Here is a 57671-nt window from a genome sequence, read left to right as displayed (position 1 = left end):
ACTCTCGGGTCGACGATATCGGCGCTGATGATCCCCGTGCCAAGCGTCTCGGCGACATGCAGGCCGAAGAACAGGAACGCGATGAAATTGAAGAACGCCGCCCAGGCGACCGCGTAATGCGGTCTCAGCACTCTCGTCGACACGATCGTGGCGATCGAGTTTGCCGCATCGTGGAGGCCGTTCAGAAGATCGAACAGCAACGCCACGCCGATCAGCCCGACCAGCAGGGGAAAAGCCAGAGCAGCTTCCATGCTCAGACGTTCTCTATCATGATGCCGCTGATCTCGTTCGCGACATCCTCGAAACGGTCGACGACCCGCTCAAGCTCGGAATAGATCTCGCTGCCGATGATGTAGGCCATCGGGTTCGAGGTCCCGTGCGCCTTGAACAACGCTTTCAGCCCCCTGTCGTGGAGGTCGTCGGCGCGCCCCTCCACCCTCATGACTTCTTCCGCGAGGGTGCTCAGCCGCGCGGCGTTGACGCCGACATTCTGCAAGAGCGGAATGGCTTGCGACGTCAGCTTCGCTGCCTCGACGACGAGGGCGCCCATCTCCTGCATCTCGGGCTCGAAGTGGCGCTGCTCGAACAGGGTCACGGTTTTCACCGTTTTCTGCATCATGTCGATCGCGTCATCCATCGATTGGATGAGATCCTTGATGTCGCCGCGGTCAAAGGGCGTGATGAAGCTGCGGCGGACCGAAAGAAGCACCGTTTGCGTGATCTCGTCCGCCTTGTTTTCGAGATCGATGATCTCGCTGCAATACCGCTCGATGCCCTCGCCTCCCTGGAGAAGCCGCTGAAGCGCCTCCGCGCCCTTGACGAGGATCGCCGAGTGCTCGTTGAAGAGGTCGAAAAACTTGTCCTCACGCGGCAGCAGGTAGCGGAACCAATTCATCATCCGGGGCCTCGATGGCTGTCACATAAACGTCATAAAACTGTCATGACCGCCCTGACGTCATAAGCTTTGGGGCGGGAAAAGATACCCCTGTCGATTTCGAACGGGCCGTCCCCCGGCCCGTCGATCGGGCAAGCCCGGGCCGCCGGCGGCGGCCAACGAACTCCGGTTCATGCGGAAACTGGCACAATCGCGATCGCCACGCCCCACATTGCGCGACGCCACCGCATGCACCAAGATGGCAACCTGACGGGGAGATTGCATGACGGCAGCAACAGGCTGGAGCATCAACGACCGCCGGCTGGCGTGGGCGCTTGCCGCTCCGACCGTCATCCTGATCATCCTTCTGATGATCGTCCCGATCGTCGTGATGGCGGCCTACACGTTTTTCACCTTCGTCACGGCCGGCGTGGAAGAAGCGACCTTTACGCTGGCGAACTGGCAGGAGTTCCTGGCCGACAGCTACTACCATGGGTTTCTGTTCAAGACCGTGCGTGTCGGCCTGGTAACCGCCATCATTTGCGCGCTCGTAGGCTATTTCCCGGCGTACTACATCTGGGCAACCGATTTCCGTCACAAGTGGCTGCTGCTGCTCCTGCTGATCGTGCCGTTCTGGATCAGCTTCACCATCCGCACCTTTTCGTGGATCCATATCCTTGGCGAACAGGGGCTGATCAACGCGACCCTGCTGCAACTCGGGCTGATCACCGAGCCTCTCCGCCTGCTCTACACCGAGGCCGCAGTCATCATGGGGCTGGTCCACTTCCTGCTGCCCTACATGATCCTCAACGTCTATGTTAGCCTGGAGGGCATCGACCGCAGCCTCATCCTGGCGGCGCGGTCGATGGGCTGCACCAGCGCGCAAGCGTTTCGCGAGGTTACGCTGCCGCTGTCGCTGCCGGGGCTCGCGGCCGGGCTGCTGCTCTGCTTCGTGCTTGCGGCGGGCAGCTATGTGACACCGCAACTGCTCGGTGGGCCGCGCGACGCGCTGTTCGGCAACCTGATCTACGACACCATCATGGGGCAGTTGAACTGGCCGCTCGGCGCGACGCTCTCCATCGTGCTCTTTCTGCTGCTCGGCTTCGTGGCGGTAGCCTACAGCCGCTACATGGGCCTCTCGCAGATCATGAAGGGGATGGGTGCATGAACGCGCCGACCGATGGTTCCGGCCGCTGGGGCTGGCGGTTCACCTGCGTCATGACGCTGCTCGTCTACGTCTTCATGTTCGCACCGATCGCCGCGACGGTGGTGCTTTCCTTCAACGCCTCGATGTTCGGCGGCTTTCCGATCACCGGGTTCAGCCTGCATTGGTACGAGGTGCTGATGCAGAACGAGAACGTGCTGGCGGCCTTCCGCACCTCGCTATGGATCGCCTTGCTGACCGCCGCGCTGACGACGGCGGTCGGCATCGGCGCGGCGCTCGCGCTGGTGCGCTTCGACTTTCCCGGCAAGTCGTCGGTGAACACGCTGGCCATCCTGCCCGCCCTGGTGCCGGAGACGATCCTGGGCGTCGGACTGCTGGTGATGATCAAGGCGATCGACCAGCCGCGGAGCTATTTCATCCTGCTGCTCGGCCACATCCTGCTGGCGCTGCCCTTCGTGGTTCTGGTCATCCAGGCACGGCTGATCGGCATCCGCCGCGTCTACGAGGACGCCGCGCTTTCTCTCGGGGCGACGCGCGGCTCGACCTTCCGCGAAATCACGCTGCCGCTGCTGATGCCGGCGGTGTTCGCCAGCGTGCTGCTCGCTTTCACGATTTCCTTCGACAACACCACGGCCAGCCTGTTCTGGCGGCCGGCGGGCGTCGAGACCATGCCGACGCAAATCCTTGCGATGCTGAAGGTTTCGATCAGCCCGGAGGTCAATGCACTCGGCACGCTGATGATCGCGATCACGATCGGTGTGCCTCTTATCGGGGGAATCGCTGCCGGAGCGCTGTCCGGACTGAAAACACGAAGATCAAAAATGGGAGACTGACATGAAGCTTACACAGACCAAGAGACTGGAAAACCTGACGGAACGCTACGGCAACGGCGACCTGTCGCGCCGTCATTTCCTCGGCCTGACGGCCGCTGCAGCGGCCGCAGCAGGCGTCCAGATGCCCTGGATCAGGCGCGCCGTCGCCGCCGCGACCGAGGTACGTTTCGACGGATGGGGCGGGGTCGTCCAGGAGGCGATCGACAAGCTGGCGTTCCAGCCCTACACGGCCAAATCAGGCATCAAGGTGGTGCAGGGCACCTTCGGCGACGAGAACGAGATCATCACCAAGATGAAGACCTCGAAGGAGGGTGACTACCAAATCATCCACTCGTCGGGCGTCAACTACTACATCAAATACGTCCAGGCCGGTTGGAACTCGGAGATCAACGAGGCCAACATCCCCAACATGGCCAACGTGTTGACGGCGATGATCGAACCCTTCCGCAAGATCACGCCGAAGCTTTCCGCCGTTCCCTACGACTACGGCACGACGGGTATCGCCTACAACACAACTGTCATCTCGCCGGAGGAGGCCAAGGAGAAGGGCGCCAACCTGCTCAGCGACCCGAAATATTCCGGCAAGGTCGGCGGTTATGCCGACATGACGACCCGCGTCTGGTACGCGGCACTGGCGACCGGCCAGGACCCCAACAAGATCACCGACATGGATGCGGTCTGGGCGAAGGTCCGCGAGACCCGTGATCTCGCCAAGAAGTTCTGGAGTTCCGGCGCGGAGTTGATGGACCTTCTCACCAAGGGAGAGATCGTGGTGACCGACGCCTGGTCGGGCCGCGTCGCGGCGCTGCAGCAGCAGGGCCAACCGATCGGATACCTCGACCCCGACGGCTCCTATGCCTGGATGGAGGACATGCTGGTGCTGAAGGGTTCGCCCATGGCCGAATGCGAGGAACTCATCAACTTCATGCTTGATCCGGCTACGTCGATCGCGGTGGCCGAGGGTCAGAACTATCCTCCGTCGCTCGACCCGACCAAGGTGAAGCTGACCGACAAGATCGCGGCGCTTCCCGCCTTCGACCCGACGGGGCAGATGAAGGCGCTGACCTTCGCGGATCCTGTCTACTGGGCCGAGAACGAGGATGCCTGGACCAAGCAGTGGGACAGGATCTCCAAGGGCGCCTGACACCGCCCAGGGTTCGATATTGCAGGAGGTCCGGGCCTTGCGACCCGGGCCTCGTGGTGTGTTCTCGATCTTCAGAGGCAATGGATGGATAGTCCTGCAGTCGAATTCCAGGACGTCGATGTCGATTACGGCACATTCAGCGCGGTGAAGGCGTTTTCGCTGTCTATCGGCAAAGGGCGCTTCGTGACGCTGCTCGGCCCGTCGGGATGCGGCAAGACCACCGTGTTGCGGGCCATCGCCGGCCTGGTGACCATATCGGCCGGCAGCATCACCATCGGCGGCAAACGCGTCGACCAGGTGCCTATCTACAAGCGCAACATCGGTCTGGTCTTCCAGAACTATGCGCTGTTTCCGCACAAGTCGGTCTTCGACAACGTCGCTTTCGGGCTGAAATATCGGAACGTCCCGAAACCCGAGATCGCCCGGCGTGTGGGGCGTGCGCTGGAGATGGTGCGCCTGCCCGGCAGCCAGAAGAAGCTTCCGCACCAGCTTTCGGGAGGCCAGCAGCAGCGCATCGCGCTGGCGCGGGCCATCGTGTTCGAACCCGAGGTGCTTTTGATGGACGAGCCGCTGTCGGCGCTCGACGCCAACATGCGCGAGGAGATGCGCGGCGAGATCAAGAAGATCCAGAAGGAGACCGGGATCACGGCCATCTTCGTCACGCACGACCAGGAAGAGGCCCTGGCCATGTCGGACCAGATCGTCGTGATGAACGCCGGACGGATCGAACAGATCGGGACGCCGAGCCAGGTCTACGAGCAGCCCGACACGAGTTTTGTGGCGAACTTCATCGGCAAGGCCAACATCGTCGCCGGCACCGTCGCGTCCATCGCGCAAGACATGGCCGCGATCTCCATTGCCGGCGATCGAACGGTCGGTGTCGCGGCACCCGACGGTCTCAAGCCGGGCGACGCCGTCAAGCTCGTCATGCGGCCGCAACGCTTGAGGATTACCGCCGAGACTGACGCCGGCGCGCCCAACTCGTTTCCGGGACGCGTGGTCTCGGCCGCCTATCTCGGCGGCAACGCTGCCTACGAGATCGACGTGGGAGGACCGTCTGTCCTTCGCGCGGTCAACCCGATTGCCGGGCGGCTTTGGCCGGAAGGCGCCGACATTTCAGTCGTCTTCGACCCACAAGGCTGCGTGCTGCTCGATCCCGTCAGCGGCAGGAAATTGTCACAGGGGGCGGCGGCCGGAACCGTTCCGTCGCCGTGAACGACCGGATTGCGGCGGGTGGAGCAGATGCGGCCCGCCCGGCCAAGGAAAACGCGGCGCACAGCGTCGCCGTGCTGGTCTTTCCCGGCTTTCCGATGATGGCGTTCAGCTCGGTGATCGAGCCGATGCGCGCCGCCAACATCCTTTCCGGCAAGCCCTTCTATTCCTGGATCATTGTCGCACCCGAAGCGACGACGGTGGCGGCATCCAACGGCGTCGTCATCGCGCCCGACTTCGCGGCGGCCGCCGCGCCGCCCGTCGACCGTATCGTCGTCTGCTCCGGCGGCGACGCGGACCATGTCGTGGCCGCCGGCGCGGTCAAATGGATCCGCCGCAACCTGCGAAGGGGCGCGCATCTCGGCGCGGTCGCCGACGCCGCATTCTTCCTTGCCCGCGCAGGACTTCTCGACGGCTACGCCTGCACCCTCCACTGGACGAGCCAGGCGGCCTTCACCGAGGCTTTCCCCGACATCGCGCTGCGCCGCGACCTCTACGTCATCGACCGCAAGCGCTTCACCTCCGCGGGCGGCATCGGCAGCCTCGACATGATGCTGGAGATCATCGGCAAGGATCTCGGCGCCGAAATTGCCGCCGGTGTCGCGGAATGGTTCGTCCACAGCCCGCTGCGCTCCAGCGTCGACCGCAAGATGATGCCGCTCAGGCTACGGACCGGCGTGCGGAACGAACTGGTCCTGTCCGCCATCGCCATCATGGAGGACGCGGTGGAGGAACGCCTCGCCATGGCCGATCTAGCGGCCCGCCTCAACGTTTCGCCCGACAGGCTGGAACGCACTTTTCGCGCGGAACTCAGGACCTCGCCCAGCGACTATTATCGGCGGCTTCGCCTGCGCCGGGCGGTCGACCTCCTGACCCATTCGACGCTCGCCGTGCGCGATGTGGCGATCGCCTGCGGCTTCGCCAGCATGTCCAGCTTCGCGCGGGCCTTCCGCGAGGAGCACGGCAGGTCGCCGAGCAGTATGCGCCGGCACTGATGCAAGAGACGGCCTGCGGATTCCGGCGCGACCTATGCGGTATCACGCACAATCGTACCGGCCGAGTTGGGTCATAGCTGGCCGCAGGAGGCCGTCATGAGCATTGTCGTATTCGATCCCGACAGCACCGGGGATGTCGATTTCAAGGACAGGATGCGCCATCCGGCCGCCGCGGACCCGGCCGGCGGCATGTGGCTGTCCGACACCGAGCCCTCCTTCATCGACGCCGACGCGCTGCGCAAAGGGCGCCTCGCAAAGCTGCGGTCGTGGATGAAAGAGGCCGGCTACGGCGGGATCGTGCTGTTCGATCCCTACAACCAGCGTTACGCCACCGGCTCGCGCAACATGTTCGGCTATTTCCTGCGCAACTCGACGCGCTATTTCTTCGTGCCGACCGAGGGGCCGATCGTGCTGTTCGAGTACCCGCAGAGCTACCATGTCTCGATGGTGCTGGACACGATCGACGAGGCGAGGCCGTCAAAACTGGTGTGGTCGTCGGTCTCTGGCCGCGACGACGAGACGGCCGGACCTTTCGCCGATGAGATCATCGACCTTCTGAAGACGCATGGCGGCGGCTCCATGAAGCTCGGCATGGACCGGTGCAGCCATCTGCAGGCGCTGGCGCTGGAGCGGCGCGGCGCCAAGGTGAGGGACTGCCAGGGCGAGATCCTCGCGGTGCGCGCCATCAAGACGCCGGAGGAAGTCAAATGCCTGCTCGCCTCCATGGCCGGCGCCGAGGCCGCCGTCGCCGCGGTGCGTGAGGCGATCAAGCCCGGCGTGTCGGAGAACGAACTCTTCGCCATCATGTATCACGAGGTGATCCGGCAGGGCGGCGAGTTCATCGAGACGCGGCTGCTGACCTCGGGCCAGCGCACCAACCCGTGGTTCAACGAGGCAAGCGGGCGCAAGATACGGCCTGGCGAACTTGTGGCGCTGGATACCGACACGATCGGCTGCTACGGCTACTACTCGGACTTCTCCCGCACCTTCCGCTGCGGCCCGGGCAAGCCGACCGACTACCAGAAGATGCTCTACCGCATGGCCCACGACCAGGTTCAGCACAACATCTCCATCGTCAAGCCGGGCATGGCCTTCCGGGAGATCGCGGAAAACGCCTGGAAGATTCCGGAACGGTTCGTCGACCAGCGCTACACCTCGGTGATGCACGGGGTCGGCATGCATGGCGAGACGCCGTTCATTGCGCACGCGATGGACTACGGAACCTACGGCCGCGACGGCACGATCGTGCCGGGCATGGTGGTTTCCGTGGAAAGCTACATCGGCGAGAAAGGCGGCCGCGAGGGCGTCAAGCTCGAGGACGAGATCCTGATCACCGAAACCGGGACCGAACTGTTGTCGCGCTTCCCCTACGAGGACGAGTTCCTTGCCTGACATGCACAAGCCGCTGGCGCTCGACCTGTCGCGGACCGCGCTGCTCTGCATCGACCTGCAGGAGGAGCATCGCCGCGACAGCCGCTATCTGGTCGAGGGGTTCGGGCAGGTGCTCGCCAATGTCGCGCGGCTGCAGCAGGCCGCGCGGGACGCCGGCGTCCCGGTGCTCCATTCGGCCTATATCGTGGATTCGGCCGGCGATGCGATGCGGCCGCTGCACCCGGTCATGGCCGACGGCCGCTCGGCCTTCAGCAATGCCGGCGATCCGTGGACGGCGCTCTGCTCGGAGGTGGCGCCGCTCGACGGCGAGGATCTTCGCATCAAGGCCAATGCCAGCACATTTTCGCGGACCGATTTCGCACCGTTCCTGCGCGAGCGCGGCATCGAGTGGCTGATCGTCGTGGGTGTGTGGACGGAGGCCTGCGTCGCCGCATCGGTGAAGGACGCGGTCGACCTGGGACTCCGCGTCGCATTGGTCAAGGACGCCTGCGGCAGCGGCAGCGCGGCCATTCACGAAACCGCGATCCTCAACCTTGCCAATCGTCTCTACGGCGGCGCTGTGATCGACACCCGGCAGGCGCTCAATTTGCTCGCCGGTGGGGAGGTCGCGGCCTGGCAGATCGAAGGCTCGGTGCCTTTGCGCTACACGTTCGAAAACGCCTCGCAGACCTACAACAGCCTCTGAGGCGGGCATGGCTGCCTAACCGGGCGGCCATGCGGACCGTCTCGATCCCCGCCGGTCCGGATCATATCGGCCTGGCGACGCTGACCGTGCGAAGCCTCCGATAGCCGCCGAGCCGCGATCCTGCGGCATCGCGCACAATCCTTGCGGGATTCGAACCATCGCTCGCCGACGTCTCGCCATAGCCTAGCAAGCACGACAAGGCGACGGCGAGCGCACAGGAGAGGGGTCGATGTTCAAATTCATGCTGACCGACAGGTCGCTTCACCCGAAGGCGGAGCCGGTCGCGGCCGACTACCGCAAGGGTTCGATGAACCGGCGGGAATATCTGGCGACCATGGCGGCGCTCGGCGTCGGCGCGGCCGGCGCGTTCGCGCTCGGCGGCATCGTGCCGACGCCCGCCCGCGCCCAGGCCGCGACGAAGGGCGGCGTGCTGCGCGTCGCCATGAACGTCAAGGGCTGGCGCGACCCACGGACCTTCGACGGCGTCGAAATGTCGAACGTCGCCCGCCAGTGCAACGAATATCTGGTTCGATGGAACACCGATTTCACCTTCGAGCCCTGGCTGCTCGAAGGATGGGAGGCCAGCGACGACGCGAAAACCCTGACGTTGAAGGTCCGGCAAGGCGTTTCCTGGTCGAACGGCGACGCCTTCAGCGCGGACGACGTCATCCACAATCTGACACGCTGGTGCGACGCGACGGCGGACGGCAACTCCGTCGCCGGGCGCATGGGCGCCCTTGTCGATGCCGGCACCAAGAAGGCCGTCGACGGCGCGATCGAGAAGGTAGACGACCATACGGTCCGGTTGAACCTGCCCAAGCCGGACATCTCGCTGATCGCCGGCATGGCCGACTATCCGGCGCTGATCATGCACCGTTCCTATGACGGCGAGACGGACGCCATGAAGGCGCTGGCGATCACCACCGGGCCCTGCGAACTGGTCCGCTGGGATGTAGAGACGGCCGCAGAGGTGCGCCGCAAGCAGGCCCCGTGGTGGAGAGGCGAGTTCAATCTCGACGGTATCCTGTGGACCGACTACGGCTCCGATCCGAACGCCATGTATTCCGCCTTCGAGGCCGCCGAGATCGACACCAACCACGAAACCTCGGCCGACGCCCTGTCGCAGATCGAGGCGATCGGGCTGAAGAGCGCGGAAATCGCGACGGCCTCGACGATCGTCGCCCGCTTCAGCGCCGTCGCAAAACCTTATGACGACCCGAAGGTGCGGCGCGCCGCGCAATTGGCCGTCGACAATTCTGCGATCCTCAAGCTGGCGTTGAACGACAAGGGCACGGTCGGCGAAAACCACCATGTCAGCCGGATCCACGAGGACTATGCCGATATCGGTCCGCATCAGCGAAATGTCGAAGAGGCGAAAAAACTGCTGGGGGAAGCCGGCCAGAGCGGTCACGAATTCGACCTGATCTCTGTCGACGTCGACTGGCAGAAGGCAACCGGCGACGCCATCGCCGCGCAGATGCGCGACGCCGGTCTCAAGGTCAAGCGCACCGTGCTTCCGGCCGCGACCTTCTGGAACGACTGGACGAAATATCCCTTCTCCTGCACCGAGTGGCTGGGCCGCCCGCTGGGCGTGCAGGTGCTGGCGCTGGCCTACAAGTCCGGCGCCGCCTGGAACGAGAGCAGCTTTTCGGATGCGGAGTTCGACGCCCTGCTCGACCAGGCACTGGCGACGCCCGACGCCGGCAAGCGGCGCGAGCTGATGGCCAAGATCGAGCAGAACCTGCGGGATTCCGGCATCATCATCCAACCCTACTGGCGCTCGGTCTACCGCAGCCACCGGGAGGGCGTGATGGGCGTCGAGCAGCATCAGGCGCTCGAGCAGCATTTCGACAAGGCGTGGATCGAGGCATAGTCAACGGCCCTGACCCGCTGCCGCTTGCCCATCCGGACAGGCGTTCGAGCCCCGGCCGGCGCGCCATTCCCAGACATGGGCCTTCGATGCTGCCGCCGGCGTCGATGGGGGCCTGATGCCGGTTCCCGACCAATCCGGAGGTCGGCCGACGCCGTTTGAGCGCCGGGCTAGAATCCGATTGCCACGGGCCATGAAGTGTGGCTTTGTTGGTGGGAAAAGCTTTTCCTAAACTGCTGGAGGTCTGGAGAGCCGACGCGGAGGAACCGGAAGGAAAAGCTTTTCCCAAGTGGAGGCCTAAGCAAGAAAAATTGGCAACAGGGAGGAACCTATGCGTTTGCCAAGGTTGAAAAGATCGCTCGTCGCGCTGGCAGCGCTGGTTGCCGCGGGCGTGGTTCCGGCAATGGCCGAGGACCTGCAGATGTGGGAGCGCAGCGGCGGCAACGCCGGCATGGTCGACGCTCTCGTTGCGGCGTGGAACGAGAAGAATCCCGACCGCAAGATCAATCTCACCTACATCCCGCATACCGAGATGGTGCCGAAGATCGCCCAGGCGATCGCCAGCGGCGAGGTGCCCGACCTGATGGGCATGGACCTGATCTACGGCCCGCAGTTCGAGGCGGCGGGGCAACTCGTCGACATCACCGACAAGGTCAAGGACTGGCCGGAACTGAAGACCGCCGTCCAGGGCCACATGGCGGTGTCCACCTATGAGGGCAAGCTCTACGGCGTACCGCTCTATGCCGACGTGTCGGCGCTGTTCTACAACAAGGACCTGTTCCGCAAGGCAGGGCTCGACCCCGAGAAGCCGCCGACCAACCTGGCGGAAATCCGCGAATATGCCGACAAGATCACTGCGCTCGGCGGCGACGTGAAGGGCTATTTCCTGGCCGGCTCCTGCGCCGGCTGCAACATCTTCACCGTCGCCCCGCTGATGTGGGCCGCCGGCGCCACCGTCGAGCCGGAGGCCGCCAATGGCGAGCCGCTCAACGGCGACGGCATCAAGGAAGTGCTGCAATGGGCCCGCGACATGGTCAAGGCTGGCAATGTGCATGAGGACGCGCGCGCCGAGACCGGCGAGACGTTCCACCTGCGCTTCGGCTCCGGCAAGATCGGCATGATGGGCACCGGCAACTTCAACATCACGTTGGCCAAGGAACAGAACCCGGAGATGGATTTCGGTATCGCGCTGCTGCCGGGGCTGAAGACCGGTGAGGTCTCCTCCTTCGCCGGCGGCGACATTGTCACCATCCCGATGGGTTCGAAGCGGGTCGACGACGCGGTCGACTTCATGAAGTTCCTGCTGTCGGACGAGACCCAGGTCGAGGTCTACGCCAAGATGCTGAACATGACGACGCGCGGCGACATGACCGAGAACAAATATTTCGCGGCCGAGCCGAAGGTGCAGCAGGTGGCCAAGGCGATCGCCGTGGCGGAGACTCCCTACACGCTGAAATTCTTCGAGCTGATCAACTCGCCGCAGGGTCCGTGGCTGCAGATGCTGCAGCGCGCCTACTACGAGGGCACCGACCTCGACACGATCATCTCGGAGGCCAAAGCACAGATGAAGTCGATCGCGGCGGAATGAGCGTTCTCCCTTGGGCCGCGGCGTGGAGCTCCTCCGCGGCCGCTTTTTCCAAGGCAAGCCCGGTTCGGCGCATGGGTCAGGAAGTCGACTGAAGATGCATTCCACAAGCGGCAGATATGTCGGGCTGCTCTATCTCGCGCCGGCCCTCGCCTTCGTCTCGGCGTTCACCGTCTACCCGTTCCTCCAGATGATCTGGATGTCGCTGCACAACTGGTCGCTGATCTCCGCCAAGAAATACATCGGTCTCGGCAATTTCGTGAAGGCGTGGAACGACCCGCAGTTCTGGACCTCGCTGGGCTTCACCTTCAGATACACGCTCTACATCACCCCCATCCTGATGATCCTCGGCTTCCTGATCGCCTTGCTGACGGCCACCAATACGCCGCTCAGAAAGTTCACGCGCGGCGTGGTGTTCGCGCCGGTGGTCATCGGCCTCGGCGCCTCCAGCCTGCTCTGGTACTGGCTGTTCAGCTACGATTTCGGGTTGATCAACCGGTCGCTGATCGACCTCGGCATCGTGTCGAAACCGGTGCTGTGGTTCGGCGCGGACGCCGACGTGTCGCTGTGGGCGGTCATCGCCTCGATCGTCTGGAAGGTGGTCGGCTTCGGCACGATCCTGTTCGTCGCTGCGATCCAGGCCATCCCCGGCGAGATCAACGAGGCCACCATGGTCGACGGCGCCAGCTACTGGCAGCGGGTACGGCGCATCACCCTGCCGCTGACGGCGAAGACCATCCTGCTGGTCACGCTGGTCAGCGCCATCGGCTCGCTGCTCGCCTTCGACCAGTTCTACATCATGACCGCCGGCCAGCCGCACAACCAGACCACCACCGCCGTGCTCCTCATCTATCTCAATTCCTTCCCGTACCTGAAGCTCGGCTACGGCTCGGCGCTGTCGCTGATCCTGGCCGCGATCATCCTGACCTGCACGATTTTCCAGATCGTGCTGACACGCAGGAGCCACGGATGAGCGCGGAACGGGAGATGCGCATGAGCACCGGCTATTTCGCAAGTGCCCGGGCAATGGAAGGCGACAGGCGCGGGTTTGTCGAACGGCTGCTTGACGGCCGCGCGAAATATCTGGTCGGGGCAGCCTGCATCGCACTCTGCACGGTCATGCTGCTGCCGCTCCTCGCTTCGGTGCTGGCATCGCTAAAGTCGACGGCCGAGGCCGCCGCCGTGCCGCCGACCTATTTTCCGCACGGGCTCAGCCTCGACAGCTACCACAGGCTGTGGAACTTCCAGGCCGGCCTGCTCACCTATCTCGGCAACAGCGCGGGCGCCGCACTCCTGACCATCCTGTTCTGCCTGGGATTGACGATCCCGGCCGGCTACGCTCTGGGGCGCTTTCCCGTGCCGGGCAAGGAATTTTTCTTCCTCGTCCTGCTGCTCGGGCTGATCATCCCCTACCAGGCACTGCTGACGCCGCTGTTCTTCCTGTTCGTGCAGCTCAAGCTCCACAATTCGCTGGTCGGCCTGGCGATCGTGCACACGGCGATCCAGTTGCCGTTCAGTATCTACATCATGCGCAACGCCTTCGAAGCGGTTCCACGCGAGCTGGAAGAGGCCGCCGTGATCGACGGCTGCAATAGCTGGCAGGTGCTGGTGCGCGTGTTCCTGCCGGCAATCGTGCCGGCGATCATCACCGTCTCGCTGTTCGCCTTCATCACCTCGTGGAACGAGTTCCTCGCCGCGCTGGTGATCATGAACAAGGACACGTCCTTCACGCTGCCGCTGATCCTTGCCGCTGCGCGCCAGCAGACCAGCATCGGCGGCACCGATTGGGGCATGCTGCAGGCGGGCATCACCATCTCGGTCATCCCCTGCATCGCCTTCTACCTACTGCTGCAGAAATACTACGTCGCCGGCTTCCTCAACGGCGCCGTCAAATAGGGCCGAACGGATGGACAAAACCTTTCCGCCAGCCGCCCCGCCCGAGGAATCCAGGACACCCGTTCGTGCCGCGCCGACGATCCGCGACGTCGCCCGTATCGCCGAAGTCTCGATCGGCACCGCCTCCAAGGCGCTGAACGCCGGCGGCCGCCTCAGCCAGGAGACACGCGACAAGGTGCTGCGCGTCGCCGGCGAGATCGGATACCGGCCGAACGATCTCGCCCAGAGCCTGCACCGCGCTAAGTCGCGCACCATCGGCATCATCTCCAACGACAGCTTCGGGCGCTTCACCTTTCCGATCGTCGAGGCGTTGGAGGAGCGGCTGGCCGACGAGAAGATCGCGGTCTTCATGTGCAACGCCACCGACGATCCGGCGCGCGAGCGTCAGCATGTCGACCAGCTCCTCGGCAAACGTGTCGACGGCCTCGTTGTGACGGCGCGGCGCGCCGACAAACGGCCGCCGATCGGCCCCTTCGCCCACGGCCTGCCGACCGTCTACGTCTTCAGCCAGGCCGACGATCCGGACGCACTGTCGCTGCTACCGGACGACGAGGGCGGCGCGGTGCTGGCGATCGAGCATCTGGCAAAGCTCGGACGCAAGCGCATCGCGCACATCACCGGTCCCGAGCACTTTGAAGCCGTAAGACTGCGCAAGGCCGGCTACTTCTCCGCGCTGTCGGCGGCCGGGCTTGCCGTCATCGACGGGTTCTATCTCTCCGGCGTCTGGTCGGAAGCCTGGGGCCGCGATGCCGTCGCGCGCCTGTTGACCGGGCAAGGGCCGAAACCCGACGCCCTGTTCTGCGGCAACGACCAGATCGCGCGCGGGGCGGCCGACGCCTTGCGCGAAAGCGGGATCGAGGTGCCGTCGGAGGTGGCCATTGTCGGCTTCGACAATTGGGACGTCATGACGCTTGCCGCCCGGCCGCCGCTCACCAGCATCGACATGAACCTGAAGGCGCTGGGACGCGAGGCGGGAGAACGCCTGATCGACATGATTTCCGGAAAACGGGCGGGCGGCGTCCAGCGCCGTCCCTGCTCGCTGGTCGTGCGGGAATCGTCCGAGGGCGAAGCGGGAACGCAAAGGGAATTGGAATGAGCAAATTCGCGCCGGTGCGCTTCGTCGACGTTCATCTGGAAGGCCAATTCTGGCGCGAGCGCCTGGATACGGTGCTGGCGCGCACCATTCCCAGCCAGCACGTCCAGCTCGGACGACACGGCATACTGGAATCGCTGACGCTGCCCAACCCGCCGCCGCCGCTGCGCTTTCCACGCAACGATCATGACTTCACGGTCCAGGTGTTCTGGGATTCCGACGTCGGTAAATGGATCGAGGCCGCGTCCTACGCGCTCTCGCACCGGCGCGACGCCGACATCGAGGCCAAGATCGAGAAGATCGTCGACGATCTCGAAAAGGCCCAGGCGCCGGACGGCTACCTCAACTGCTGGTATTTGCAGCGCGAGCCCGAAAACCGCTGGACCAACATGCGGGACAACCACGAGCTCTACAATCTCGGCCACCTGATCGAGGGCGGCATCGCCTATTTCCTGGCGACCGAACGGCGCCGCCTGCTCGACATCCTCGAACGCTATGTCGAGCACGTGCGCGCGACGTTCGGGCCCAATGCCGGCCAGAAGCGCGGCTATTGCGGCCATCAGGAGATCGAACTGGCGCTGATCCGCCTCTACCATCTCACCGGTGAGCGCAAGCATCTCGATCTTGCAGCGTATTTCATCGACGAGCGCGGGCGGCAGCCGCATTATTTCGACCAGGAGGCCGCTGCGCGCGGCGACGATCCGAGGGATTTCTGGGCGAAGAGCTATGAATACAACCAGTCGCATCGCCCGGTGCGCGAGCAGGACAAGGTGGTCGGCCACGCGGTCAGGGCCATGTACATGTATTCGGCGATGGCAGACCTTGCCGCCGAATTGCACGACGACAGCCTGAAGCGCGCCTGCGAGGTGCTGTGGGCCGACGTCATGAGTTCCAAGATCTACATCACCTCCGGTCTCGGCCCGGCCGCCGCCAACGAGGGTTTCACGGAAGACTACGACCTGCCCAACGACACCGCCTATGCCGAGACTTGCGCCTCTGTCGCGCTGATCTTCTGGGCGCAGCGCATGCTGCATCTCGACCTCGACGGCAAATACGCCGACGTGCTGGAGCAGGCGCTGTTCAACAATGCGCTTGGCGGCCTGTCGCGTGACGGCGAGCATTATTTCTACTCCAACCCGCTCGACAGCGACGGACGCCACAGCCGCTGGGCCTGGCATACCTGCCCGTGCTGCACGATGAATGCGTCGCGCCTTGTCGCCTCGGTCGGCGGCTATTTCGTCTCCCACAGCGACGAGGCGATCGCCTTCCACCTCTATGGCGGCATCTCGACCGAGGTGGCGCTCAAATCCGGCAAGGTCGGCCTACGCGAGGTCAGTTCCTATCCCTGGTCGGGCGATATCCGCATCGAAGTCTCGCCGGAAAGCCCGGCGGAATTCGCGCTTAAACTGCGCATTCCCGGCTGGGCGCACGGCGCCAAGGCGTCGGTCAACGGCGAGCCGGTCGCGACCGAGCTTTCGACCGTCAAGGGTTATCTCACTGTCCTGCGCCGCTGGCAGGCGGGCGACGTCGTCGATCTTCATCTGCCGATGCCGGCCGAACGCATCTACGCCCATCCGTCCGTGCGCATGGATATCGGGCGCGTGGCGCTGAAGCGCGGACCGCTGGTCTATTGCGTCGAGGAGACCGACAATCCCGGCGGGCCGGTGCAGCGCCTGCGATTGCCGCGGCAGTCCCATGTCGAGGTCCGGCAGCGCGGCGACCTCTTCGACGGCGTCGTCATGCTTGCGGCCGAGGCGACCCGGCTGCAGGACGATGGCTGGGGTGATAGGCTCTACCGGACCGAACCGCCTGCGGAGGACCCGGTCAAGCTTGCAGCCCTGCCCTATTATCTCTGGAACAACCGGGAAAAGGGCTCGATGACGGTCTGGCTGGTCGAGAAATGAACATTCAGCCGCAGATGGCCCGGCACGGGCGGGAGCGCGACGTGCACCACGTTGAAATGCGCGGCGTTAACAAGCGCTTCGGCGAATTCACCGCCATCCACGATCTCGATCTTTCCGTCGGCAAGGGAGAGTTCTGCGCCCTGCTCGGTCCGTCCGGCTGCGGCAAGTCGACGATCCTGCGCATGATCGCCGGGCTGGAGGCCGTCAATTCCGGCTCGGTCTTCATCAGCGGCGTCAACGTCACCAGAATGCATCCGGCCAAACGCCATATCGCCATGGTGTTCCAGTCCTATGCACTCTACCCCCATCTGACCGTGCGCCAGAACATCGCTTTTTCCCTCTCGGTTGCCGGCGCTTCGCGCGAGGTGCAGGCCAAACGCGCCGACGAGATCGCCGGCCTGCTTCAGCTCGGCCACCTGATGGATCGCAAACCCGCGCAGCTCTCCGGCGGACAGCGCCAGCGCGTCGCCATCGGCCGGGCCCTGGTGCGCGAGCCGGAAGTTTTCCTGTTCGACGAGCCGCTTTCCAACCTCGACGCCATGCTCCGCGTGCAGATGCGCATCGAACTGGCGAAGCTGCACAAGACGCTCGGCGCCACCATGATCTACGTCACCCACGACCAGGTCGAGGCGATGACGCTTGCCGACCGCATCGTCGTACTCGACCGCGGCGTGGTCGCGCAGGTCGGCGCTCCGCTGGAGCTCTATGCAAAACCGGCCAACAAGTTCGTGGCGTCCTTCATCGGCGCGCCGACCATGAATTTCCTCGCGATAACGCCGACAGCTTACGCTGGACGCGCCGTCACGCTTGCCTTCGACAGCGCCAGTGCTTCGGCCTCGCCGGGTTTGACGGTGCAGGCCCGCAACGTACCGGACGCCTCGTCGCCGCCCACGGAAATCGGCATCCGCCCGGAGCACATCGCCATCACCAACCCCTCGGACCGCCGCGCGCAGATTTCCGGCACGGTGCAGTTGGTGGAACGGCTGGGCAATCTGACGATCGTCTACCTGTCGACGGCGGCCGGGCAGATCGTCGCGGAAGGCAGCGGTGAACTTGACGTCAAGGTCGATGAAAATGTCGGTCTCGTCATCGACACGGCCCGCACCCATCTGTTCGGCACAGACGGCGCCGCGCTGTAATCCGGGTTTTTTGAGCAAAGCTCCGGTTAACGGCCAAGCGCCAAACCACAAACGCCCCGCAGGTCAGCCTGCGGAGCGTTCGAGAGACGCGCGGCGTGAAAAGCCGGAAACGGCCCGCGCGCTCGGCGGCCTGAGCCGGCCCGGCTTCCGGCCCTGCCCCGGGGCCGGAAAGCGCATGTCACATCTTCGGCAGCAGCACGGCGTCTATGACGTGGATGACGCCGTTCGACTGCTCGACATTGGCGATCGTGACGTTGGCGACGTTGCCGTTCTCGTCCTCGATGGTGATCTTGTCGCCCTGGTACTTGGCGGTCCAGGTGCAGCCGCCGACGGTCTTCACCGGATGCGCGCCCTTGTCGTCGTCGACCATCTTCATGATGTCGGCCGACAGCGCCTTGGCGGCGACCACGTGGCAGGTCAGGATCTTGGTCAGCTTGTCCTTGTTCTCGGGCTTGAGCAGCGTCTCGACCGTGCCGGCCGGCAGCGCGGCGAAGGCCTCGTTGGTGGGGGCGAGCACGGTGAACGGCCCGGCGCCCTGCAAGGTCTCGACCAGGCCCGCGGCCTTGACGGCGGCCACCAGCGTGGTGTGGTCCTTGGAGTTGACGGCGTTCTCGACGATGTTCTTGTCGGCATACATCGGCGCGCCGCCGACCATCGGGTTGCCGGCATAGGCGAGGGAGGCGGCCGACAGAGCGAGGGCGCCGGCGACGAGAGCAGTGAACTTGCGCATTTGAGGGTTCTCCTTGGGTGTTTCCCGTTGTCGGGAGGCATTGGGAGACACGCGGTCGGTTGCGCATAAGTTTCAGATTTTTTTGACTTTTTTGCCGCGACCAGGGGCGCATGAGAAACAGTTACGAGGCGCCGTGGCGCGAAGTTTCACCGCCGTCAAATTAGACGCCGATCGGATACGGGCCGGATGAATATCGGGGCTGATGTTTTGACCGGCAGGGCGGAGTTCAGCCGGCAGCTACAGCCGGAACAGATCGCCCACGGACACGACCGGCCCTGTCGGCTGGCCGGTGGGCGAACCGCCTGCCGGCTCCAGGCTGATGGCGAGCTTGACGCCGGCGGTCAGCTTGCCCGCGAAGGCGGGATCGACGGGAAGACGGACCGCCTGGCCGGAAGGAATGACCCCCATCGAGACGGGTATGTTGCCGCCCTCGATCGTCCACAACTGAAAATCCTTGCCCGCCGCCCTTTCGCCCGAAACGTGGCTGAGGCTGACCTCGCCGGCCGACGGATCGTAGACGGCGAGATAGCGCACGTCGCTGCCGTCGGCGACGAGCGAGGCGACCAGTTGGCCCCGCGGCTCTCCGACCGGCGCCCCCATATAGGGGATCGCCACCGCAAGCAGCAGCGCGGCGACCGCGGCCGCGGCAAGGCCGCGCCAGAATGTCAGGCTCGACCAGAAACTGGAAGGCCTTGCCGCCGCGGCCGGCTGCTGCGAGAACAGCCGCCGGTCGATCGCCGCCTTGACCGAGGCGGGCGGCTCGACCGGCGCATAGGCCGAAGCCATCGGCGCGAAATGACCTTCCCATCGCTCGACCGCATGCAAAAAATCCGGCTCGGCCCCGATGCGGCGCGCAGCGGCCGCGCGCTCCTCCACCGGCAAGACGCCAAGGACGAATTCGGCGGCGACCAGATCGTCGCCGCCTTCGTCGGGCCTATGGTCGTCGGCGATGCTCATCGCTCAAGACATTCCCGCAGTTTCAGCAGGCTGCGGCGCAGCCAGGTCCGCATCGTGTTCAGCGGCACGCGGTAGCGCTCCGCCAGTTCGGCATAGCTCTCGCCGCGCAGATAGGCGCCGCGCACAGCCTCCGCCCGGTCCTTTTCCAACTCGTCAAGGCAAAGATGGATTCGCTGTGTCTCGCCGCCCGCCGCGACCGCCGCTTCGGGATCCGGCGCGGGATCGGCAATATCGAGCGCCTCGTCGATGTCGACAGTGGCCCGCCGGCGCTGGCGGACGCGGTCGATCGCGTGGTTGCGCGCCACCGCCACCAGCCATGAGATCGGACTCAAGTCGGACACGGCGAAACGATCCGCTTTCATCCAGATCTTCACGAACACTTCCTGTAGAGCCTCCTCGGCCTCGGCGCGGTCGTTCAAGACACGCAGGCAGACGCCGAAAAGTTTCGCACTGGTATGCCGGTAGAGCAGGTCGAAGGCCGCGCGGTCCTTCATCGAAGTGCGCACGATCAGCTTGACGATATCCTGCGGGCCAGCCGACCCTGCCGGGGTCTGGCTGCCGGTGGCAAAGGCTGACGTCCTAGGTTCCATCCCTGGGGAAGACTACCACGAATCGGAGCGGCCTTCAGCACGAACCCGCGAGCGGGCTATGCAAGGCCACCTGTTGTTTCTTACGATACGCTGCAGCCACTCCGCCGGATTGGCCATTTCTCCGGAAAATTCAGTCCCGGATCGAAAAAGGGCCTCGCAACCGCGATTTTCGAGAACCCGTCCTTGCCCGGCAACGTCAGGCAAACCATCTCTACCGAGATCTCCAGACGTGGGGACATCGTCATGATCGCCGGCCAGCTCGCCCTCATCATCGCCGCCGTGTTTTTCGGCGCCGCAATCTATATCAACGCCGCCGAGCATCCGGCCCGGCTCGAGCTCGACGACCGGTCGGTGCTTACGCAATGGAAGCCTGCCTACAAGCGTGGATTTGCCATGCAGGCGTCACTGGCGATCGCCGGCTTCCTGCTCGGCCTTCTCGCCTGGTGGCAGACCGGCTTGTGGCTGTGGCTGGCCGGCGCAATCGTGCTCGTCGCCAACTGGCCTTATACGATGATCGGCATCATGCCGACCAACAGCCGGCTGATGGCGACGGACCTCGACAGAGCCGGGCCGGAGAGCCGCGCGCTGCTGCAGAAATGGGCGAGGCTGCATGCAGTGCGCACCGCGCTGGGCTTCCTCGCCACCGTCATCTTCCTGACAGCATCGCTCCGCTAAGCGGGTTGGGGCGGCTTCGCCGAGGGACGGCCCGGCCGATGCAATTCGATTGTCTTCCCGTCGGGCGGGGCGCGACTGTCTGCGCCGTCCCTCACCTGCTTGGAAGCCGGAAATCGGCATGATGTCGAAACGGTGGCGCAGACTGCTCTCGGCATTTGCCCGTCCCCGGCTTTCCCGCTAAGACGCCGGCCGAGCAAACGCTTCTCAGGACACGCCAAAACCATGGACATCGCCGAATCCGCCGCCGCCCAGGCCGCCCTGCTGTCGAGCGCCCTGCCCTACATGCAGCGCTACGAGAACAAGACCGTGGTGGTGAAATATGGCGGCCACGCGATGGGCAACGCGGCGCTCGGCCAGGCTTTCGCCCGCGACATCGCGCTCCTGAAACAGTCCGGCGTCAACCCGATCGTCGTGCATGGCGGCGGCCCGCAGATCGGCGCGATGCTCTCCAAGATGGGCATCGAATCGAAATTCGAGGGCGGCCTGCGCGTCACCGACCAGAAGACGGTCGAGATCGTCGAGATGGTGCTGGCCGGCTCGATCAACAAGGAGATCGTCGCGCTGATCAATGCCGAGGGCGAATGGGCGATCGGCCTGTGCGGCAAGGACGGGAACATGGTGTTCGCCGAGAAGGCCCACAAGACCATCAAGGACCCGGACTCCAACATCGAGCGCGTGCTCGATCTCGGCTTCGTCGGCGAACCGGTCGAGGTCGACCGCACCCTGCTCGACCTCTTGGCGCGCTCCGAGATGATCCCGGTCATCGCGCCGGTGGCGCCCGGCCGCGACGGCCATACCTACAACATCAACGCCGACACCTTCGCAGGCGCCATCGCCGGCGCGCTGGAGGCCAAACGCCTGCTGTTCCTGACCGACGTTCCCGGCGTGCTCGACGGCGACAAGAAGTTGATCGACGAGCTCTCGGTAACCCAGGCCAAGGCGCTGATCGCGGACGGCACGATCTCCGGCGGCATGATCCCGAAGGTCGAGACCTGCATCGAAGCGATCGAGCGGGGCGTCGAGGGCGTCGTCATCCTCAACGGCAACACGCCGCATGCGGTGCTGCTGGAACTCTTCACCGAGCATGGTGCCGGCACGCTGATCGTGCCGTGAGGTGAAGTCGAATGCCCGTCGTCTTTCGCCACAAGGGCTTTCGTTCCACTTCTTTTCCAACGAAGGCTATCCTCGGGAACCGGCACATGTGCATGTCACCGAGGACGGCATAGATGCCAAATTTTGGCTTTGGCCCGACGTCGTGGTAGCCTACAACGATGGCTTCAGCGCCAGGACGCTGCGCGAACTGACTGAGGTCATCACAAATCGACGCGCCGAGATTGCGAATGTCTGGAACGAATTCTTCGGTGAAGGCGACTAAGGTCTGGTTCGACGCCGACAGCCTTTGGCTCGATCTTTCGGATGGCCGTACCTTGAGTGTTCCGCTTGTGTGGTTTCCGCGTCTGTTGCGGGCCTCGCCGGATCAGCGGGAGCAATTCACCATCAGCACGCGCGGCCTGCATTGGGAAGAACTGGACGAAGATATCTCCGTCGAAGGGCTTCTGGCCGGTCGTGGCGATCAGACGCGTCCGAAGCCAAGGGCCACGGAGGCGGCCTGAGGCCAGCCCCGGCGATCTCCAGCCGACCGCCCTATGCAGCGGGTTGACGAGAACGGCCCGCTTGTAACGAATCCGGTGGAATCCTGACACCGTCTCGCGATATAGCCGCCACAATCCACGCGCGGCGGCGGACATGACGTCCGGCCTTCGCGGCCAGCGGCCGCCGTCACTTAAGAACAAGTCCCGGAAAGGAACTCATTCATGAACGTCAGGCAGGAAACGCAGGAGCTTCTCGGCCGCATGGGCGTGCCGGCCGGCCGTCTGTCGGGCGGCGACCTCGTCGTGCGCAGCCCGGTGACGGGCGAGAAGATCGCCGCGCTGAAGAGCATTTCGGCGGCCGATGCGGCAAACGCAATAGAGGCGGCGGACAAGGCCTTCCGCGTCTGGCGCAACGTGCCGGCGCCGAAGCGCGGCGAACTGGTGCGGCTGCTGGGCGAGGAACTACGCGCCCACAAGGCCGATCTCGGCCGGCTGGTCTCCATCGAGGTCGGCAAGATCCCGTCCGAGGGTCTCGGCGAAGTCCAGGAGATGATCGACATCTGCGACTTCGCAGTCGGCCTGTCGCGCCAACTCTACGGCCTCACCATCGCCACGGAGCGTCCCGGCCACCGCATGATGGAGACCTGGCATCCGCTCGGCGTCGTCGGCGTCATCTCGGCCTTCAACTTCCCGGTCGCCGTGTGGTCGTGGAACGCGGCGCTGGCGTTTGTCTGCGGCAATTCCGTCGTGTGGAAGCCTTCGGAAAAAACGCCGCTGACGGCGCTCGCCTGCGAAGCCATCTTTGCACGCGCCGTCGCCCGTTTTGGCGACGCGCCGGAGGGCCTGCTGAAGGTGCTGATCGGCGACCGCGCCGTCGGCGAGGTTCTGGTCGACCATCCCAAGGTGCCGCTGGTATCAGCGACCGGCTCCACCCGCATGGGCCGCGACGTCGGCCCACGCCTGGCCAAGCGCTTCGCCCGCGCCATCCTCGAACTCGGCGGCAACAATGCCGGCATCGTCTGCCCTTCGGCCGATCTCGACATGGCGCTGCGGGCCATCGCCTTCGGCGCCATGGGCACGGCCGGCCAGCGCTGCACGACGCTGCGCCGCCTGTTCGTGCATGAAAGCGTCTACGACCAGCTCGTGCCGCGCCTGCGCAAGGCTTATGAGAGCGTCTCGGTCGGCAGCCCGCTGGAGACATCGGCGCTGGTCGGACCGCTGATCGACAAGGCGGCTTACAGTGGCATGACCAGGGCGCTGGAGGCGGCGAAGGCCGAAGGCGGCAAGATCACCGGCGGCGCCCGGGTCGAGAATGGACACGCCGAGGCCTATTACGTCCGCCCGGCGCTGGTCGAGATGCCGAAGCAGGCCGGACCGGTGCTGGAAGAAACTTTTGCGCCGATCCTGTACGTGATGAAATATTCCGACTTCGACGCCGTGCTTGCCGACCACAACGCCGTCGGCGCCGGCCTGTCGTCGTCGATCTTCACCCGTGACCTTATGGAGTCGGAGCGCTTCCTGTCGGTCGAAGGTTCCGACTGCGGCATCGCCAACGTCAACATCGGCACGTCGGGCGCCGAGATCGGCGGCGCCTTCGGTGGCGAGAAGGAGACGGGCGGCGGCCGCGAGAGCGGCTCGGATGCCTGGAAGGCCTATATGCGCCGCGCCACCAACACGGTGAACTATTCGAAGGCACTGCCCTTGGCGCAGGGCGTGTCGTTCGACATCGACTGAGCGGAACAGCGGTTTCGACGACAGATCGGGAGGCGGCTTGCCTGCCTCTCGATGTCCACTGTCCCCCTCGCAAGACAAAGGACTGCCGATGAACAAGGTGATAATTGCACCCTCGATCCTTTCGGCCGATTTTTCCCGCCTCGGCGACGAGGTCGAGACGGTGGCGAGGGCCGGCGCCGACTGGGTGCATCTCGACGTGATGGACGGCCATTTCGTGCCCAACATCACCTTCGGGCCGCCCGTGGTGAAGGCGATCCGCAACCGCACCGACAAGGTGTTCGACTGCCATCTGATGATTTCGCCCGCCGATCCCTACATCGCCGCCTTCGCCGACGCCGGCGCCGATTTCATCACCGTGCATGCCGAGGCCGGCCCGCATCTCCACCGCTCGCTGCAGACGGTCAGGAATCTCGACAAGAAGGCGGGCGTGTCGCTCAATCCGGCGACGCCGGTGGCGGCGATCGAGAACGTGCTCGACCAGCTCGATTTGATCCTTGTCATGACCGTCAATCCGGGTTTCGGCGGGCAAGCGTTCATTCCGGAAATGCTGGACAAGATCGCAAAAGTGAAGGCGCTGGTGGGACGGCGGCCGATCCACATCGAGGTCGACGGCGGGATCGCGCCCGACACCGCGCCACTGGTGGCAAAAGCCGGCGCTGATGTGCTGGTCGCAGGCTCCGCTGTCTTCAAGGGAAATTCCGAGGCCGCCTACCGTGCCAACATCGAGGCCATCCGCAGCGCCGCTGACGGGGTGGCGTAACGCGTCTTTGCCCAACGGCCAGCGACGGCTACGCGCCGGCCGAAAAGACCTGTTCTCCGCCGATCCAGACGCGGCGGACATCGAGACCGTCCGAAAGCGCCACCATATCGGCGCGCGAGCCCGCAACCAGCCGTCCGTGCCGGGCAAGCCCCATTGCCTCGGCCGGATAGAGCGAGGCCATGCGCAGCGCCTCGCCGAGCTCCAGGCGGATTTGCCGGTGCATGAAGCGCACCGCCGAGATCATGTCGAGATCGGCGCCGGCGAGCGTGCCGTCGGCCAGTGTCAGGCGGCCGTTCTCGCGACGGACGGTGCGGCCGTTCAGCGTGAATGATTTCATGTCGGTGCCGATCGTCGCCATGGCGTCGGTCACGAGGAAAATTTTCGCCGGACCGGTCTTGGCCCGCATTGCTATGCCGATCGTCGCCGGGTCGACATGGATGCCGTCGGCGATCAGCCCGGCCCACAATCCGCCATTGTCGATGACCGCGCCGGCAAGTCCCGCCTCGCGGTTGCCGATCTGGCTCATGGCGTTGAACAGGTGCGTGGCCATCGTCGCGCCCGCCGCCGCACAGGCCGTGGCGACGGCATAGGTCGTGTCGGAATGGCCCAAGCTGACGACCACGCCAGCCTTGGACAATGCCGTCATCCGCTCCGGCGTCACCGATTCCGGCGCGACGGTGGTCAGCAGCGACGGCAGGCGATTCCGCGCTTCGATCAGGAACGCCTGGTCCGCATCCTCCATCGGCCGGATCAGTTTCGGATCATGTGCGCCTTTTCGAGCCAGCGACAGATGCGGCCCCTCCAGATGCAGGCCGGCAAAGCCGGGGACGTGCGCGCCCGCCGCCCCGACGCCGGACTCGACGGTGCGGGCGGTTATTTCCGGCGTGTCGGTGATCAGCGTCGGCAGCAGCGCGGTGGTGCCGAAGGGCGCATGCGCGGCGCATATCGTGCGGATCGTCTCGACGTCCTGCCGGTCGTTCAGCATCACGCCGCCGCCGCCATTGACCTGCAGGTCGACGAAGCCGGGGACAAGCATGCCATTCTGCTCGGTGACCGGCGTTCCGGCAGGAATGTCGCCGCGCGGCACGATCGCCTCGACGCCATCGCCGCGCACCAGCAGCGCGGCGTCGCGATGCCAGATCACGCTGTCGAAAATCCTCGGGGCCGCCAGTGCGAAAGATGACATCAGCGGGTTTCCGTCACCTTGCGCAGATTACGTGGCTCGTCCGGATTGAGGCCGCGATACCGCGCGAACGCCTCGACGAAAGCGTAGAAGGACACGATCAGCGGCAGCGGATCGGTCAGCGGATGGCCGGTCGCCACATGCGGCAGTTTTCGCGCCTGGCCGGTGCGCTGCGTCGTGGCGAAGACGGCGGCGCCCTTGGCTGCAAGCGCATCCGCCGTCTCGGCCACGGAGGCCTCCGAGGCGTCCCGCGCCGCCAATGCCAGCACCGGAAAGCCAGGCCCGACCAGCGCTAGCGGGCCGTGCATCACCTCCGCTGCGCTGTAGGCCTCGGCATGCATGCCGCAGGTCTCCTTGAATTTCAGCGCCGCTTCGCTGGCGATGGCATAGGAGGGCCCGCGTCCGAGGATGAACAGCGACTGCTCATCCTCCAGCGCCTCGGCGATCTCCATCCAGTCGCAGCCGACCGCCGCGCGCAACTGCTCCGGCAGATTGCTCAGCGCGGCCAGCAGCCCGACATCCTCGGTGCAATGCGCCATCAGAGCCAGGCCGGCCACCGCGGAATTCACAAAACTCTTGGTCGCCGCGACACTGCGCTCGAGCCCGGCAAGGATGTCGATCGGATAGTCGGCCGATCTGGCCAGCGGCGAATCCGGCGTGTTGGTCAGCGCCACCGTCAGCGCCCCGCCGGCCTTCGCCTGCTTCGACATGGCGACGATGTCCGGGCTTTTGCCGGATTGCGAGATCGATAGGCAGACCGTGCCGGCGAGCCGCAGTTTCGCGCCGTAGATCGAGGCGATGGACGGGCCGACCGAAGCGACCGGAATGCCGGCGGTCAGTTCGATAGCATATTTCAGGAATGACGCGGCGTGGTCGGAGGAACCGCGCGCCACGGTGATGACGAAATGCGGATTGCGCCGCCTGATGTCGGCGCCGGCGTCGGCCAAAATCTTGCCGCTGCCGTCGAGCAGCCGCGTCACCGCATCCGGTATCTCCTCAACCTCGCGGCGCATATGGGTCAGATCGGTCATGGGCCTACCCCATCTTCTGTGCCGCCGATCCTGAGTTCGGCGACAAAATCGTATGTATCGCCGCGATAGATCGAACGTGTGAACTCTACCACCTTGCCGGTCGCGAGGTAGGAGATCCGCTCGATGTGGAGCCCGGCGGCTCCCGTCGGCACATCGAGTAGTCGTGCGTCGACCGCACCCAGATTGGCCGCCGAGATGCGCTGCACGGCGCGCACCGGCCGGCTGCCGGTCTTTTCCAGCGCGGCATAGAGCGAAGAGCCAACCGTCATCGGGTCGGGCAGAACCGCCGCCGACAGCGAGGCACGCTCGATCGCCAGCGGCGTGCCGTCGGCGATGCGCAGCCGGCTGACGCGCGAAACCGATTCCTTCGACGACAGGCCCAGCACCATCATCTCGTCGGGCGAGGGCGCATAGATGCCCCGCTCCAGCCATTCGGAACGCAACGTCATGCCGCGCCGCGCCATGTCCTCGGTGAAGGAGGTGAGCAGCGACAGCGACTGCTCCACCCGCTCCACCGGCCGCGCCACGAAGGTGCCGGAGCCGTGCCGCTGCACCAGCAGCCCGCCCTTGACTAGATCCTGCACCGCCTTGCGCACCGTGACGCGCGAGATGCCGGCTCTTGCGGCGAGGTCGCGTTCGGAGGGCAGCGCGTCGCCCGGACGGATCACGCCTTCCTGCACGGCGTCCTCGATCGAGCGCTTGAGCTTCAAGTAGAGCGGCGCGCCGTTCTGGCCCGCCTCCCTGACCGCCCCCAGAATGCGCTCGGCGAGGTCAGCCATGCGACGCCCCGCTCGACGCGAACCGGCGGGCCGCCATCGACACCGCACCGCCGAGTGCATCCTGCAGGGGCTCGCGCAGCCGCACCCGATATTCCGCCGAAAGCCGCTTCGCATAAAGCGCCGCCAGCCCGCCCAGCAGACAGAGCGCCTCGCCCTCCCTGAGGTCGAGCACGCGAAGCGACGCCTCGACGTCAGCCACGGCGCGCTCCAATATGAACTGCGCCACCGCGTCGCCCTTTTCGGCATGCTCGAACACCATCGGCGCGAAGCCGCCGAAGTCGCCGGGTTTTGCATTGGTGGTGAACTCGACCACATCCTGCGGATTGTCGCGAAAGACGGCGAGCAGCGCCTTCGTCAGCGGCGAAGCCGGTCGGATGCCGTCATAAGCGAGCAGGGTCTGTTCCAGCAGGTCGCGGCCGATGCGCGCGCCACTGCCCTGGTCGCCAATGAGAAAACCCCAGCCGCCGACAGTGGTTACCACGCCGGCGCGGCGCAGCATATAGGCGGTGCCGGTGCCGAGGATGACGATGGCGCCGTTGTCGGGTCCGAGTGCCCCTTCCAGCGCGATCGCCGCGTCGCTCTCGACAATGCTGCGGCTGAAGGGCAGGATGGCTTCGAGTTGCTGGGTGTAGGTGCCGACATTGCTGCCGGCCAGCCCCAGCAGCGCCGGCGTTTTGACTATCAGGTCGGGGTCGAGGCCGGCTTCCGCAAAGGCCAGCCGGGCGGCCTCGACGATGCTGGCCCGGGCGCGCGTCAGATCGGTGCGGATGTTGGCCGCGCCGCTCTTTGCCCGACCCAGAATGCGCCCTTCGGCTGTCGCGACCGCCGCCCGGCAACTCGTGCCGCCGCCATCTATGCCCAATACCAGATTCACGCGGATGCTCCTCTGAGGCTATGATACCAATAAAATACCAATATCCAAGCGTTAATTTTCGTGGGCAATCCATTTTTCCTCAAATCTCTGTAATTTAATCGATTTGCGACCTAGGCAGCATGGAAGTCGAAAATTCCGTTAACGACCGCTGGACAAGTGGTATTTTTTTGGTATTGTCCCGGCATCGGAGGAGAATTGATGGCGCTGACCGGCACCGAGGCAGTGAACGCGAATGCGAAGGGGCTCGACCTGCAGTCGCCCGCCGCGATCCTGCGCCTGTTGGCGGATGCCCAGGTCGAAGCCGCCAGGAGCGTGCAGGCCGCCATCCACGAGATCGCCCAGGCCGCCGAACTGGCCGCGCAACGGCTCGCCACGGGCGGGCGGCTGTTCTATGCCGCGGCCGGCAGCTCGGCCTTGATGGCGCTTGCCGACGCGCTGGAGCTGCCCGGCACCTATGGCATTTCGCATGAACGCGTGGTCGTGCTGATCGCCGGCGGCAAGGAAGCCTTCGTCGACCTGCCGGGCGCGCCGGAGGACGATGCCGCGCAGGCCGCGAAAGAGGTCGCCGACAACGGCATGACGGCCGGCGACTGCCTGATCGCGCTGTCGGCCAGCGGCACGACCCCCTATGCGCTCGGCGCGCTGGAGGAAGCGTCAAGACGCGGCGCCGCCACGATCGGCGTCGCCAACAATGCCGGTACGCCGCTCGTCACCCGCGCCAATGTCGGCATCGTACTCGCCACGCCCCCCGAAATCGTCGCCGGTTCGACCCGCATGGGGGCGGGCACGGCGCAAAAAATCGCGCTCAACATGTTTTCCACGCTGGTCGCCGTGCATCTTGGCCATGTGCATGACGGCTACATGGTCAATCTCAGAATCGACAACCAGAAACTGCGCGACCGCGCGGCGCGCATCGTTTCCTCCATCGCCGGCTGCTCGCGCGACGACGCGGAGCGCTTCCTTGAAAGGAGCGGCGGCTCGGTAAAGACGGCGATCCTGCTCGCCGCCGGCGTCCGCGACGCCGGCGCGGCGAAGAACCTTCTGGAGAGTTCCGGCCAAAAGCTGCGGCCGGCGCTCGCCAGTCTTGAAGAGGGGAGCAGGGGCTCTCGTCAAAATCGAACCTGAAACAGGTCAAAACAGGGAGACTACACATGCAAACGAGACTTTTGACGGCGCTCCTGCTCGGCTCCACCGTACTCGGCTCGGCCGGGGCGGCGTTCGCGCAGGACAAGACGCTCACCATCGAGAGCTGGCGCAACGACGACCTCGCCATCTGGCAGGAGAAGCTGATCCCGGCCTTCGAGAAGGCCAATCCCGGCATCAAGGTGGTGTTCGCGCCGTCGGCGCCGACCGAATACAACGCCGCCCTCAACGCCAAGCTCGATGCCGGTTCGGCGGGCGACCTCATCACCTGCCGTCCCTTCGACGCCTCGCTCGACCTCTACACCAAGGGCCATCTCGCCGACCTGACTTCGCTGCCCGGCATGGAGAATTTCTCCGACGTCGCCAAGTCGGCCTGGCAGACCGACGACGGCAAGGCCACCTTCTGCGTGCCGATGGCGTCCGTCATCCACGGCTTCATCTATAACAAGGAAGCCTTCGACAAGCTCGGCATCACCCCGCCGGCGACCGAGGCGGATTTCTTCGCCGCCCTCGACAAGATCAAGGCCGACGGCACCTACATCCCGATGGCGATGGGCACCAAGGACCTCTGGGAAGCCGCAACCATGGGCTACCAGAACATCGGCCCGAACTACTGGAAGGGCGAGGAAGGCCGGGTGGCGCTGATCAAGGGCGAGCAGAAGCTGACCGACCCGCAATGGGTCGAGCCCTATGCGACGCTTGCCAAGTGGAAGGACTATCTCGGCGACGGTTTCGAGGCGCAGACCTATCCGGACAGCCAGAACCTGTTCACGCTCGGCCGCGCCGCCATCTATCCGGCCGGCTCGTGGGAGATCTCCGGCTTCAACACCCAGGCGCAGTTCAAGATGGGCGCGTTCGCGCCGCCGGTGAAGAACGCCGGCGACACCTGCTATATCTCCGACCACACCGACATCGCCGTCGGCCTCAACGCCAAGAGCCCGAACGCCGACGCGGCAAAAACCTTCCTGTCGTGGGTGGCCTCGCCGGAATTCGCCACCATCTACGCCAACGCGCTGCCGGGCTTCTTCAGCCTGAACAACGCCCCGGTGAAGATGGAGGACCCGCTGGCGCAGGAATTCGTCTCCTGGCGCGATAAGTGCAAGCCGACGATCCGCTCGACCTACCAGATCCTGTCGCGCGGCACGCCGAACCTGGAGAACGAGACCTGGGTCGAGTCCGCCAACGTCATCAACGGCACCGACACGCCGCAGGTGGCCGGCGAGAAGCTGCAGAAGGGCCTCGACGCCTGGTACAAGCCGGCGAAGTGATGCGCCGACGCTGACCCTCCCCCTTGAGGGGAGGGTCGCGGAGAAAACCGAGCGGTACGCGAGGTTTTTGAAGCGGGATGGGGGCCGGGACGCAGTGCTCCGACGCAAAGCGGCGTTGGAGTTTGGCCGCGGCAACCCCACCCCGTCTTACGGTCTCCGCTTCGCTTCGACCGCTCGACGACCCTCCCCACAAGGGGGAGGGTTATGCCGGCCGCGTTGCCGGCGCCTTGCCGCGACCGAAAGGCGGCAGCAGATTGCGTCAATCGCCTGCAACGTCTTTGCCGGAACCGCCATGTCCCTCGACGATCAGCCAATCAAAAGACCCTTCCGCTGGCACATCGTTGTGTTCCTGGCGCCTGCGTTCTTCGTCTACACGGCGTTCATGATCGTGCCGCTCTTCGGCACGCTGCAGCTCTCGCTGTTCCGCCGCGTCGACCAGCAGTCGGTCTATGTGGGGCTCGACAATTTCCGCATGCTGTTCGGCGACCCGCGCTGGTCCGTGAATTTCTGGAACGCGCTGTGGAACAATGTCTGGTTCTTCATCATCCACATGCTGGTGCAGAACCCGATCGGCGTGCTTCTCGCCGCGCTGCTGTCCAGCCCGAAACTGCGTTTTCGCGCCTTCTACCGCACCGCGATCTTCATCCCGACAATCCTGTCCTTCGTCATCGTCGGTTTCGTCTGGAAGCTGATCCTGTCGCCGCTCTGGGGCGTGGCGCCCAACCTGCTCGACCTTGTCGGCCTGAAGAGCCTGTTCACGCCCTGGCTCGGCAAGGAGGAATACGCGCTCACCACCCTGTCGCTGATCTCGGTCTGGCAGTTCGTCGGCATCCCGATGATGCTGATCTACGCAGCACTTCTGTCGATCCCCGACGAAGTGATCGAGGCGGCCGAATGCGACGGCATCACCGGGCTTTCGCAGTTCTGGAAGATCAAGCTGCCGCTGATCCTGCCGTCGATCGGCATCATCTCGATCCTCACCTTCGTCGGCAATTTCAACGCCTTCGACCTGATCTACACGGCGCAGGGCGCGCTGGCCGGGCCGAATTTCTCGACCGACATTCTTGGCACCTTCCTCTACCGCGCCTTTTTCGGCTTCCAGCTCCAACTCGGCGACCCCAACATGGGCGCGGCCATCGCAACCATGATGTTCTTCATCATCCTGGCCGGCGTCTGCGTCTATCTGTTCACGATCCAGACCCGGCTGCGGCGGTATCAGTTCTGAGAGGATGACGACATGAGCCGCGCCACCTCCTCCCCTGCCCGCCTGATCGGCGCCCATGCCGTGCTGATCGCCTACACGGTCATCGCGCTGTTTCCGGTGCTGCTGATCGTCATGAACTCGTTCAAGGCGCGCAACGCCATCTTCCGCTCGCCGCTCACTCCCCCGACGCCGGAAACCTTCGACCCCGTCGGCTACACCACCGTCATGGCGCAGGGCGATTTCCTGCTCTATTTCCAGAACAGCCTGGTCGTCACCGTCGGCTCGCTGTTCTTCGTCATCCTGTTCGGTGCGATGGCGGCCTTCGCGCTGTCGGAGTACCGGTTCCGCGGCAACACGCTGACCGGCCTCTACCTCGCGCTCGGCATCATGATCCCGATCCGGCTGGGCACGGTGGCCATCCTGCAATTGATGGTGGCGAGCGGCCTGGTCAATACGCTGACGGCGCTGATCCTCGTCTACACCGCGCAGGGCCTGCCGCTCTGCATCTTCATCCTGTCGGAATTCATGAAGACGGTCTCCGACGATCTGAAGAACGCCGGCCGCATCGATGGGCTGTCGGAATACCGCATCTTCTTCCGCCTCGTGCTGCCGCTGGTGCGTCCGGCGATCGCCACGGTCGCGGTGTTCACCATGATCCCGATCTGGAACGACCTGTGGTTTCCGCTGATCCTGGCGCCGTCGGAAGGCACCAAGACCGTGACGCTCGGCGCGCAGATCTTCATCGGCCAGTTCGTCACCAACTGGAACGCGGTGCTGGCGGCGCTGTCGCTCGCCATCCTGCCGGTGCTTGTCCTCTATCTGATCTTCTCGCGGCAGCTTATCCGCGGCATCACCTCGGGAGCGGTGAAGTGACCCCGCAAGAACCCCTTCGCGTCGTCGTCGCCGGGCTGGGCAATATGGGCCGCAGCCATGCGCTGGCCTATGCCACCAACCCCGGCTTCGAGATCGCGGCGCTGATCAACCGTTCCGATGTCGCGCTGCCCGGACCGCTTGTGGGCCGCCGGATCGGGCGATCCTTCGAGGATGCGATCCGCGAGGAAAAGCCCGACGTCGCCTCGATCAACACCTATTCCGACAGCCATGCCAACTATGCTGTTCTGGCGCTGGAGGCCGGCTGCCACGTCTTCGTCGAAAAACCGTTGGCGACCACGGTGGCCGATGCGCGCCGCGTGGTGGACGCGGCCAAGGTCAACGGCCGCAAGGTCGTCATCGGCTACATATTGCGCCATCACCCTTCCTGGATGCGGCTGATCGCCGAGGCGCGCAAGCTTGGCGGCCCCTATGTCTTCCGCATGAACCTCAACCAGCAGTCTTCCGGCGCGACCTGGGAAACCCACAAGCAACTGATGAAGACGACCTCGCCGATCGTCGACTGCGGCGTGCATTACCTCGACGTGATGTGCCAGATCACCGATGCGAGGCCGGTCGAGGTGCGCGGCATGGGCGTGCGGCTGAGCGACGAGGTCGACCCCGGCATGTACAATTACGGCCATCTGCAGGTCCTGTTCGAGGACGGCTCGGTCGGCTGGTACGAGGCCGGCTGGGGGCCGATGATCTCGGAGACCGCCTTCTTCGTGAAGGACGTTATGTCGCCACGCGGCTGCGTGTCGATCGTCATGGCCGAAGGTGTTCGCTCGGACGACATCGACACCCACACCAAGACTTCGACCATTCGCCTCCATAGCGCCGAGCGGGGACCGGACGGCAGGTTCGCCAGGCCGGACGAGTTGCTGTCGATGCAAGGCGAGCCCGGCCATCAGGAGCTTTGCGATTTCGAACAGGCTTTTCTGCTGAAGGCCATCCGCGAGGACCTCGATCTGACGCAACACATGGACGATGCGGTCAAGTCGCTGGCGGTCTGTCTGGCGGCCGACGAGAGCGTGCGGACCGGCGTCGCCGTCAAACTCTAACGAACGGGAACTGCGCCTTGGGCTCTCTCAGAATAGAGAATGTGCAAAAATCCTTCGGCAAGGTCGAGGTGCTGAAAGGCATCGACCTCGCGGTCGAGGACGGTGAATTTGTCGTCTTCGTCGGGCCGTCCGGTTGCGGCAAATCCACCCTGCTGCGCGTGATTGCCGGACTGGAGGACGCGACCTCCGGCAAGGTGCTGATCGACGGCGTCAACGTGGTCGCGACACCGCCGGCAAAGCGCGGCATCGCCATGGTGTTCCAGACCTACGCGCTCTATCCGCATCTCACTGTGCGCGACAACATGGGGCTCGGGCTGAAGCAGGCGGGCACGCCTGCCGCCGAGATCGACAAGCGCATCGGCATCGCGTCGTCCATGCTGTCGCTCGAACCCTATCTGAAGCGCCGCCCGGCGGAGCTTTCCGGCGGCCAGCGCCAGCGCGTCGCCATCGGCCGCGCCGTGGTGCGCGAGCCGAAGCTTTTCCTGTTCGACGAGCCGCTGTCGAACCTCGATGCGGCGCTGCGCGTCAACACGCGCCTGGAGATCGCCCAGCTCCACCGCCGGCTGAAGGCGACGATGATCTACGTCACCCACGACCAGGTCGAGGCGATGACGCTGGCCGACAAGATCGTGGTGCTCAACGCCGGCAAGATCGAACAGGTCGGCGCGCCGATGGAGCTCTACAACAATCCGGCCAACGAATTCGTCGCCGGTTTCATCGGCTCGCCGAAGATGAATTTTGTTGACGGCGCGCGGCTGGGCGAGGCGCAGGCCAAGACGATCGGCGTCAGGCCGGAGCACCTGTCCGTCAGCGCGACATCGGGCGCCTGGAAAGGCACGGTCGTGCATGCCGAGCATCTCGGCGCCGACACCAATCTCTATCTCGACTGCGAGAAGGCCGGGCTGGTCACGGCGCGCATTTTCGGCGTCTACAACGCCGAGCCCGGCGCCACGCTGTACGCCACGCCCGATCCGACAAAAACCTACCGCTTCGATGCAGAGGGGCGGACCATCCGTTAAGGCCGTTCACCCCACCTGGCTTGCTTCACTCGGTGGTCCGAAGGGCCGGACGGGGTGAGCCGGTCAATCATCGATCACGTCCGGTCGCGCGGGTTCCATACCTCCGATCCGAGCTGCTGGCCGCCGAGGCCGACCCAGCTTCCCGACAGAGCGCCGTTCGGCCCGACTTGGTAGACGGCGATGCCCGGTCCTCCACCCTGCGGCTGGTACACCACCGCAAAGCCGCCGTCGCGCAGGATGCCGGTGCCGCGGTGCTGCTGGTTGCCGATCTTCCACAGCACCTGATAGGTCTCGTCGCTCTTCACGACAGTCACCTCGCCCCGATAGATGCCGCCGCCGCCGGGATTGCTGCCCTCGACCGTGTAGCTGCCGGCGATGTCCTGCGCCCACAGGCTGGCGACGGAAGACAGGAGCAGGCCGGTCGTCAGTATCGCAATCCGCTTCATCGCAGGCTCCTTCGCGATCTCATGTCAATCCGAGCTGTTCGAACACCGGCAGGCGCTTCTCCTGGAACGTCGCATGGCGCGTGCGCAGCTCTTCGAGATTCTGCTCCGGCGTCTCGATCGCCACGCCGTCGCGCAGCAGCCGCTGGCCGAGCGCGGAAAGAACCTGCCAGACGAAGGTCGGCGCATCGGGATGCTTGTTCAGCCGCGCCAGCAGGAACAGTTGCTCGAAACGGTCGACGCCGACGCCCCCGCCGGTCACCGGCGAGGCCAGCGCCTGGACGTCGGCCGAATGCCGCGCATTCTCCATCACCGCTCGGTTGAAGCGGCGGGTCGCTTCGCGGCGCTTGCCGTCGTTCTTGTCGTCGAGGCAGGGCTGCACATGACCCGAACCCACCAGCACCAGCAGCGCCTGAATGCTGCGCGCCCAGCCCAGCTCGGCGACCGCCGGAATGGACTGCATCGACTTCAGCGTCCTAGGGCCCGTGGCGAGCGCGTCGAGGAACGGACCGTAGACCTCCGGCTGCATCGCCGCCTCGCCCAGCCCGCCCGTCACCTTGGTCGGCGCGTCGGCGCGGTTGATCGACAGCGCAAAGCGCATCTCCTGCCAGCGCTCGCGTGCTGCGAACAGGCCGAGCGGCACGCCGCCCTTGATGAAGATGTCGCGCCGGAACTGCTGGTTGACGATATAGTCGCGTGTGGTTTCGCGCAGCGCGACGTCCTCGATCTCGTTGAGGAAGTTGCGCTGCGCCTCGGTCATGTTGAGCGCGTCGACATGGTCGAGCAGATGCGCTGAGCCCAAAAAGGTCAGTTTTGCCTCGGCAAATTCGGCGGTGACGTCCATGTGGTAGAAGGGATGCCAGTCTTCGTTCAGGAATTCATGGATGAGATAGTTCTTGTTCTGTGTCTTGAACTTTTCCAGCCGCTCGGCGACGCCGGGGCTCGCAGCGAAATACCGAGCATTGGCTTCCTTCAGTTTGCCGAGCATCTCCAGCGCCCGGTTGAGCCGGGTGAACGCGGCGTCGTGGTGGAGCGAGCCGAACTCCATCATCAGCCGACGAAGCGGCGAGGCGGACGCCCAGCCAGGCATGCAGTTGTAAGACACATAGGCCAGCCCGCCCGGCTTCAGGTGTCTTGCGATGAAGGCGACGATGGTGCGCCGGTTCTCCTCGCTGATCCAGGACAGGATGCCGTGCAGGGCGATGATGTCGAATTGCGGCAGGCTTGGTTCATTGAGGAAATCGGCGAAGCTGGAATCGAAGAAATGCACGTTCTTCGAACCCGCCGCCGCGGCAAGCGTGCGCGCCTCGACGATATGGGCGGGGTTGAAGTCTGTCGCATAGAACTGGCTGTGCGGGTTCGCCGCCGCCAGAACGTTGGTGGAAACGCCGCGGCCGCATCCGAGTTCGCACATGGTCAGCGGCGCTGTCGCCTGGGTCGTGAGCACCGATTTTCCCAGCGCCGCAAGCTCGAGCATGGCGGGTGTGAGTTCGCGGTAGAAGCCGGCCGTATAGGCGACCTCGGAAATATATCCGGACGTCCAGGAACTCATGACCGGCCTGTTCTCCCCCGCTTTTCGGCGATGTGCCGGTAGACGTAGCCGGTCCCGGTTGAAAAAGAAATGGGGGCCGCAGCCCCCGATTTCAGTCTTTCCGGCGGAACTGCACCCGAAAGTGTTTCCCGCTTCCTGTTTTATCCCAAAGCCGCAACTGCTCCGGCCGGTCGCAGCCTGCTTTTATCTTGGCGCCTACTGCGCCATGGCGCTTTGGCTGATGCGTCTGGCGAGATGGTCGCCGAGCCGGCAGCTCAGCGCCACGATCGTGGTCGTCGGGTTGCACTGGCCGGATGTCGCGAAGACCGACGAGCCGCCGACATAGAGGTTGGCCACGCCGTGCACCTGCTGGTTGCGGTCGACGACGCTCTTCGACAGGTCGTCGCCCATGCGGGTTCCGCCCATATGGTGGTGGCCGGCGAGCTCCTGGTCGTCCGGATAGGGTTGGTTGTTCAGCACCCAGTCCTCGATCCGCACCCGGCCGTAATCCTTCTCGGCCAGCGTCTTGCCGAACAGGCGCAGCCCCTGCAGCAGCGTGCGGTGTTCCAGCTCGCTCTTCTTCCAGTGCAGTTCGATGCGCGGGATGCCGAGCGCGTCCTTCTCCGTCGCCGACAGTGCGACGAAATTGTCGGCGCGCGGCGCCTGCTCCCAGCCCATCACCAGTTGCGCTGCGCAGCGCAGATTGCCGCCGATCCCCTCCGACACCCATTCGGCGGTTTCCGGCGCGACGCAGGCGAGTTCTGCGACCAGCCATTTCGCCCCATGATAGGGCATCTTGATGAAACGGATGCCGAAATTCATGATCTGCTCGCGCTGCATCGCTTCCAGCGACGGCGAGAAGAAGGCTTCCGAAACGTCGTCCATCTCGAACTGGTCCGGGTTGTCCATCAGCGCGTTGCCGCCCTGGAACTGCGGATGCTCCATCCAGTATTTGCCGAGCGCCTCGGCATGCGGCACGACTCCGCCGTTGGACTGTTCATTCGACCACAAAAGCAGGCGCGAATTCTCCAGCCCGCCGGTGCAGGGCACGTAATAATCCGCTACAGCGACGCCCTGGTCCTTGCCCGCCGACCAGACATGCGCGCCGGTGACCTTGGTGCCGTCACCCTCCAGCCTTGTCACGTAGGTGTCCAGCACCAGCGCGATGTTCTTGCTCTGCTCGATCTCGGACCGGTATTTCTCGCCGAAGCGCACCGCCGGGCTCTTGATCAACTGCACCCAGCGTATGTCGTCGGAAATCCAGACGTCGTCCCGGAATGGGACAAGGTCGAGAATGTCGTGCACCTCTTCGAGATAAGGCTCGATGTCGGTGCGGCGGATCGGCCAGCCGGTGTCGGGAACCCAGGCCTTCGGCTCGAAGTCGACTGCATCCATGACCCTGCACCAGCCCGCCCAGTGATTGGAGCAGCCGCCGAGATAACGCAGTCGGGTCACGTCGAGATCGAAATAGTAGTCGCCCACGGTCTTACCCTTGTAGAAATCCTGCGACTCCTCGGTGAAATCGGCCTTGCCCGCCTCGAAGATCGCCACCGGGATGCCGGCGCCGGCCAGCTTGCGGGCGATCGTCACGCCGGCCGGGCCCGAACCGATCAGAATCACCTTGGGCGTGAAGCCCGAGGCGCGAAAGCCCTCGAAATTGTCGAAGATCATGCCAGTTCGCTCCTCTTCAGGATCCAGCCATTGACCTCGACCAGTTCGTCGGCCGGCTGTTTCCTGGAGGGAGCGGCATGTGCCGCGAACAGCGCGAAGGCGGGGATCGACAGCAGCGCCTGGAGGATCGTGCGACGCGTCGCGCGAGGCGTGGTGTTGGTGGGGGCCATAAGTCTCGCTCCGGTATCGTTACGCCGTGCCCCAAATTTTCGGGACACCTGCTGAGAAAAGCGAAATGCGTGCCACAGCACACCGATCGGTTGCAAATAGCCGCTAGCCGACTGCAATCAGCGTTAATATTCCGCAAACGATCAGCACGCAGCCGGCGATCTCCAGCCGGTTGATCCGCTCCTTGAAGAAGAACACCGACGAGGCGAAGGTGAAGATCATCTCGACCTGCGCCAGCGCCTTCACCACCGCCGCCTGCTGCAGGGTCATCGCCGTGAACCAGCCGAAGGATGCCGACGCTCCGACCAGCCCGACGAACAGCGCCGGCTTCCAGGCTTTGGCGATGCGGCCGAGTTCGGAGCGGTCGCGCGAAAGCATCCAGACCAGCATCACCACCGTCTGGAAGACGATCACAACGACAAGCGTATAGGCGGCCTGCATGATGAAGTTCGGGCCGCCGAGCGACAGCGACGCGGCGCGATAGGCGACGGCCGAAACGCCGAAGGCCGTACCGGAGGCCAGGCCGATCAGCGCGTTGCGGGCGAACATCGAGGTGACCAGCGTGCGCAGGCTCAGCGCCGTGTGAGCCACCGAAATCAGCATGACGCCGAAGACGCTGATGGCGATGGCCAGAAGCACGCCGGCCGTGACGCGCTCGCCGAGGAAGAGCAGCCCGAACAGCGCGGCCTGCGCCGGCTCGGTGCGCGAATAGGCGGTGCCGACCGCGAAATTGCGGAAGGAGAACAGATGGACCAGCAGGAAGGTGGCGACGATCTGCCCGACGCCGCCAAGCACCGCCCAGGCGAAGAAGGCCAGATTCGGCGCCGGCAACGGATGGCCGAAACCGAAATGCAACAGGCAGACGAAACCGAGAGCGAAGGGCACGCCAAAACCGAAGCGCACGAAGGTGGCGCCCGTCGTGCCCATCACGCCTTTGAGATGTTTCTGCGCAGCCGAGCGGAGATTCTGCAGAAACGCCGCGCCGATGGTGATCGGGATCCAGAGTTCCATCATGCCGGCACGCCATCTTCCTTCAGATCATGCGCTTTAGGCGATCGAGACAGTGCGGCGCAACAGATGCTATCGGCTGGACCAAGAGCAAAAGGCGCGATGCCTACGCTCCTTCAAACCGGACCGTCCGTCCGGTCGCGCGTGGCCTTGATCTGAAAGGCTGGCGGGACAGTGCCTCGTCAATTCCCCAGCTTCAAGGAATCTGTTCAGCGCACAAAGCTCAATGCTCGTCCCCGCACAGGTCGTGATTGGCGAGAGCGCGGATGACGTAGCAATCCCGCACCTGATCGACATGGCAGTGCGTGGTGATCCGCTCCAGCTCCTGTTCCAGCCGCTGCAGTTTTTCGATCTTCTGACGCACCGCCTGCAACTGTTCGGCGGCGATGCGGTCGGCCCGCGCGCAGGGTCGATCCGGATGGGCGCTGAGTTCGATCAACTCGCGGATCGCGTCGATCGTCAGCCCGAGGTCGCGGGCATGGCGGATGAAGGAGAGCCGGTCGCGTTCCTCGGATCCATATCGACGCTGGTTGCCCTCCGAGCGCTCGGCCGCCGTCATCAGCCCCATCTGCTCGTAATAGCGGATGGTCGGGATTTTTACGCCCGTGCGCCGGGACAGTTCGCCGATGGTCAGCATCGCGGCCTCCAGAAACTCCAGTGGCTATAGATATGACACGATGCGGTCGCGGGCAACGTTGCCACTGGCAGGAGCCTACCTCACTTCAGCCCGCGCCATCCGAGCAACCGCATGGCGTTGGCTGTGACCAGAACGGTGGCGCCGGTGTCGGCGAGGATCGCCGGCCACAGGCCGGTGATGCCTGCGATCGTCGTCACCAAAAACACCGCCTTCAGGCCCAGCGAGATCGCGATGTTCTGGCGGATATTGGCCATCGTCGCGCGCGACAGGGCGACCATCGACGCTACGTCCCTGACGCGGGCGTTGAGCGCCGCCGCGTCGGCGGTCTCCAGCGCCACATCGGTGCCGCCGCCCATGGCGATGCCGATGTCGGCGGCGGCCAGCGCCGGCGCGTCATTGATGCCGTCTCCGACCTTAGCGACCACCTCGCCGGCCTTGCGCAACTCGCCGACGATGCGCTGCTTGTCCTGCGGCAGCAATTCGGCGCGCGGCTCCATGCCCAGTTTTTGGGCTATCGCGGCCGCCGTGCGGCGGTTGTCGCCGGTGAGCATCACCGCCGATATGCCGAGTTCCTTCAGCGCCGCGATGCCGGCAACCGCATCCTCGCGCGGCTCGTCGCGCATGGCGATCAGCCCGGCGATGCGATTGCCCTCCAGCAGCACGGATACCGTCTTGCCTTCGTCGTTGAGGGCCGCGACGCGGTTCTTCAATTCGTCCGGCAACGGCGTCCGCTTGCCGGCCGCCTGCGGCGAGCCAAGAAAAAGCGCCGCCCCGCCGGCCCGGCCGGTCACGCCCTCACCACCAATGGCGCGCGCATTTTCCGCCGCGCGCGGGTCGATGCCAAGCCGTTTCGCCTCGGCAAGGATCGCCAGCGCCAGCGGATGGCTGGAGCCGACCTCGAGTGCCGCCGCCCGCTCCAGCACCTCCGCCTCGCTGCCTGAAACGGCAACGATGTCGGTGACCACCGGCTTGCCGGCGGTCAGCGTGCCGGTCTTGTCGAAGGCGACCTTCGTCACCTTGCCGAGCGTCTCCAGCACCGCGCCGCCCTTCATCAGCAGGCCGCGGCGGGCGCCGGCCGACAGGCTGGCTGCAATCGCCGCCGGCGTCGAGATGACCAGCGCGCACGGGCAGCCGATCAGCAGGATCGCCAGGCCTTTGTAGACCCACTCGTCCCACGCGCCGCCCATCGCCAGCGGCGGAACAATGGCGACGAGCGCCGCCACCACCATGACGCCCGGCGTGTAATATCGCGAAAAACTGTCGATGAAGCGCTCGGTCGGCGCCTTCGATTCCTGCGCCTGCTCGACCAGTTGGATGATGCGCGAGATCGTGTTGTCCCGCGCCGCCGCGCTCACCCGCACGCGGATCGCCGCGTCCTGGTTGATCGTGCCGGCGCGCACCGTATCGCCCGGCACCATGCGTTTCGGCACGGACTCGCCGGTCACCGGCGATTCGTCGACCGAGGTCTCGCCTGAAAGGATCTCGCCATCGGCGGGCACGCGGTCGCCGGGGCGGACCAGGATCACCGCGCCGACCGCGAGGCTTTCGGCCGGCACTTCCGTGGTGCGCCCGTCATTCTCCAGAAACGCCGTCTTCGGCACGAGGGACGCCAGCGCCCGGATGCCGGCGCGCGCCCGGCCGGCGGCGACGCCCTCTAGCAGTTCCCCGACAAGGAACAGAAACACCACCGCCGCCGCTTCCTCGCCGGCGCCGATGACCACCGCGCCGATTGCCGCCACCGTCATCAGCGTCTCGATGGTGAAGGGCATGCCGTTCAGCGCGGCCATGATGGCGCGCCGCGCGATCGGGATCAGGCCGACCGCCATCGCGGCGATGAACAGGATCGTGTCGTATTGCGGAAAGATTTGCCCGACGAGATAGGCAGCCGCAAGCGCCGCGCCGCAGGCGATGGTCAGTCGGGCCTTGGCGGTTTTCCACCACGGGTCTTCCGAGGGGCCGTGATCGTGGCCATGCAGGCCCGCGGCGGCATCCGTCTCGGCCACAGATGCACCCTGGCCGTTTTGATCGTGATCGTGGGAACGGCCGTGCTGGTGATCATGAGCATGGCCGTCGCCATGCTTGTGAACGTGCGGATGATCGTGACGATGCGCATGGCTGTGGTCGCCGTGATCGTGGCAGCAATCGCAGCCATGCTCGACGGCGGGCGCCGGCGCCTGGTAGGCCGGCAAGGCAGCGACCTTGTAGCCGAGGCTGGTCACCTTGCGCGCCAGCGCCTCGAGGTCGGTCCCTGCGCGGTGGCCGACGGTCATGGTGCCGGCCGTCACCGAAACCGACACGTCCTCGACGCCATCGATCCGCCGCGCCGCCTTGTCGATCTTGGCCGCGCAAGCCGCGCAATCCATGCCCTCGACGCGGAAACGGCTGCTCGTGGCGATTTCATTCATGACATTGCTCTCGCATAACGTGTCGGAGCATACCTAATTCCTCTAGCAGCTAGAGCTACAAGAGGCTTTTTGTTAATTTTTCGCGTCGGCTGCCTGATATCTTTGCTGGCACTTACCCCCACCCCTAACCCCTCCCCACAAGGGGGACTGGCTGGCATCTCCGCAAAGCGCCAATCGTCGACGGTTTCGTGTGGCATAGCGGCCGCAAAGTCCCCCTCCCCCTTGTGGGGAGGGGTTAGGGGTGGGGGTAAAGCGGTTCGTCAGCCTATAGCATCATCGCCGCCGCCTTCTCCCCGATCATCACAGCCGGCGCATGGGTGTTGCCCGACACGATGGTCGGCATGACGGAGCAGTCGGCCACCCGGATCCCCTCGAAACCGCGCAGTTTCAGGTCGGGACTCACCACGGCCGCGGCGTCGGTGCCCATCCTTGTGGTGCCGACCGGATGGAAGATAGTGGTGGCGATGTCGCCCGCCGCCTTCGCAAGCTCTTCCGGCTCGGTGATTTCGGCGCCAGGCTTGAACTCCTCCGGCCGGTAGCGGCGCATGCGCTCCGTCGCCATCAGCCGGCGCGCGATGCGGATCGAATCGGCCGCCACCGCGCGGTCTTCCTCAGTCGACAGATAGTTCGGCGCGATGTCGGGGTGTTTTTGCGAATCCGCCGAGGCGATCCGCACAAAGCCGCGCGACTGCGGCCTCAGATTGCACACCGAGACGGTGACCGCCGGAAACGGATGCAGCGGCTCGCCGAACTTCTCCAGCGACAGCGGCTGCACGTGGAACTCGATGTTGGGCGTCTCGAAACGCGCGTCGGAGCGCATGAAGATGCCGAGCTGGCTCGGCGCCATCGACATCGGCCCGGTGCGGCGCAGCGCGTATTCCAGCGCGATCATCGCCTTGCCGGTCAGTCTTGCCTGCCGCTCGTTGAGCGTGCCGGCGCCGCTGATGCGGAAGGCGGTGCGTATCTGCAGATGGTCCTGAAGGTTCTCACCGACGCCGGCCACGTCCGCCACCACCGGAATGCCGTGCCGGTTGAGCAGATCGGCCGGCCCCACGCCGGAGAGCTGCAAGAGCTGCGGCGTGCCGATTGCGCCCGCCGACAGCAGCAACTCGCCGCCGACGCCGACCCGCGCCGGCTTGCCGGCCAGCCACAGTTCCAGCCCGGCGGCGCGTTTTCCCTCGAACAGGATGCGCTCGACATGCGCCCCGGTCATCACCGTCAGGTTCTTGCGATGCCGCACAGGCCGCAGGAAGGCGCGCACGGCGTTGAAACGGAAACCGGCCTTCTGGTTCACCTCGAAATAGGACGAGCCGAAATTGTCGCCGGCGTTGAAATCGTCGACCTTGGGCACGCCGAGTTCCTCGGCTGCCTCGCGCACCGCGTCGAGGATCGGCCAGGACAGCCGCTGGCGCTCGACCCGCAGTTCCCCGCCCTGCCCGTGAAACGGTCCGGAAAAACGCTGATGGTCCTCGGATTTGCGAAACAGCGGCAGCACGTCGTCCCAGCCCCAGCCGGGATTGCCGAGCTGGCGCCAGTGGTCGTAGTCGGCCGCCTGGCCGCGCATGTAGATCATGCCGTTGATCGACGAGCAGCCGCCCATCACCTTGCCGCGCGGATAGGCGAGCTTGCGGCCGTTCAAGCCGGGCTCGGCGACCGTGCTGAATCCCCAGTCGGTGCGCGGATTGCCCATGCAATAGAGATAGCCGACCGGAATGTGGATCCAGTGGTAGTTGTCCGAGCCGCCCGCCTCCAGCAGCAGCACGCGTTTTCCCGGCGCCGTACTCAGCCGGTTGGCGAGCACGCAGCCGGCAGAGCCGGCCCCGACGATGACATAGTCGTAGGACCCAAGATCAATTCTCTCCGTCACCGGAACCGCGTCTCCTTCCCATAGGCCGCCCAGCGTTCCGGCAGCATTTCGGCGAGGTCACGATAGAGCCGGTAGCGTGCATCGGAAAGCGTTTTCCGCTCGGGCCGCGGCTCATACGCCGTCCTCACCCGCACCATGCCAGCCACGCCCGTTTCGAGGTCGGGAAAGATTCCGGCGGCGACGCCGCCGGCAATCGCCGCGCCGAGCGCGCCGGTCTCGCTGCAATCGGCGACCGTCACCTTGAGGTCGAGTTGGTCGGCGAACATCTGGCACCAGACCGCGCTGCGCGAGCCGCCGCCGGAAAGGCTGGCCTTGTCGAAGCGGGCGCCGGCGGCGCGCAACCGATCGATGTGACGCCTGTGCTCGAAAATCACGCCCTCATAGATCGCGTGGAGCATGGCGGCCTTGCCGTGCCAGCCCGACAGGCCGACGAAAGCGCCGCGCGCATTGGGATGCGTCGCAGAGCCGTAGAGGAACGGCAGGAATATTGGCAGTTCTGCTGCCGGCTCCACCGAGGCGACCAGCGCGTTGCAGCGCTCGTAGGCCTCCGCGCCGTGCCCATCGGCGAATTCGCGCACGAACCATTCGAGGCTGACCGCCGAGGTCGCACTGGATTCGATCGAGACATAGCGTCCCGCCCGCCACGTCGAGGCATGGAAGATGCGGTCGTCCACCAGCGGGGCCTCGAGGATGACCTGGTTGATGCCCCATGTGCCGGCGACGATCGCCGCCTCGCCGGGAAAAATCGTGCCGGCGCCGATCATCGAGGCGATCACGTCGAAGAAGCCGGCCGCCACCGGCGTGCCTTCCGCCAGCCTGGTCAATGCCGCCGCCTCCCGGGTGACACGACCGGCGATCCGGTCGGACTGCACGAGATCTGGCAGCAGGCCGAGCGCCTCGCCTATGCCGTAGCCCTCCAGCAAGGCCGGGTCGTACCGCCGCTCGGGCAGAAGCAGCAACCCGCAGCCACTCATGTCGGAAAAATCGCTGACGCGCTCGCCGGTCAGCAAGAAGGTCAGCGCGTCCTTGCACAGGAACGCCGTGCCCGCCTGCGCAAAGATCTCCGGCCGGTGCCGCTTGATCCACGCCAGCAAGGTCGCGGTTTGCGACGGCCAGGGTTTTTGCAGGCATTGGGCGTAAAGCCGATCGCCCCGCCCGTCGGCGCGCAGTTCCGTCGCCAGCCCGGCGGCGCGCGTATCGAGCGACTGGATGCCGAGCAGCGGCTGGTTCTGCTTGTCGAGCAGGTAGAGCCCGTTGCCATGGCCGGCGGTGCCGACCGCCGCCACGTCTTCTCCGCTTGCTCCAGCCTCCTTCAGGCATCGCGCGATCACATCCGCCGCACCGCGCCACAATTCGGCGATGTCGCGCTCGACATGCCCCGGCTCCGGCTGCCGCGAGCGGCCTTCCGCCGAGGCCGCGCCGACGACCTTGCCCTTGAGATCGAACAGCACGGCCTTGACCACCGTGTTGCCCGCGTCGAGGCCGAGGAGGAATTTTGTCATGCCGAATAAATCCGCCACGCTTCGGCGTCGTCGACGCCGTCATGGATCATCGCCATCAGCGCGCGCACCACGCGCGCCGGGTCGGCGTGCTGGTAGATGTTGCGGCCATAGACCATGCCGTGCGCACCCTGCTGCATCAGAGCGTAAGAGTTGGCGAACACCTGCCGCAAATCGGCCTTGCCGCCGCCGCGCACCAGCACCGGGCAGCGCGCCGCCTCGACGACGCGATGGAAATCCTGGGGGTCGGTGGTCGGGTCGGCCTTGACGATGTCGGCGCCTATCTCGCGCGCCAACCGCACCAACGTGACGATTTTTTCCGCGTCGCCGTCGACTAGGTAGCCGCCGCGCTCGCTGTTGGGCTGCATCACCAGCGGCTCGATCATCAGCGGCATGCCGTATTTTTCGCAGTCCTGGCCGACGCGGGAAATATTCTCGACGCATTGTTTGAACAGGCCGGGCTCGTCCGGCAGCATGAACAGATTGACCACGACGCAGGCGGCATCCATGCGCAGCGCCGGCGCGATCGGGTCGTGGGCGTTCTGCAATACGGCCCACATATCGCGATGCCGCGTGCGGTTATACGGGTTGCCCATGTCGATGCGCATCACCAGCGCGGGTTTTGCCTTGCCCGGCAGGTCCTGCAAAAGGTCGGCCTGCCCGAAATTCATCTGGATGGCGTCCGGCCCGGCCTCGGCCAGCAGCCGCACCACCTTGCCCATGTCCTCCAGCCCGTCCAAGAAGGACGGCTCGTTGCAGACGCCGTGGTCGATTGCGACGTCAAGACATCTGCCGTTTCCGAACAGCCGGTTCATGCGGACTTTTTTCGACTGGTACATTTTCTTTCCCATGGTTGCGGCGTTCGAGCGTATCTTTGTCGACGCCGTGGAATTTTTCGAGATGGTCGAGCAACGCCTCGATCTCGTCGCGGCGGCGCTGCTCTGACCAGCCGAACTTCGCCGCCATGACGCCGGCGATCTCCTCGACCGCGTCGAGCGACAGTTCACCCCTGAGCGCCATCGCCGTGCGGCGCAGCACGAGATCGGCAAGCGTCTCGACATGTTCATAAGCAGCCAGCCACACGAGCTCGCCTCGGCCGTAGGCCGGCAGACTGGCGAGCGGCTCGTCGCCCTGCCTGCCGATATCGTCGGCCATGGCCGCCGCCCTGGTCCCGTAGCGGTCGAGCAGGATCGAGACACCCTCCGCCGTCAGTCCGCTGCGCGCTGCAATATCGGTAACCCATCTCTTACGCTCTACGCCATCCCTCGGGAAACCCGTGCCGCCGCCGATCTTCAGATCCTGTGTGGAGACTATGCGCTTGCGCCCCAGCCTTTCGAGCACGAGGTCCGCCGCCTGCTCGCCGAACGCGCGAAACGTCGTCCATTTTCCGCCGACAAGGCTGAGCACCGGCGGCTCGCCAGCCCGCTCCGGCAGCCATTCGCATTGATGGTCGCGCGAGATTTCCGCATTCACGCCCGCATTGCTGCGCGGCAGCGGCCGCACGCCGGCGAAGCGGAAGACGATCTCCTCCGGCGCGATGCGGATGCCCGGAAACACCTCGCGGACCGATGCGAGAATATAGTCGGCCTCATCAGCCTCGCAGCGCACACCCTCCGGCGTCTCGACGCTGATATCGGTGGAGCCGGCCAGCACCTGGCCGAGATGCACGAACAGGATGCAGACCCGGCCCTCGCGATTGGCGAAATACACCATGTTATCGCCCAGCGCGTTGCGCAGCGCGTCATTGTCGATGACCAGATGCGAGCCCTTCGTCCCGCCGATCAGCGGCGCCGGGTCTTTTGCGATCAGGCCGTTGGTGATGTCGATCCAGGCGCCGGTGGCGTTGACCACGATGTCGGGGCGGATGGTGAAACGCTCGCCAGAGAGCCTGTCGGTAAGTGTTGCCGCATAATCCGAAAACCCATCAAAACCCACATGGTTGAGCGCCACCGCCTGCGGGTCGGCGGCTTCCGTATCCAGCACCATCTCCACGCCCAGCCGTTCCGGATAGGCGATCTTCGCGTCGTAGTAGACCGCGCCGAACGCCATTTGCGAGTCGAGCGCCGGCCAGCGGTCGCGAAGCGCGCGGCGGCCGAAGAAGCGGTGGCGCGGCACCGCCTTGCCGGCACCGGAATAGAGATCGTAGAGCGTCAGGCCGAGTTTGACGATCATCGCACCGCGCGGTCCTGGTTTCGGCTTGCCACCGAGGAATCGCCTCGCCGCTGAAAACATGCCGGAAAACCGGTCAGCGAGCGGGATCAGCGTCGGCAGCGGCGAAACCATGTGCGGCGCATTCGTAAGCAGACGGTTACGCTCTTTCAGCGATTCCTTGACCAATGCGAACTCGCCATTCTCCATGTAGCGCAGGCCGCCATGGATCATGCGCGACGGCGCCGCGCTCGCCCCGCTCATGAAGTCGCCGCGCTCGACCAGTATCGCGTCGACGCCCTGCAGCGCCAGCTCCCGCCAGGCGCTGATGCCGTTGATGCCGCCACCGACCACCAGCACGGAGACGCGCTCCATGCGGCGCAGCCGGTCCAGCCTTTCGGTGCGCGTCCCACTCATGCTCGTGGCGCCCGCCGCCTCAGCCGTCGATGCCGGCAAGATGTTTTGCGATCGCCGCGTCGATCAGGGCGATCTCGTCGGCCGACAGCGACAGCCTTCCGGCCACCGCGTTCTCCGCCGCCTGCTCCGGATTGCGTGCGCCGCACAGCGCGTAGGTGATGCCCGGCCGGGCGACCGTCCAGGCAATGACCACCTGCGCCGGCGTCGCCTGTTTTGCCGCAACGATCGGTTCGATCTCGTTCATGAAGGCTGCGACCCGTTCGAGACTGGCCGGCGAGAAACGCGGATCGTCCTTGCGCTGATCGTCGCCCTCGAAGACGCGGCCGGGTCCGATCTTGCCCGAAAGCAGGCCGAGCGCCAGCGACGAATAGCTCAGCACCGACACGCCATTGGCACGGCAAAGGGGCAGAAGGTCATGCTCCAGACCCCTGTCGGTCATGCTGAAGCGCTCCTGGATCGCGTCGATCTGCCCCAAACCCATGTATTCCTTCAATGTTCCGGGCATGACGTTGCTGACGCCGACCGCCCGGATCTTGCCCTGCCGCTTCAAATCGAGCAGTGCGCCCATCGTCTCCGAGACCGGAATTGTCGCGTCTTGCCAATGGGTTATGTAAAGATCGATATAGTCGGTGCGCAGCCGGCGCAGGCTCTGCTCGACCTCGAAAAAGATCGAGTCGCGGCCGAGATAACGATGCACACGCTTGCCGTGCTCGTCGAAAAAATGCGTGCCCTTGTCGGTGTGCCAGACCAGCCCGCATTTGGTGGCGACCACCACCTCGCCGCGCCGGCCGGCAATCGCCTCGCCGACGATTTCCTCTGCCTTTCCAAGCCCATAGGCCGGCGCCGTGTCGATCAGCGTGACGCCCTCGTCGATCGCGGCGCGGATCGCCTTCACCGATTGCGCCTCGTCGGTGCCGCCCCACATCCAGCCGCCCATCGCCCAGGTGCCTTGCCCGATGGTGGAGGCCATGATGCCGGAACCGCCCAACGGACGGGAAACAATTTCGTTCTTTTTCAATATCTTACCCTTTCAGAATATCGACAACGCGGGCCGCCGTTGCCTCGTCGGTCGCCAGCGCATCGAGGAAACCACCACGCAGCACGCTGGCGATGGGCTCCGCCTTGCGCTGGCCCGACGAGATGCCCACGGTCAGCGGAATCGCGCGGAATTCCTCCAGCGACAGGCCAACCACCCGCTCATTCAATTCGTAGTCGCAGAGCGTTCCGGACCGGTCGAGCAGGTGTGCGACAAGCTCGCCGGCGGCGCCGGTCTTGGAGAGATCGGCACTGCCCGTCGCCGACGGCCGAAGGCTGTAATAGGTTGAAATCTCGGAGATAACCGAGCCGATGCCGACCACGGCGATGGCCGCGTCCCGCGCCCGCGCCAGCACCTCGCGCACCGAATGCATGGAGCGGATCACGTCGCGCTCCTGCTTCGTATCGGCAAAGACCGGCGCATGGATCTGGAACGCCCTGCCCTGCAGCCGGTTCGCCATCTGCGCGGCGAGATGATTGACATCGGTGAAATGCTTGCCCTGCACGCCGCCGGTCGCCGGCACAACCGTCACGTCATAGGCGCGCGAGGGGGCGAGCGCATTGATCACCGCGCTGACGCCGCGCCCGCCGGAAACGCAGACCGTGTCGCCATCCCTGAGATTCGCCAGCAGAAATTCGGCCGCCGCCTTGCCGGCGGTGGTGAGGTTCACCTCCTCCAGCTCGGAAACCGACGGCGTGACGATCGCCTCGCGCAGGCCGCCGGCCTCGACCAGTTGCTGCTCCAGTTCGAACAGCGACTGGAACGGCGACTTCACCGAAATCTGCACGAAGCCGCGCTCGTGGCCTTCCTTGACCAGCCGGTTGACTGTCGGATGCGAGATACCGGTGCGCTTGGCGATCTCGGCCTGGCTCAGGCCCTCGACGTAATGCATGACCAGCACGCGATGGATCTTGCGCACGCGCTCATAGTCGTCGATCTGGTCCGTAGCCCCCATGGGCTTCAACTTAACGACCGGCACGGGCAGCCGCCATCTTGTTCTTGTGCAGGACATGGTCGAAGGCCACGGCGGCAAGCAGGATCAGGCCGCGTATCGTGTCCTGCCAGTAGGGCGAGACATCGAGCAGGATCAACGAACTGGAGACGACCGACAACAGCGCCATGCCGAGGATGGCGCCGAGGATGGTGCCTGAGCCGCCATTGAGGCTGGCGCCGCCGATCACCGCGGCTGCGATGATGTTCAGCTCCATGCCGAGACCGAAGGTCGGTGTCGCCGCGCCGAAGCGCGCCATGTAGATGACCCCCGCCAGTCCGGCCAGCGTCGAGCACAGAACGATGCAGAAGAATTTTACGCGGTCGGTGCGGACGCCGGAGTAGGCCGCCGCCTTCTCGTTGCTGCCGGTGTAAAACACTTTTCGGAACACCGTTGCCCTGCGCAGCAAGAGATCGAAGAGCGCGACGACGGCGACGAACAGGATGATGACGAAGGGAACGCCGTAGACCGTGCCCTGGCCGATGAACTTGAAGGACGGCGGCAGCGAGAACAGCGACAGCGGCGTGCCGCCGGTGATCGCCAGGCACAGCCCGCGTACGATCACCATGAAAGCCAGCGAGACGATGAAGGAATGCAGTCCGATTTTTGTCACGCACAGCGCCATCAGCACGCCGACGCCCGCCGACGCCAGGATCGCCAGGCCGCTCGCCGACCACGGATCGAGTCCAGAAAGGAAGAAGAAACCGCCGACCACCATGGAGAAACAGACGACCGAGCCTACGGACAGGTCGATGGCGCCGACGATCAGCAGGATGGTCATGCCGACGACGACGATGCCTTCGACGGAAAAGGACATTAGCATCGCCCGGAAATTCGTCCAGGTGAGGAAATAGGGCGAGGCGAAACTCATCACCACGCAGAGCGCAAGGATGATGAGCACAAGGCCGAGCTCGCGCATGTTGCCGATGCCGCGCAGCATCGACGGGCGGCGTGGCGCGGCCGCCTGACTGCCCTTGCCGGTTCCGATGTCGCTCATGACAGTCATGCCCTCTGCCTTTCCGCCGGCGCCAGGCCGGAGGCCAGGCGGATGATGTTTTCCTCGGTCATGTCAGCGCCCTTGACCTCGCCGGCGATGCGCCCCTCATGGATGACGATCACCCGGTCGCAGAGGCCGATCAGTTCCGGCAGTTCGGAGGAGATCGCGACGATGCCTGTGCCGCTGTTGGCGAGGTCGCGCAGGATGCGGTGGATTTCCGCCTTGGCCCCGACATCGACGCCGCGTGTCGGCTCGTCGAGCAGGATCACCTTCGGGTCGACCGACAGCATCTTTGCGATCGCCACCTTCTGCTGGTTGCCGCCCGAGAGGGTCGAGACGGGATCGTCGATGGACCCGCGCTTGAGGTTGAGCGCGTCGCCAAGCCGGCTCGCCTGTTCCCGCTCGCGGCCGCGGTCGATGAACCCGTAGGCGGTAGAGACCTGCTCGGCCCGCAGCGCCGAGACGTTCGCGGCGATCGGCAGGTCGAGGAAAACGCCCGCGCCCTTGCGGTCCTCCGAAAGGTACACGATGCCGTTGGCGATGCTGTCGGCATAGCCGCGCGGGGTGACGTCCTTGCCGGCCAGCGTGACACGCCCGGACACCGTCGGGCGCAGCCCGCAAATCCCGAGCGCGATCTCGGTGCGGCCGGCGCCGATCAGGCCGGCGATGCCGAGGATTTCCTTCTCGCGCAGGTCGAAGGAAATGTCACGAAACCGTTCGCCGTCGCTCAGCCCCTCGACCGACAGCAGCACCGGGGCATCGGCGCTTGCCGGGTTCTTTTCCGGATGGAGGTCGCCGAGATGCCGGCCGACCATGCGGCCGACGACGGCCTCCGGCGTCATGCCCGAAATCTCCTCGGTGCAGACGTAACGGCCGTCGCGCAGGATGGTGATGCGGTCGCAGTTTCCGAAAATCTCGGCCATGCGGTGGCTGATGTAGATGATGCTGATGCCCCCGCGCTTCAGCTCGGCCATGATGGCGAACAGCTTTCCGGCCTCGCGCTCGGTCAGCGCGGCGGTCGGTTCGTCCAGGATCAGCACGGAACAGTCCAACGTCAGCGCCTTGGCTATCTCGACGATCTGCTGCTCGGCAATGGACAGGCTCTCGACCGGCAGGTCGGGGTCGATGTCGCCCAGCGTGGCGAGCACTGTGCGCGCCTTGTCGCGAAGTTCGGCATAATTCATGAACAGGGCCCGCCGCCGGTTGGTGGTGGCCATGAAAATGTTCTCGGCGACCGAAATGTCGGCGCAAAGCGCGATTTCCTGGTGCACGAAGCCGATGCCGAGTTCCTGCGCCTTTTCCGGCGACGTCATCTCGGCCTTGCGGCCGCCGACGAATATCTCGCCGCGATCCGGCCGGAGGATGCCGTCGACGATGTTCATCAGCGTCGACTTGCCGGCGCCGTTCTCGCCGGCAATCGCATGGATCTCGCCCTTGCGCAGGCCGAAACTGACGTCCTTCAACGCCTGGATCGGGCCGAACGCCTTCGAGACGCCCCTGACTTCGAGTGCGAGGGTTTCGTGCATGACGGATTGCCGGTTGTTTTTTGGGAACAGGCCGGGCGGCGCAGGCCGCCCGGCCACAGGGAGGAGGAAGCTTACTCCTCGATGCCCTTGGTGCCGCGCCGCTTCAGATAGGCGTCCCAATAAAAATCGTCGGCATTGTCCTTGGTGACCACGGCAAAGCCGTTGTCGACGAAGGGCACGCCCATCGGGTTGTAGGCGGAGCGCTTCCAGTCGTTCATCGGATCGATCAGGTCGGGATGGGCGGCGTTGAACAGCAGCATGAAGCCCATATAGCCCTGGATGCCCTGGTTCGGATTGACCGCGCCGAACACCTGGCCGGCCTTGATCATGTCAAGGATCTTGCCGTTGACGTCGGCGTTCATGATCTTGATCTTGCCGCCGAGTTCCTGTGCCGCCTGGGCCGCGCCGAGCGCCGAATTGGCCTCCGGCATGAACAGGGCGCCGAGGTTCGGATTGGCCTGCGCCATCGACAGCACCGCCTGATAGGCTTTTGTCGGATCCTGGTTGGTGGCGGCGCGGCCGACCAGCTTGATGTCCGGATATTTTTCGGTCATCCGGGCGATGAAGGCGACGACGCGCTTGTCGTGGTTGTCCTGGCCGGGATTCTCCAGAATGCCGTATTCGCCCTTGCCGCCCAGCGCCTCGGCGATCACGTCGGCCGCGTAGGAGCCTTCCTTGTTGTTGTCCGAGGTGACGTAGGAGGCGCGCTTGCTGTTCGGCGAATCGGCCGCGAAGGTCACGATGGACACGCCGGAATCGACGGCCCGGTTGATCGGCTCGATGAACGGATCGGAGTTCATCGGGTGGACGAGGATGCCCGCCGGCTGCTTGGCCAGCGCCTGGTCGAAGCTGGCGATCTGTTTGGTCACGTCATATTCGGGCGTGCCGGTGTAGGCGGTCTTGCAGCCCATCGCCTGGGCGGCCTGCTTGAACGCCTCGTAGACGGGGAACCAGTATTCCACGCCCGAGACCATGACGTTCATCACATAGGTCTCGCCTTCCTTGCACTGATACTTGCTTTCCGCCTGCGCGGCGGTGGCGGCCAGCATCGACACGCCGGCGGCAAGGCCCAACAACAGTTTCTTCATGCGATCGTTCTCCTCCGATGGCGGCGGACGGAGCCCTCCCGGTCCGCCTAGGGTCATTGTTTGAAATAAATTTCATACTATGACATCTATTTCATGGAGGTCCTATCCGTGGATCGGCGGCTTGTCAACAGCCGCTTTTTCGAGGCTGGTTTTCGGGCAGAGTTGGCGCTTGCGCGGCTATTGATCGGCAGGCGGGCGAACCGGCGGCAGATGGCGTTACGAGACGAGCCGCGCGGTCGGGTTCGTCGGTCCGCCGGTGGGAACCGAGAGCCGCGAGCCGACTTCAGGCCCGCCCGGCAGGTGAAACGGGCGGGGTCGAAAATCACCTCTTTGAGCGCGGCTTCCGATCGCCTAGAAAGGCCGTCTGAAAAGCGTCTTGCCTGCCTCACGCGGCGGCGCGGGCGGCAATCCGGGCAAGGTCCCGACAGCAAAGGAACGGTGCCATGAAATTTTTCGTCGATACGGCCGACGTCAAGGAGATCCGCGAACTCAACGATCTCGGCCTGTTGGACGGCGTCACCACCAATCCGTCGCTGATCCTGAAATCCGGCGGCAAGATCGCCGACGTCACCAGGGAGATCTGCGACATCGTCGCCGGCCCGGTCTCGGCGGAAGTGGTCGCCACCGAATATTCGGAGATGATTGAGCAAGCCAAGGTCCTTGCCAAGATCGCCGACAATGTCTGCATCAAGGTGCCGCTGACGCTCGATGGCCTGAGGGCCTGCAAGACCATCCGCACCGAGATGAACCGCATGGTCAACGTCACCCTGTGCTTCTCGGCCAATCAGGCGCTTCTCGCAGCCAAGGCCGGCGCGTCGTTCATCTCGCCCTTCGTCGGCCGCATCGACGACACCGGCTCGGACGGCATGGAGCTGATCTCCGAGATCCGCACCATCTACGACAACTACGACTTCAAGACCGAGATCCTCACCGCCTCGGTGCGCACCGTGAACCACGTCAAGCAGGCGGCCCTTATCGGCGCCGACGTGATCACAGCGCCGCCGGCGACACTGCGCGCGCTGGTCAAGCATCCGCTCACCGACAAGGGGCTGGAAATGTTCCTCGCCGACTGGGCCAAGACCGGCCAGAAGATCGGCTGATCTTTTTTGCTCCCCGCGCCGGCCAATGCGGCCGGCGCCCCTTTTCCGTGCGGTCGGCGCCCGCCTACTTTTCGGACGCTGTCAGGTAGTCCAGCAGGGCGACGGCGTTGTTGTGCTCGTCGTCATGCGCCGCGTAGAGCAGCGTCACCTTGTCCTTGCCTGCGATGGCCTGCCGAAGCGTCTCCACCGCCTCGGCATTGCGGTCGAGTTCATCACTGTACCGCCGGCGAAACTCCTGCCATTTCTCAGGATCATGGCCGAACCAGCGGCGCAGCTCCGTGCTCGGCGCAATCTCCTTCAGCCACAGCTCGATCGCGGCGTCGGCCTTGGCGAGGCCCCGCGGCCAAAGCCGGTCGACAAGGATGCGGAAACCGTCTTCGCTCGACGGCGGCTCATACGCCCGTTTCAGATGGAGCATTCGGTCAACTCTCGTTCACCAGCATCACTCAAACCTTGCGCGCCCGAAAACAGCGCCGTGTAAGGCCACGAACAGCCCGTGCGTCCCAGCGCTTCCGGCGCTCAAATCTCGTCCAGGTCATCAAACACATGTAGGGCAATGCGCTCCTTCATGTGCTCCCATGCGTACTTCATCGGGACCATGTTCTTGAACACAAGATGCCCCTCAACGTCGAGCGCTCCATCCGCCTTCAGATATCGGGCGAGTGTACTGGACTCTCTGGCAATCAGATCGATGCGATTCAGGTGCTTAAGGAGCAGGTCAGGCTTCCCATCGGGCCGCGATAGTCCACGGAAATCTGACAACTGCTCCGCTATCTCACCTTCAGTTTTGCGGAACTGAACATCCTTGCATTCAATCAACAGGACGCGAGCCGACCCAGATCGCGATGCCAGGACATCAACATCGCCATAGTCGCGATCATACCCCTTGCCGAGCAATTTTGTAACCGCGACTTCCGTCTCCGTTTTCCAACCTAACTCTTTGAGTCGTTCTGCTACTTCGCTAGCAAAAGCTGAGCCCTGTCGGCGTCGCGAACCACCTGCCCATTTCTTCATGGCCGGCGACAACTGCCATATCGGAAAATCACCTCGATGATAGTTGGCAAACATGTAGACGAACGCGTCTCTGACAACTCCCGGAGCAACAAGGAATCTCGGGTCGGGGTCATTGTCGTCGATCTGGATCAAGGGTTTTCGCAACACCGAAAGTCGCCGACGAAAACGCCACGGAAAAAGATCCTTGGCGTCGAAACCGTCAGGAACTTCTCGCCAGGACGAGCGGCCCTTGAATGTCAGGAACTCCACCAGATTCTCGACTTCCGATCGATCCAGATCGACTCCGTGCAATTGCGCGTGCAACAGGTCTTCGCGGCGAAGTTCGAGAACCGCGCGCCGTTCCCGGATGCCCATATTTTCGATGAAATCGACAAACTTGCGTAGCGTATCGACCGACGCTCCGAATTGCTCCTCTATCGCGGCGAGAAAATTGGGTTCAAGTTCAAGGCTCTCTGTTTCCTGGAATTCAGGCTCCTTCAAGTTGAGTGCGTAGTCTCGCACGCTTCTGTCTATCGTGGATCGGGTCGTTGCTCGCCCGAATGGTTGCAGGACGGTCTCCTGAAACGAAATGTTGGCGTGCACGTCTCCGAGAGGAGTGATCTGAATCCGAGGCTCCATCGCATCCCAACGGATCGCATCCGACCAGCCGCCCATACCACCGATCATCATGATGGTTGCCATCATGCGGGATACATCGAGGCGGCCAGCCTCGGCACCGCCCAAAGTCGGGCATTCGCAAATCGCAAATTTGACCTGCCCCCGGTAATTTCCTCCAGTTGAGATTAGAGTCCGGCCCTTGTTTGAAGGACGGACTGATGAAGAGAAAGCGGTTTACGGAAGAGCAGATCATTGCGGTTTTGCGCGAGCA

The 57671-nt window shown here is 64.7% G+C and carries 54 protein-coding genes (1 of these 54 running past the window's edge); 27 read left to right on the top strand and 27 right to left on the bottom strand.

What is annotated here, in order from left to right:
- Both RB623_RS15520 and RB623_RS15515 read right to left on the bottom strand, forming a co-directional pair.
- A protein-coding gene (locus RB623_RS15520; RefSeq protein WP_308057778.1) for an inorganic phosphate transporter crosses the window boundary here: on the bottom strand, window positions 1-251 show its 5' end (the start). Its footprint begins 754 nt before the window's first position; only the first 251 of its 1005 coding nucleotides appear in the window; its start codon is at window positions 249-251; its stop codon lies off the left edge, out of view.
- A gap of 2 nt (window positions 252-253) precedes the next feature.
- Entirely contained in the window at window positions 254-898 is a 645-nt protein-coding gene (locus RB623_RS15515; RefSeq protein ID WP_308057777.1) for a DUF47 domain-containing protein, read from the bottom strand.
- Window positions 899-1157: 259 nt separating this feature from the next.
- Here RB623_RS15515 and RB623_RS15510 point away from each other — a divergent pair, with 259 nt between their 5' ends.
- The 14 genes from RB623_RS15510 (at window position 1158) to RB623_RS15445 (ending at window position 17787) form a co-directional block, all read left to right on the top strand.
- Entirely contained in the window at window positions 1158-2042 is an 885-nt protein-coding gene (locus RB623_RS15510) for an ABC transporter permease (protein WP_308057776.1), read from the top strand.
- Window positions 2039-2872, top strand: coding sequence for an ABC transporter permease (locus RB623_RS15505; protein WP_308057775.1), 834 nt, complete (start codon window positions 2039-2041; stop codon window positions 2870-2872). The genes RB623_RS15510 and RB623_RS15505 overlap by 4 nt, the downstream gene beginning before the upstream one ends.
- A gap of 1 nt (window position 2873) precedes the next feature.
- Window positions 2874-4016 carry an extracellular solute-binding protein gene (locus RB623_RS15500; RefSeq protein ID WP_308057774.1) on the top strand — a complete coding sequence of 381 codons (1143 nt, stop codon included), beginning with the start codon at window positions 2874-2876 and terminating at the stop codon, window positions 4014-4016.
- Between the two features lie 84 nt (window positions 4017-4100).
- Entirely contained in the window at window positions 4101-5231 is a 1131-nt protein-coding gene (locus tag RB623_RS15495) for an ABC transporter ATP-binding protein (RefSeq protein ID WP_308057773.1), read from the top strand.
- A gap of 8 nt (window positions 5232-5239) precedes the next feature.
- Complete coding sequence (locus tag RB623_RS15490) at window positions 5240-6223, top strand: GlxA family transcriptional regulator (RefSeq protein WP_308057984.1); 984 nt, start codon at window positions 5240-5242, stop codon at window positions 6221-6223.
- 96 nt (window positions 6224-6319) lie between these two features.
- The gene (locus RB623_RS15485; RefSeq protein WP_308057772.1) at window positions 6320-7615 is read left to right on the top strand and encodes a Xaa-Pro peptidase family protein; all 1296 of its coding nucleotides are present in this window, start codon (window positions 6320-6322) and stop codon (window positions 7613-7615) included.
- A 1-nt stretch (window position 7616) separates the two neighbouring features.
- Window positions 7617-8300 carry an isochorismatase family protein gene (locus RB623_RS15480; protein ID WP_308057983.1) on the top strand — a complete coding sequence of 228 codons (684 nt, stop codon included), beginning with the start codon at window positions 7617-7619 and terminating at the stop codon, window positions 8298-8300.
- 229 nt (window positions 8301-8529) lie between these two features.
- The gene (locus tag RB623_RS15475; RefSeq protein WP_308057771.1) at window positions 8530-10173 is read left to right on the top strand and encodes an ABC transporter substrate-binding protein; all 1644 of its coding nucleotides are present in this window, start codon (window positions 8530-8532) and stop codon (window positions 10171-10173) included.
- Between the two features lie 328 nt (window positions 10174-10501).
- Window positions 10502-11758, top strand: a complete 1257-nt coding sequence (locus RB623_RS15470) for a sugar ABC transporter substrate-binding protein (protein ID WP_308057770.1) — start codon at window positions 10502-10504, stop codon at window positions 11756-11758.
- A 94-nt stretch (window positions 11759-11852) separates the two neighbouring features.
- Window positions 11853-12728 carry a sugar ABC transporter permease gene (locus RB623_RS15465; RefSeq protein ID WP_308057769.1) on the top strand — a complete coding sequence of 292 codons (876 nt, stop codon included), beginning with the start codon at window positions 11853-11855 and terminating at the stop codon, window positions 12726-12728.
- Window positions 12725-13651 (top strand): carbohydrate ABC transporter permease, encoded by a 927-nt coding sequence (locus tag RB623_RS15460; RefSeq protein ID WP_308057768.1) that lies wholly within the window; start codon window positions 12725-12727, stop codon window positions 13649-13651. The genes RB623_RS15465 and RB623_RS15460 overlap by 4 nt, the downstream gene beginning before the upstream one ends.
- A 10-nt stretch (window positions 13652-13661) precedes the next feature.
- Entirely contained in the window at window positions 13662-14747 is a 1086-nt protein-coding gene (locus RB623_RS15455) for a LacI family DNA-binding transcriptional regulator (RefSeq protein WP_308057767.1), read from the top strand.
- Entirely contained in the window at window positions 14744-16648 is a 1905-nt protein-coding gene (locus tag RB623_RS15450) for a beta-L-arabinofuranosidase domain-containing protein (RefSeq protein ID WP_308057766.1), read from the top strand. The genes RB623_RS15455 and RB623_RS15450 overlap by 4 nt, the downstream gene beginning before the upstream one ends.
- Before the next feature lie 41 nt (window positions 16649-16689).
- On the top strand, window positions 16690-17787 hold the full coding sequence (locus RB623_RS15445; protein ID WP_308057765.1) for an ABC transporter ATP-binding protein: 1098 nt from the start codon (window positions 16690-16692) through the stop codon (window positions 17785-17787).
- 178 nt (window positions 17788-17965) lie between these two features.
- On the opposite strand, the gene RB623_RS15440 is transcribed toward RB623_RS15445, so the two are convergent.
- From RB623_RS15440 to RB623_RS15430, 3 genes are all read right to left on the bottom strand, one after another.
- Window positions 17966-18517 (bottom strand): fasciclin domain-containing protein, encoded by a 552-nt coding sequence (locus RB623_RS15440; protein WP_308057764.1) that lies wholly within the window; start codon window positions 18515-18517, stop codon window positions 17966-17968.
- A gap of 237 nt (window positions 18518-18754) precedes the next feature.
- Entirely contained in the window at window positions 18755-19474 is a 720-nt protein-coding gene (locus tag RB623_RS15435; protein WP_308057763.1) for an anti-sigma factor domain-containing protein, read from the bottom strand.
- Window positions 19471-20064 (bottom strand): sigma-70 family RNA polymerase sigma factor, encoded by a 594-nt coding sequence (locus RB623_RS15430; protein ID WP_374121686.1) that lies wholly within the window; start codon window positions 20062-20064, stop codon window positions 19471-19473. Before RB623_RS15430 ends, RB623_RS15435 begins: the two co-directional genes overlap by 4 nt.
- 243 nt (window positions 20065-20307) lie before the next feature.
- Here RB623_RS15430 and RB623_RS15425 point away from each other — a divergent pair, with 243 nt between their 5' ends.
- The 6 genes from RB623_RS15425 to rpe all read left to right on the top strand — a co-directional run bounded on the left by RB623_RS15425 (window position 20308) and on the right by rpe (window position 24825).
- Window positions 20308-20739, top strand: a complete 432-nt coding sequence (locus RB623_RS15425) for a DUF1772 domain-containing protein (RefSeq protein WP_374121685.1) — start codon at window positions 20308-20310, stop codon at window positions 20737-20739.
- Between the two features lie 222 nt (window positions 20740-20961).
- A complete protein-coding gene (gene argB, locus RB623_RS15420; protein ID WP_308057762.1) occupies window positions 20962-21852 on the top strand; it encodes an acetylglutamate kinase in 891 nt (296 codons plus the stop codon).
- 1 nt (window position 21853) lies between these two features.
- Complete coding sequence (locus RB623_RS15415) at window positions 21854-22114, top strand: DUF4160 domain-containing protein (protein ID WP_308057761.1); 261 nt, start codon at window positions 21854-21856, stop codon at window positions 22112-22114.
- Entirely contained in the window at window positions 22080-22352 is a 273-nt protein-coding gene (locus tag RB623_RS15410) for a DUF2442 domain-containing protein (RefSeq protein WP_308057760.1), read from the top strand. The genes RB623_RS15415 and RB623_RS15410 overlap by 35 nt, the downstream gene beginning before the upstream one ends.
- A gap of 201 nt (window positions 22353-22553) precedes the next feature.
- Window positions 22554-24065, top strand: a complete 1512-nt coding sequence (locus RB623_RS15405; protein WP_308057759.1) for an aldehyde dehydrogenase family protein — start codon at window positions 22554-22556, stop codon at window positions 24063-24065.
- Between the two features lie 88 nt (window positions 24066-24153).
- Window positions 24154-24825: a ribulose-phosphate 3-epimerase gene (gene rpe / locus RB623_RS15400; RefSeq protein ID WP_308057758.1), complete on the top strand. Its 672-nt coding sequence runs from the start codon at window positions 24154-24156 to the stop codon at window positions 24823-24825.
- Window positions 24826-24853: 28 nt separating this feature from the next.
- Here the strand turns inward: rpe and nagA are convergent, their stop codons facing one another.
- The 4 genes from nagA to RB623_RS15380 are packed head-to-tail and all read right to left on the bottom strand — an operon-like array spanning window position 24854 to window position 28692.
- Entirely contained in the window at window positions 24854-26014 is a 1161-nt protein-coding gene (gene nagA, locus RB623_RS15395; RefSeq protein ID WP_308057980.1) for an N-acetylglucosamine-6-phosphate deacetylase, read from the bottom strand.
- Complete coding sequence (locus RB623_RS15390) at window positions 26011-27039, bottom strand: SIS domain-containing protein (protein ID WP_308057757.1); 1029 nt, start codon at window positions 27037-27039, stop codon at window positions 26011-26013. Before RB623_RS15390 ends, nagA begins: the two co-directional genes overlap by 4 nt.
- Entirely contained in the window at window positions 27036-27818 is a 783-nt protein-coding gene (locus tag RB623_RS15385; protein ID WP_308057756.1) for a GntR family transcriptional regulator, read from the bottom strand. The genes RB623_RS15390 and RB623_RS15385 overlap by 4 nt, the downstream gene beginning before the upstream one ends.
- Complete coding sequence (locus RB623_RS15380; protein WP_308057755.1) at window positions 27811-28692, bottom strand: N-acetylglucosamine kinase; 882 nt, start codon at window positions 28690-28692, stop codon at window positions 27811-27813. Before RB623_RS15380 ends, RB623_RS15385 begins: the two co-directional genes overlap by 8 nt.
- A gap of 198 nt (window positions 28693-28890) precedes the next feature.
- Between RB623_RS15380 and RB623_RS15375 the strand changes: the two genes are divergently transcribed.
- The 6 genes from RB623_RS15375 (at window position 28891) to RB623_RS15350 (ending at window position 35257) form a co-directional block, all read left to right on the top strand.
- Complete coding sequence (locus RB623_RS15375) at window positions 28891-29817, top strand: N-acetylmuramic acid 6-phosphate etherase (RefSeq protein WP_308057754.1); 927 nt, start codon at window positions 28891-28893, stop codon at window positions 29815-29817.
- Between the two features lie 26 nt (window positions 29818-29843).
- Window positions 29844-31103, top strand: coding sequence for an ABC transporter substrate-binding protein (locus RB623_RS15370; RefSeq protein WP_308057753.1), 1260 nt, complete (start codon window positions 29844-29846; stop codon window positions 31101-31103).
- A 292-nt stretch (window positions 31104-31395) separates the two neighbouring features.
- Window positions 31396-32328, top strand: coding sequence for a sugar ABC transporter permease (locus RB623_RS15365; protein WP_308057752.1), 933 nt, complete (start codon window positions 31396-31398; stop codon window positions 32326-32328).
- Window positions 32329-32340: 12 nt separating this feature from the next.
- On the top strand, window positions 32341-33180 hold the full coding sequence (locus tag RB623_RS15360; RefSeq protein WP_308057751.1) for a carbohydrate ABC transporter permease: 840 nt from the start codon (window positions 32341-32343) through the stop codon (window positions 33178-33180).
- Window positions 33177-34238: a Gfo/Idh/MocA family oxidoreductase gene (locus tag RB623_RS15355; RefSeq protein ID WP_308057750.1), complete on the top strand. Its 1062-nt coding sequence runs from the start codon at window positions 33177-33179 to the stop codon at window positions 34236-34238. Before RB623_RS15360 ends, RB623_RS15355 begins: the two co-directional genes overlap by 4 nt.
- A gap of 17 nt (window positions 34239-34255) precedes the next feature.
- Window positions 34256-35257: an ABC transporter ATP-binding protein gene (locus RB623_RS15350; protein WP_308057749.1), complete on the top strand. Its 1002-nt coding sequence runs from the start codon at window positions 34256-34258 to the stop codon at window positions 35255-35257.
- Between the two features lie 74 nt (window positions 35258-35331).
- Here the strand turns inward: RB623_RS15350 and RB623_RS15345 are convergent, their stop codons facing one another.
- The 16 genes from RB623_RS15345 to RB623_RS15270 form a co-directional block, all read right to left on the bottom strand.
- On the bottom strand, window positions 35332-35703 hold the full coding sequence (locus tag RB623_RS15345) for a hypothetical protein (RefSeq protein ID WP_308057748.1): 372 nt from the start codon (window positions 35701-35703) through the stop codon (window positions 35332-35334).
- Between the two features lie 19 nt (window positions 35704-35722).
- The gene (locus RB623_RS15340; protein ID WP_308057747.1) at window positions 35723-37252 is read right to left on the bottom strand and encodes a class I SAM-dependent methyltransferase; all 1530 of its coding nucleotides are present in this window, start codon (window positions 37250-37252) and stop codon (window positions 35723-35725) included.
- Window positions 37253-37447: 195 nt separating this feature from the next.
- Window positions 37448-38902 (bottom strand): GMC family oxidoreductase, encoded by a 1455-nt coding sequence (locus tag RB623_RS15335; RefSeq protein WP_308057746.1) that lies wholly within the window; start codon window positions 38900-38902, stop codon window positions 37448-37450.
- Complete coding sequence (locus RB623_RS15330; protein WP_308057745.1) at window positions 38899-39072, bottom strand: hypothetical protein; 174 nt, start codon at window positions 39070-39072, stop codon at window positions 38899-38901. Before RB623_RS15330 ends, RB623_RS15335 begins: the two co-directional genes overlap by 4 nt.
- A gap of 103 nt (window positions 39073-39175) precedes the next feature.
- Window positions 39176-40081: a DMT family transporter gene (locus tag RB623_RS15325; protein WP_308057979.1), complete on the bottom strand. Its 906-nt coding sequence runs from the start codon at window positions 40079-40081 to the stop codon at window positions 39176-39178.
- A gap of 220 nt (window positions 40082-40301) precedes the next feature.
- Window positions 40302-40715, bottom strand: coding sequence for a helix-turn-helix domain-containing protein (locus RB623_RS15320; protein WP_308057744.1), 414 nt, complete (start codon window positions 40713-40715; stop codon window positions 40302-40304).
- An 80-nt stretch (window positions 40716-40795) separates the two neighbouring features.
- Window positions 40796-43120 (bottom strand): heavy metal translocating P-type ATPase, encoded by a 2325-nt coding sequence (locus RB623_RS15315; RefSeq protein WP_308057743.1) that lies wholly within the window; start codon window positions 43118-43120, stop codon window positions 40796-40798.
- 265 nt (window positions 43121-43385) lie between these two features.
- Window positions 43386-44987 carry a GMC family oxidoreductase N-terminal domain-containing protein gene (locus RB623_RS15310; protein WP_308057742.1) on the bottom strand — a complete coding sequence of 534 codons (1602 nt, stop codon included), beginning with the start codon at window positions 44985-44987 and terminating at the stop codon, window positions 43386-43388.
- On the bottom strand, window positions 44984-46489 hold the full coding sequence (locus RB623_RS15305) for an FGGY-family carbohydrate kinase (RefSeq protein WP_308057741.1): 1506 nt from the start codon (window positions 46487-46489) through the stop codon (window positions 44984-44986). The genes RB623_RS15310 and RB623_RS15305 overlap by 4 nt, the downstream gene beginning before the upstream one ends.
- Window positions 46486-47325 (bottom strand): class I fructose-bisphosphate aldolase, encoded by an 840-nt coding sequence (locus tag RB623_RS15300; RefSeq protein ID WP_308057740.1) that lies wholly within the window; start codon window positions 47323-47325, stop codon window positions 46486-46488. The genes RB623_RS15305 and RB623_RS15300 overlap by 4 nt, the downstream gene beginning before the upstream one ends.
- Window positions 47267-49051, bottom strand: a complete 1785-nt coding sequence (locus tag RB623_RS15295; protein ID WP_308057739.1) for a glycerol-3-phosphate dehydrogenase/oxidase — start codon at window positions 49049-49051, stop codon at window positions 47267-47269. The genes RB623_RS15300 and RB623_RS15295 overlap by 59 nt, the downstream gene beginning before the upstream one ends.
- 19 nt (window positions 49052-49070) lie before the next feature.
- Entirely contained in the window at window positions 49071-50021 is a 951-nt protein-coding gene (locus RB623_RS15290; protein WP_308057978.1) for an aldo/keto reductase, read from the bottom strand.
- A 52-nt stretch (window positions 50022-50073) separates the two neighbouring features.
- Window positions 50074-51066 carry a sugar-binding transcriptional regulator gene (locus tag RB623_RS15285; RefSeq protein ID WP_374121684.1) on the bottom strand — a complete coding sequence of 331 codons (993 nt, stop codon included), beginning with the start codon at window positions 51064-51066 and terminating at the stop codon, window positions 50074-50076.
- Entirely contained in the window at window positions 51053-52075 is a 1023-nt protein-coding gene (locus RB623_RS15280; RefSeq protein ID WP_374121683.1) for an ABC transporter permease, read from the bottom strand. Before RB623_RS15280 ends, RB623_RS15285 begins: the two co-directional genes overlap by 14 nt.
- 5 nt (window positions 52076-52080) lie before the next feature.
- Window positions 52081-53601: a sugar ABC transporter ATP-binding protein gene (locus tag RB623_RS15275; RefSeq protein ID WP_308057738.1), complete on the bottom strand. Its 1521-nt coding sequence runs from the start codon at window positions 53599-53601 to the stop codon at window positions 52081-52083.
- Between the two features lie 71 nt (window positions 53602-53672).
- Window positions 53673-54689: a substrate-binding domain-containing protein gene (locus tag RB623_RS15270; RefSeq protein WP_308057737.1), complete on the bottom strand. Its 1017-nt coding sequence runs from the start codon at window positions 54687-54689 to the stop codon at window positions 53673-53675.
- A gap of 443 nt (window positions 54690-55132) precedes the next feature.
- On the opposite strand from RB623_RS15270, the gene fsa reads away from it, so the two are divergent.
- Window positions 55133-55789: a fructose-6-phosphate aldolase gene (fsa, locus tag RB623_RS15265; RefSeq protein WP_308057736.1), complete on the top strand. Its 657-nt coding sequence runs from the start codon at window positions 55133-55135 to the stop codon at window positions 55787-55789.
- A 64-nt stretch (window positions 55790-55853) separates the two neighbouring features.
- On the opposite strand, the gene RB623_RS15260 is transcribed toward fsa, so the two are convergent.
- Both RB623_RS15260 and RB623_RS15255 read right to left on the bottom strand, forming a co-directional pair.
- Window positions 55854-56207 carry a DUF488 domain-containing protein gene (locus RB623_RS15260; protein ID WP_308057735.1) on the bottom strand — a complete coding sequence of 118 codons (354 nt, stop codon included), beginning with the start codon at window positions 56205-56207 and terminating at the stop codon, window positions 55854-55856.
- A gap of 101 nt (window positions 56208-56308) precedes the next feature.
- Entirely contained in the window at window positions 56309-57487 is a 1179-nt protein-coding gene (locus RB623_RS15255) for a hypothetical protein (RefSeq protein WP_308057734.1), read from the bottom strand.
- Window positions 57488-57671: the final 184 nt, after the last annotated feature.

Origin of the sequence: Mesorhizobium sp. LHD-90 (assembly GCF_030929505.1) — a bacterium.
Lineage (GTDB): Bacteria > Pseudomonadota > Alphaproteobacteria > Rhizobiales > Rhizobiaceae > Kumtagia.
Note: the sequence above shows the minus strand (reverse complement) of the source record. Positions and strands in the feature narration are given on the sequence as shown.

Excerpts from the sequence above, each read along its gene's own strand:
- RB623_RS15320 (WP_308057744.1), bottom strand. The coding sequence starts at position 40,715 with ATGCTGACCATCGGCGAACTGTCCCGGCGCACGGGCGTAAAAATCCCG.
- RB623_RS15425 (WP_374121685.1), top strand. The coding sequence starts at position 20,308 with ATGATCGCCGGCCAGCTCGCCCTCATCATCGCCGCCGTGTTTTTCGGC.
- RB623_RS15440 (WP_308057764.1), bottom strand. The coding sequence starts at position 18,517 with ATGCGCAAGTTCACTGCTCTCGTCGCCGGCGCCCTCGCTCTGTCGGCC.
- RB623_RS15255 (WP_308057734.1), bottom strand. The coding sequence starts at position 57,487 with ATGATGGCAACCATCATGATGATCGGTGGTATGGGCGGCTGGTCGGAT.
- RB623_RS15345 (WP_308057748.1), bottom strand. The coding sequence starts at position 35,703 with ATGAAGCGGATTGCGATACTGACGACCGGCCTGCTCCTGTCTTCCGTC.
- RB623_RS15435 (WP_308057763.1), bottom strand. The coding sequence starts at position 19,474 with ATGAGCATCGCCGACGACCATAGGCCCGACGAAGGCGGCGACGATCTG.
- RB623_RS15405 (WP_308057759.1), top strand. The coding sequence starts at position 22,554 with ATGAACGTCAGGCAGGAAACGCAGGAGCTTCTCGGCCGCATGGGCGTG.
- RB623_RS15295 (WP_308057739.1), bottom strand. The coding sequence starts at position 49,051 with ATGAGTGGGACGCGCACCGAAAGGCTGGACCGGCTGCGCCGCATGGAG.
- RB623_RS15500 (WP_308057774.1), top strand. The coding sequence starts at position 2,874 with ATGAAGCTTACACAGACCAAGAGACTGGAAAACCTGACGGAACGCTAC.
- fsa (WP_308057736.1), top strand. The coding sequence starts at position 55,133 with ATGAAATTTTTCGTCGATACGGCCGACGTCAAGGAGATCCGCGAACTC.
- RB623_RS15410 (WP_308057760.1), top strand. The coding sequence starts at position 22,080 with ATGTCTGGAACGAATTCTTCGGTGAAGGCGACTAAGGTCTGGTTCGAC.
- RB623_RS15505 (WP_308057775.1), top strand. The coding sequence starts at position 2,039 with ATGAACGCGCCGACCGATGGTTCCGGCCGCTGGGGCTGGCGGTTCACC.
- RB623_RS15275 (WP_308057738.1), bottom strand. The coding sequence starts at position 53,601 with ATGCACGAAACCCTCGCACTCGAAGTCAGGGGCGTCTCGAAGGCGTTC.
- RB623_RS15270 (WP_308057737.1), bottom strand. The coding sequence starts at position 54,689 with ATGAAGAAACTGTTGTTGGGCCTTGCCGCCGGCGTGTCGATGCTGGCC.
- RB623_RS15370 (WP_308057753.1), top strand. The coding sequence starts at position 29,844 with ATGCAAACGAGACTTTTGACGGCGCTCCTGCTCGGCTCCACCGTACTC.
- rpe (WP_308057758.1), top strand. The coding sequence starts at position 24,154 with ATGAACAAGGTGATAATTGCACCCTCGATCCTTTCGGCCGATTTTTCC.
- RB623_RS15460 (WP_308057768.1), top strand. The coding sequence starts at position 12,725 with ATGAGCGCGGAACGGGAGATGCGCATGAGCACCGGCTATTTCGCAAGT.
- RB623_RS15450 (WP_308057766.1), top strand. The coding sequence starts at position 14,744 with ATGAGCAAATTCGCGCCGGTGCGCTTCGTCGACGTTCATCTGGAAGGC.
- RB623_RS15340 (WP_308057747.1), bottom strand. The coding sequence starts at position 37,252 with ATGAGTTCCTGGACGTCCGGATATATTTCCGAGGTCGCCTATACGGCC.
- RB623_RS15455 (WP_308057767.1), top strand. The coding sequence starts at position 13,662 with ATGGACAAAACCTTTCCGCCAGCCGCCCCGCCCGAGGAATCCAGGACA.
- RB623_RS15390 (WP_308057757.1), bottom strand. The coding sequence starts at position 27,039 with ATGACCGATCTGACCCATATGCGCCGCGAGGTTGAGGAGATACCGGAT.
- RB623_RS15510 (WP_308057776.1), top strand. The coding sequence starts at position 1,158 with ATGACGGCAGCAACAGGCTGGAGCATCAACGACCGCCGGCTGGCGTGG.
- RB623_RS15465 (WP_308057769.1), top strand. The coding sequence starts at position 11,853 with ATGCATTCCACAAGCGGCAGATATGTCGGGCTGCTCTATCTCGCGCCG.
- RB623_RS15280 (WP_374121683.1), bottom strand. The coding sequence starts at position 52,075 with ATGAGCGACATCGGAACCGGCAAGGGCAGTCAGGCGGCCGCGCCACGC.
- RB623_RS15365 (WP_308057752.1), top strand. The coding sequence starts at position 31,396 with ATGTCCCTCGACGATCAGCCAATCAAAAGACCCTTCCGCTGGCACATC.
- RB623_RS15495 (WP_308057773.1), top strand. The coding sequence starts at position 4,101 with ATGGATAGTCCTGCAGTCGAATTCCAGGACGTCGATGTCGATTACGGC.
- RB623_RS15315 (WP_308057743.1), bottom strand. The coding sequence starts at position 43,120 with ATGAATGAAATCGCCACGAGCAGCCGTTTCCGCGTCGAGGGCATGGAT.
- RB623_RS15290 (WP_308057978.1), bottom strand. The coding sequence starts at position 50,021 with ATGGCCTCCACCATCGGGCAAGGCACCTGGGCGATGGGCGGCTGGATG.
- RB623_RS15325 (WP_308057979.1), bottom strand. The coding sequence starts at position 40,081 with ATGGAACTCTGGATCCCGATCACCATCGGCGCGGCGTTTCTGCAGAAT.
- RB623_RS15430 (WP_374121686.1), bottom strand. The coding sequence starts at position 20,064 with ATGGAACCTAGGACGTCAGCCTTTGCCACCGGCAGCCAGACCCCGGCA.
- RB623_RS15480 (WP_308057983.1), top strand. The coding sequence starts at position 7,617 with ATGCACAAGCCGCTGGCGCTCGACCTGTCGCGGACCGCGCTGCTCTGC.
- RB623_RS15300 (WP_308057740.1), bottom strand. The coding sequence starts at position 47,325 with ATGTACCAGTCGAAAAAAGTCCGCATGAACCGGCTGTTCGGAAACGGC.
- RB623_RS15305 (WP_308057741.1), bottom strand. The coding sequence starts at position 46,489 with ATGACAAAATTCCTCCTCGGCCTCGACGCGGGCAACACGGTGGTCAAG.
- RB623_RS15385 (WP_308057756.1), bottom strand. The coding sequence starts at position 27,818 with ATGGCTGACCTCGCCGAGCGCATTCTGGGGGCGGTCAGGGAGGCGGGC.
- RB623_RS15515 (WP_308057777.1), bottom strand. The coding sequence starts at position 898 with ATGATGAATTGGTTCCGCTACCTGCTGCCGCGTGAGGACAAGTTTTTC.
- RB623_RS15360 (WP_308057751.1), top strand. The coding sequence starts at position 32,341 with ATGAGCCGCGCCACCTCCTCCCCTGCCCGCCTGATCGGCGCCCATGCC.
- RB623_RS15470 (WP_308057770.1), top strand. The coding sequence starts at position 10,502 with ATGCGTTTGCCAAGGTTGAAAAGATCGCTCGTCGCGCTGGCAGCGCTG.
- RB623_RS15260 (WP_308057735.1), bottom strand. The coding sequence starts at position 56,207 with ATGCTCCATCTGAAACGGGCGTATGAGCCGCCGTCGAGCGAAGACGGT.
- RB623_RS15335 (WP_308057746.1), bottom strand. The coding sequence starts at position 38,902 with ATGATCTTCGACAATTTCGAGGGCTTTCGCGCCTCGGGCTTCACGCCC.
- RB623_RS15375 (WP_308057754.1), top strand. The coding sequence starts at position 28,891 with ATGGCGCTGACCGGCACCGAGGCAGTGAACGCGAATGCGAAGGGGCTC.
- argB (WP_308057762.1), top strand. The coding sequence starts at position 20,962 with ATGGACATCGCCGAATCCGCCGCCGCCCAGGCCGCCCTGCTGTCGAGC.
- RB623_RS15475 (WP_308057771.1), top strand. The coding sequence starts at position 8,530 with ATGTTCAAATTCATGCTGACCGACAGGTCGCTTCACCCGAAGGCGGAG.
- RB623_RS15485 (WP_308057772.1), top strand. The coding sequence starts at position 6,320 with ATGAGCATTGTCGTATTCGATCCCGACAGCACCGGGGATGTCGATTTC.
- RB623_RS15330 (WP_308057745.1), bottom strand. The coding sequence starts at position 39,072 with ATGGCCCCCACCAACACCACGCCTCGCGCGACGCGTCGCACGATCCTC.